The sequence below is a fragment of the Bifidobacterium sp. LH_450 genome, from assembly GCF_056356715.1.
Map to the genome: position 1 here is coordinate 1 of NZ_JBKEUU010000005.1, position 57,671 is coordinate 57,671.

Below are 57,671 nucleotides of genomic sequence, written 5' to 3' on the forward strand. Positions count from 1 at the left end.
CGGCATCCAGCAGCCCGGCCCCAACCCCGACAACATCAACGCCTACGAAAGCGGATTCGGCATCAGGAAAGGATGGCTCCGATAGGAGCTATAAGACCCACGATTTGTTACTTAACCCTTGCGTACCGGGAGGCGGTTTATGCCGCCAGGCATTGAACGGCACCCAGCTTCACGCTGGGCGCCCGAAACGAAAAACGGGAAGGCCCGCGCTAGGCGGGCCTTCCTTTCCAAGTCCAACTGCGGCAGAATCTCTGCACAACTCCATCGTTGTAACGGTAAGTCCTTCCAATACCCGCTCAACGTAATAATCTTGCTGACCATATACTTTTTGTGGGGTCTGCTCTTCAGTTGTCCTTGTAGTTGTTAATTATGCTCAACTCCGCGCCGGTTGCAAATCGTTTTCGCCGATTTCACCGGATTTTCGCACCGATGTTGCGAAATTATCTCATTTGTTCCATCGAGCGCTCCAGGGAGCCCCCTCTTTGCAACTTTCTGAGCCGAAAAACGGCCGGAATGTTCAAACGAACATCGCTCCATTTCGTTATTGGCGTGTCGCTGGCGAACCGCCCCGAAACGCAGGGAAAGGCACCCGGGCCTGCGCGAAAAGTGAAGTCCTGTTAAATTTTCGAATGTTTCCGGCACGCAGCGGCCCGAAGCCCTTAAAGTAGTAGCATGACACAGATTTTTGACGCACCCTCCAAGGCGTTCCTGCGCAGCCAGATCGCCGAGCATATTGCGGAGACGGACAAGCCCGACAAAGCCGACGTGCAGTCCGACGCCCAGCCGCTGCCCCCCGACCGCTTCTTCGACCGCGAGCTCAGCTGGCTCAAGTTCAACAAGCGCGTCCTCGAACTGGCGCAGGACGAAGACCTGCCGATCATCGAACGCGCCAGCTTCGCCGCGATCTTCGCCAGCAATCTCGATGAGTTCTTCATGGTCCGCGTGGCCGGCCTCAAACGCCGCATCGACACCGGCATCGCCGTGACGGCCGCTTCCGGCCTGAGCCCGCGCCAGCAGCTGCGCGCCATCAGCGAGCAGGCGCACAAGCTGCAGGACGAGCACGCCCACTACGTCATCGACCACATCCTGCCCGACCTGGCCAAGGAGCAGATCGTGCTGCTCGACTGGGACAAGCTGTCGGTGTCAGAGCAGGAACGCCTCTCGAGGTACTACCGCCAGCAGGTCTTCCCCGTGCTGACGCCCCTGGCCGTCGACCCGGCGCACCCGTTCCCCTACATTTCCGGCAACTCGATCAACCTGGCCGTGCTCGTCGAGAACCCCACGAGCGGCAAGTCGCACTTCGCCCGCGTGAAGATCCCGGACAACCTCAACCGCCTGGTGCCGGTCGACGACATGACCGAGGACGAGGCGCATGACGTGCGCTATGGCTTCATCACGATGGAGAACCTGATCATCGCCCATCTGGAAAGCCTGTTCCCCGGCATGATCATCAAGGAGGCGCGCTCGTTCCGCGTGACGCGCAACGAGGACATCGACGTCGAGGAAGACGACGCCGAGAACCTGCTCAACGCCATCGAGAAGGAACTGCTGCGCCGCCGCTTCGGACCGCCGATCCGCCTGGAGATCTCCGACGCCACCTCGCCGTTCCTCTCCCAGCTGCTCGCCGACCAGCTCGGCGTGACGGCCGACGAGGTCTACCGGCTGCCCACCCCGCTGGACGCCACCGTGCTGTTCGAGCTCGGCGCCATCGACCGGCCCGACCTGAAGTTCCCGCCGTTCGTGCCGACGACGAACCGCCAGATCGCCGAAGTGGAGACGAGCCGCGCGCAGGACATCTTCGCCGCCATCCGCGAGCACGACATCCTGCTGCACCACCCGTACGATTCGTTCTCGACGTCGGTGCAGGCGTTCCTCGCGCAGGCCGCCGCCGACCCGAAGGTGCTGGCCATCAAGCAGACGCTGTACCGCACCTCGGCCGATTCGCCGATCATCGACGCGCTCATCGACGCCGCGCACGCCGGCAAGCAGGTGCTGGCGCTCGTCGAACTCAAGGCACGCTTCGACGAGGACGCGAACATCGCATGGGCCCGCAAGCTCGAACGTGCCGGCGTGCACGTCGTCTACGGCATCGTCGGCCTGAAGACCCACTGCAAGCTGAGCCTCGTCGTGCGCCAGGAAGCCGACGGCCTCAAGCGCTACTGCCACGTGGGCACCGGCAACTACAACCCGAAGACGGCGCGCGTCTACACCGACCTTGGCCTGCTGACCTGCGACCCGGTCGTCGGCCAGGACATGACGCGCCTGTTCAACCAGCTGTCGGGCTACGCGCCGAAGTCGAGCTTCCACCGCCTGCTCGTCGCGCCGCGCACCGTGCGCACCGGGCTCATCCAGCGCATCCAGCGCGAGGAAGCGGCCGCCCGCGAAGGCAAGGAAGCGTGGATCAAGATCAAGGTCAACTCGATCGTCGACGAAAAGACGATCGACGCGCTCTACCGCGCCAGCCAGGCCGGCGTGAAGATCGACATCGTCGAGCGCGGCATCTGCGCCCTCAAGCCCGGGGTGCCCGGCCTGAGCGAGAACATCCGCGTGCGCTCGATCCTCGGCCGGTTCCTCGAGCACAGCCGCATCTACGCGTTCGCCAACTCGAACGGCCCGCAGATCGGCGAAGGCCCGATTGCGGGCCCGGAAGTGTGGATCGGCTCCGCCGACCTGATGCACCGCAACCTCGACCGGCGCGTCGAGGCGCTCGTGCGCATCACGGCTCCCGAGCAGATCGACGAGCTCATCGACTACATCGACCTGCAGATGGCCGATTCCACCGCATCGTGGCACATGCAGCCCGACGGCACCTACGAGCGCCATTCGAAGGACGCCGAGGGCCATCCGCTGGTGGACAGCCAGGAGTTCCTCATCCGCAAGCACACGCGCCGTCCGCACGGAGCGAACTGACTGGAGCGGCGAACGCCCTACGATGGAGAGCATGAGCAAGCATGGAAGGACCGTCGAGGCTGCCGGCGGCATACTGTACCGCCAGCAGCCCGGCGGGGCCATTGAAGTCTGCCTCGTGCACCGGCCGAAGTACGACGACTGGAGCTGGCCAAAAGGCAAGCTGGAAGCCAACGAATCCCCGCGGCATGCGGCCGTGCGCGAAATCGGCGAGGAAACCGGCATGCACGTCGCACTCGGCCCCTACCTTGGCGACGTCGAATACCCCTTAAGCGACGAAGGGAAGAAATCTCGTTCGCATGCCGGCTCGAAACCCCGCGTCCGGTCGCTGCAGACGAAGCATGTGCGCTACTGGATGGCGACGGCGATCAACCGCGCGGACGCGCAGCACCTTTCGGAAGCCTTCGGGCCGGTCCACCGGGCCGATCTGGGCGAAATCAACGACGTCGAATGGCTGCCGATCGCGCAGGCGCGCAAGAAGCTCACCCACTCCACCGACCGCGACATCCTGGCGCTGTTCGTCGACCGGCTTGAGGAAGGCGCGGCCGAAGCGCGCCCGCTGCTGCTGGTGCGCCACGCGAAGGCCGAAAGCCGCAAATCGTGGGACGGCACCGAGGAGAACCGGCCGATCACGCCGAACGGCTGCGCCGCTTCCTACGCGCTCGACCGCGAACTAGCCTGCTACAACCCCGTCCGGCTCGTCACTTCCCCGTGGCTGCGCTGCCAGCAGACGGTGCAGATGCTCTCGTGGCAGACGAAACGGCCGATGGAATACGCCGAAGCGCTCACCGAGGACGCGTTCGCGGCTAACCCCGATGGCGCATGGGCGGCGTTCCTCGCCGAAATCAACGCAACGCTGGGCACCCCTTCGGCATCGCTCGTCTGCATGCACCGGCCGGTTATCGGCGGCATGTTCGAACGGCTGCGGCCGATGTGCGCAAGCTCCGCGCTCGCCAAGCAGCTCATCGCCAAATCGCCGTACATGCCCACCGGCAGCGCGCTTGCGCTATTCTTTGTTGAGTCGGCGGAAGGTCCGCGCATCATCGATATCCAGAAAGTGCTCCCGCTTGTCTACTAACTCCATGCATTTCGGTTCCGGCTCCATCGTCGCCAGCCGCGGCGCGTTCTCGCACGCCGGCTCCCCGCGCCCGGCACGCCCCGGCCAGCTCGACCAGGCCATCGCCGACAACATCGTCGGCGGCCTCGACCCCGAATACGTCACCGAAATGAGCCACGCCACCGCATGGGCGCTCCTGAGCCATGTCCATGCCACGAAGGATCCGCAGGTCGTCGAGCGCGTGCTGACCATCGTGGACCGCGAAGGCGTCGACGTCATCGCCGAACTGTGGAGCCACGCCGAGCCGGATTCGCTGCCGGGCGTGCTGTGGCGGCTATACTGCCTGCGCGAATGGATGCGGCGCCATAGCGAATCCATTGCGCGGCTGTGGCGGCTCGGGGAGCCGATCGCAACGGCGGCATCCGCCATCGCCGGCGTCGATTCAGCGCCGACCGAAGACGACATCGCGCGCACCGCCGACTCGATCCTCACCGGCGCGTTCCGCGGCGACTTCGCCGTTGCGCTCACCCGCGCCGCCACGTTCATCGAAGTCGTCGTCGCCGGACTGCGCGTGCAGTCGCGGCGCCTCCTTTCCCGCGCCGAAGCGCTCGGCGACAACCATGACGCCGACGTACGCAAGCTGCGCTCGCAGGCGGCCAAGCTGATGCACACCGCCGGGAATCTTACGTCGACGGCAACCGACCTCAAGGCCGGAGCCCACCTCTGGCGCACCGGCAAGCTCGAATAATCCGTACCGACGTCCGCGTTGAAGCAGCGCGAAGCTAGTCCATGGTCAGGGAGTTTTCCACCATGTTCCAGTGAGCGATGGCTTCGCGCAGCGTGGCGCAGTCCCACTTTACGCAGATGTTCTGGCGGTGCTTGCGTACCGTCGCCTGCGAAATGCGCAGCTGTTCGGCGATGCTTTCGTCGTCCCAGCCGTGGGCGCACCACGAAATGACCAGCTCTTCCGTCGCCGTCAGCAGCGTTCCGCGCCGCTCGGAGCATCCAATGCGCGCGTTCGCCATCATCGGCGACTCGAAGCCGGGCATATGGCCCTCCTCCAGCACCTGCCGCAGCGCTTCGGCCCACTGGTCCAGCGAACTGTCCTTCGATAGCAGCCCCTGCGCCCCGGCCCGCATGACCTGGTTTTCCACCTTGCGCACGGCGAGCGACGTAATGGCGAGAATCGGGAATGTCACGCTCTCATGGCGTGCATAGCGGCATACGACGTGCCCGTTGAGGTCTTCCAGCCGGATATCGGTCACCATCAGCCCGACGTCGGCATGCGGCCCGTCGACGATGAACCGTATCGCTTCGCGGCCGGAGGCGAAGCGGCGGATGGAACTGAATTCCGGCCGCACGCCTTCGAGAATCCGCTTGACCATGACGGCTGCGAGCGCGTCGTCCTCCACGATCACCGCCGTCTTGCGTTGCGTTGCGTCAAAAGTTCCTGGCATTTACCGTCCTCCTTCGTCGGTTTCCCTGTCATAGGGAATCGAGATTACGGTCATCCATTGCGTTCCGGCAGCTGCCGCCACCAGCTCGCCACCCAAAGATTCGACTTGCTGGCGCAGCAGTTCCAGCCCATGGCCGCCTTCCAGCCCTTCGCGTTGGTCTCCGATGGCATTGACGGCCGCAATGGAAACGCCGTCGGGTTCAATGACCGCCGACACGTCGTATTCACTGTTGCGGTCCGCATGGCGCTGAAGATTCGTGAAGCACTCACGCAGCGCCAGCAGCGCGGTATCGCGTACGGCAGGGGAAACGTCAAGATGCCTGCCGACCGTCCGGACCATGCAGGTGCCTCGGATGCCGTCCTGCTCGAGCCGCTGCTGCGATTCGTCCATGCACGCCTGCAGCTGCCGCTCGAACGCGTCGTCGTCGCCTTGCGCTGGCGCGGGGGATTTTTCCGGTTCCTTCAGGTCGTTGAGCACCGAGCGCAAATCCACGTTGATTTGCCGCAGGCTCTCCTCCACTTCGCTTTCGTTCGCCCCGCTGCGCAGCGCGTACACGGCATGCGTCAGTTCGCTGGAAATCGAATCGTGGATGCGTCCGGCGAGCTGCAGCTCCATGGCTTCGCGCCGGCGCAGCGACTCGGCCTGGGCATGCAGCGACTCGTTGAGCTGGCGGATGCCGCAGCCAAGAATGGCGCAGAACGCGAAAAGCCCAACGAACCCCATATTGACGGAGAGCACTTCTTCCCATCCATAATAGAAGCCGCTCCAGAGAATCTGGTAGGCGGAAATCAGCGCCCACATCGCCGCGCCGCCCCATACGCCTTGGTAATACGCCCACATGCCCACGACAAACGCATGCGCATAGATGCAGAAACTCACCGACCGGTGGAATATGAACGCGCAGCCGGAATCAACAAGAATCGATACGATGGCGAGCGCAATCAGCGACGGAATGGGCCAGCGGTAGCTGGCGACCATCAGCGCCACAATGGCCAGCGCGCCCACCCACAGCACCGGAGTGGCCCCTAGCGTGCCAGACGTTTCCCACAGCGTAAACGCAGAGCACAGGGCAATGATGGCCGCAACGACAGGGTGGCGCAATCTGACTTGATGGTGTTTGCTGTTGTCCGCGATGTGCCGCAATGCGCTGCCCCTTTCCCACGGAGCGCTGACCGCCGTCAGCATAGGCCCAATACATGCATCCACGTCGGGCATCCACCCAACAGCGGTGCTTGTGCCACTGTAACGGTATTTTCCGTTGCTGTATACCCCGCATCCACCATCGCGGACGGCGCAACCGCCAACGCGGCGGCCGTCACCGCGGCAACCATCGGACCCATCTTCACTCTCCTCGCTCCCAGCCGGCACAAACCTTTGAGCCGCGTCGTTCAGCGTTCCCCACCAGCCTTGCTTTCCCGCAAATCTACCGGCTGTACGCCCCCGTTTGTCCAGATTCTACACAAAACGGGTAGGGGGCACCTCGACAGGAAGAGGCAAAGCGGAAGCCAGGAAGCAGAAGGCGACCTCCCGCATAAGGGGATTTGGCTGCGCTGTGCAGGGAGATTAAGGATACGGAAAGAGAAATGCGCCGGACCGCGAAAGCGCCATGTCGGCGCACAGGCCGCTCGCAGCGGCAAAAAATGGAGCCCGGGGCTATGCACGGCCCGACGCGGCCTCTTACTATACACGAGCCATCGCATCTGTTCAATGCTCACGGCGCAGTTTTCCCGGCGCTGGCGCGCTCCCGCCGTTCTTCCAGCCGCATGCTTACTCTAGAAACCATGGATCTTCACGTTTTGGACCACCCGCTGGTCGAGCACAAGCTCACCATTCTGCGCGATAAGAACACGTCTTCCGCCACGTTCCGCGAACTCGTCTCCGAACTCGTCACGCTGGAAGCCTACGAAGCCACCCGCAATCTCGCCGTCGTCGACAAGGAGATCGAAACGCCGGTCGCCAAAACGGTCGGCAAGGCCATCGCCAAGCCACGCCCGATCGTCGTGCCGGTGCTGCGCGCCGGCCTGGGCATGCTCGACGGCATGATGAAGATGATTCCGGCCGCCGAAGTCGGCTTCCTCGGCATGAAGCGCGACGAAGAGCACCCGACGCAGCAGATTACCTATGCGAACCGCCTGCCCGAAGACCTCACCGGACGCCAGTGCTTCCTCATCGACCCGATGCTCGCCACCGGCGGCACGCTGGTCGCGGCGACCCACTACCTTGCCGACCGCGGCGCCAAGGACGTCACCGCCGTGTGCATCATCGCCGCCCCCGAAGGCATCAAGTACGTGGAAGAGAACATCGATCCGTCCATCGACTTCAAGGTCGTCGTCTGCGCCGTCGACGAGGGCCTCAACGACAAGAGCTACATCGTGCCGGGCCTGGGCGACGCCGGCGACCGCCTCTACGGCGTCATCGACTGAAAGTGCCGGCCTGGCAGCAGCCGGAACGCCGCAACCGCAGCGTTCCGGCGCCGGTCAGCCCTCGATCTTCACGGAGTCGGGGATTGCCGGCGGCACGAACGATTCGAAGATGAAGCGGTCGAAGTACGGCATCGCTTCCTCGAGCTCGGCGTCCGAGCGGATAGTCCAGGCGGCAGCCAGCGCGCCCATCGAACGGTCGAGCTTGAGCGCCGGGTTCTCGCCCTCGCTCCACAGGTAGGCCACGAAATCCGGCCGCGACAGCCAGTTGAGCCCCAGGCACCCGGCGATCCAGTCCACCGGACCGGCCTTCGCCAGTTCCTTGCCGACGGCGAGCTGGCCGCGGCACACCTGCGGGTAGTGGCTCTTGTACCAGTTCATCGCCACCGGGTTGAACGACTCGACGGCATAGGGGCCTTCATAGGCATGCAGCAGGTCGGAAGCGCGCTCCATCAGTTCGTCGTCCTCCGGGTCCCAGTGGCGCAGGTCGTCGAACTTGAACTCCACGATGATCGGCACGCGTCCGTCGACGACGTGCAGCACGTCCTCGAGCAGCGGCACATGCTGGTAGTAGCCTTCCGGCGCTTCATCGGGCGTGACGACCAGCGGCGGGTTCTCCTCCGCACCTTCGCGCAGCGGGGACTTGTCGGCGCCCGGCGCGCACGTCGGGAACAGCGGGATCCGCACCAGCTCGTCATACGTCAGGTCGCGCACCTTGCGCGGGTCCCCTGCCACGCGCAGCAGGTCGGCGTCGTGGACGCAGACGACCTTGCCGTCGGCCGTCAGCTGCACGTCCAGCTCGATGCCGTAGCCGGCTTCGGCGGCTGCGGCGAACGCGGCCAGCGAGTTCTCGGGGGCAATCGGGCCCGGTTCGGACGGGCTGCCGAATCCGGCCTTCATCGCCATGCGCCGCGCCAGCGCGACATACTGGCCACTGTCGGGCGCGTATTGCTGGCTCAGGCCCGAGCCGGCGTCATGCAGCCCGCGGTGGGCATACAGCACGTTCGGCAGCGTCGGCACGTAGTTGGCGCGCTTGTTGGCGAACGTGCGCGGCGCGGTGGCGAACAGCGCGGCGCCAGCCGCGGCCGCCCCGCCAATCAGTACGTTCCTGAAAAACTTGGACATCGTTCCTCCTGCGATTTCCTTCTGCGATTCCTCCGCAGTGCAAGGCCGGCCCAGCGGCCCTTGGCCTGTAATTCTATGGTAGGAAGCTGGGCGGCGCCGCGCAGCGGCATGGCTGTCAGCAAAACCTACTTGCCTCGCCCGCGCTTCTTGCTTGCCCTGTTCTTGGAGATGATGTCGAACACGATCCAGGCGCTCAGCACGAACGCTATGACGTACCCGAGGAACCCGACGACCGGAATGCCGAAGATGATCGGCTTCATGCCGGCATAATAGACAATCGACGAGCCGATGAACAAGCCGACGACGATCAGCGCCATCGTCAGGCGGTTGACCATGTCGCCGAGCTGGTGCAGCGGCTTTTCGGAACCGACCAGCTCCGCATTGAGCCGCAGCTCGCCGCGGGTGAGCATGTGCAGCGCCACTTCGGTTTCGTTGATGGCCTTCAGCGCGCCGTGCAGCGCCTCGTGGCTTTCGAGCGCGAGCGACTTGAGCTCGTCGACCACCACCGTTTTCTTCGATTTCGCCGCGGCGATGTGCTTCGAGATGATCTCGATCATGTTGACGTCGGGGATGAACTCGTCGAGCGTGCCTTCGAGCGTCACCAGCGCGCGGCCGACCGTCGTGACCGAGCTGGGCACCTCGATGCCGTGCCGCCGCGCCATCTGCGTCAGCGAGCCGAGGAAGTCGGCGAGGTTGAGGTCGGCGAGGTCGACCGTGCCGAATTCCTTGACGATGCCGTCGAGGTCGGCAAGCAGCTCCGGGTAGTCGGTGGCGTCGGTATCCGCCCCGGCGAACCGCAGCAGCGCGTTCGCCAGCTGCGGCGAATCCTGCTTGGCCACGGCGAACAGCATCTGCTGCAGCGCCGCACGCGTGGACGCATCCAGCCGCCCGGTCATGCCCAGGTCGAGCAGGATGATCTGCCCATTGCGGATCATGATGTTGCCTGGATGCGGGTCGGCGTGGAAGAAACCGACGTCGAGGATCTGCGCCGCATAGTTGTCGACGAGCTTCGTGCCGATTTCCTTGAGACTGTATCCGTCGGCTTCCAGCTCGGCGGTATGCGCCACCGGAATGCCGTCGACGTACTCCATGACGAGCACATGTTCGGTGCACAGGTCGACATAGGCCGTCGGGCAGTCCATATACGCGTAGGACTTGCAGAACCGCTTGAATTCGCACAGGTTGCGCGCCTCGTTGAGGAAGTTCGTCTCCTCGTCGAACGTTTCCCACAGCTCCTCGACGACGCCCTGGAAGTCCACGACCTGCGCGCTGTGCATGACCTTCGTGGCGCCCTTGGCGATCGAGCGCATGATCGAGATGTCCTCGGCCATCGTTTCACGCACGCCGGGCCGCTGCACCTTGACGGCGACGTCTTCGCCGGTCTTCAGCGTCGCGCGGTGCACCTGCGCCAGCGACGCCGAGCCCAGGGGCTTGGTGTCGATATGGTCGAAGATCTCCTCGATCGGCCGCCCGTATTCCTTCTCCAGCGTCTGCAGCACGACGTCGTAGGGCATCGGGTCGGCGTTGGCGCGCAGCTTGGCCAGCTCGTCGCAGAACGGCGCCGGCAGGATCTCCGAGCGCATGGACAGGATCTGCCCGACCTTGACGAACGTCGGCCCCAGTGCTTCGAGCATCAGGCGCATCTTGACCGGCGTCAGCCCCTTGACGACGTCGTAGTGCATCGCGATGCGCATGATCTGCTTGAGGCGCTTGAGCTTGCTGCGCCGCGTCAGATGGTATTCCTCGGAAAAGCTCTGCTTATGGGAGCCGAACAACCCTATCGTTTCGCTCGGCTGCCTGGCGGGGATGCCGGCACCGGACGTATCGTGCGTTTCACGGGGAACATCGCCCGTCCCAGCGGCGCCGGCAGCGGCGCCCGAAGCCGCGGCGCCCTCCTGCCCGTGCCGGGAATCGCGCTGCGCTTCCTGCTTGCCCTGAGCTTCCTGCTTGCGCTGCGCATCGCGCTGTTCCCAGTAGGCGACGTCATCCCAGTTGCGGTAGTCGCTTTTCGGGTCCTTCGCCGCGTCGTCCAGTTCCGGATCGGCGCTTTCGCGCGCCGCATCGTAGGACAGCGGCGTATCTTCCAGCGTTTCACGTGAAAGCAAGTCGTCGGCGCCGTCGCCTCCATTGGCCACGACGGCGATGTCGCGCCCGGCATCCTGCGCGAGCGCGACATCGTCAACCTGTTCGCCTTGCGGCGGCTTTGTATCGCGGATGGGGCCGCCCTGGCCCCCTGCGTCGTTGCGGTTCAGCGGTCCTCGTCCTTCTTGGCGTCTTCCTTGAGTTCCTTTTCGTCTTCATGGACGGCCTTGCGGTCCTCCTCGACGTCCCTGCGCACCGTTTCGCGCAGGCCGGAGGCGGCGTTCTTCACCGTTTCGGCGGCTTCGCGCGTCTGGTCCTTGAGGGTGCCCTTCGCGTCGTCGGCCTTGTGCGCCAGCTCGGAGTTGAGGGTCTTGCCCTGCTCCACGGTCAGCTCGCCCTTCTTGACGAGGTCGTTGATGATTTCATGCCCCTTTTCCGCCGTCGTCGCCATCGCGCCGACGCCCGCAAGGAACACCTTGCGCAGGCCCTCGCCGAATCCGTCGAGAAGATTGTTGTTGTCAGCCATCTCTTGCCCCCTTCTGAGCGTTTGGAGTTGCACTGTTGACCCCTAACTCTACTCGCTTGGCGCTTTCGACGCTCCCCGCGTACCGATGTTCAGCGAAGGCGTACAAAGGCGACGTCGCGGGCGCGGGCCGCCGTGTCGTCGAGCCGGCGCAAATCTTGTTGCTGCCGCTCGCTTTGGCGTGGCTCGAACGTGCCGTAGCGGCGTTCGGCCGCCGTGCGGATCAGGAAATCGGCGATGGCGGGGTTCTTCGGCAGCAGCGAACCGTGCATGTACGTTCCGATGACGTTATGGACGCGGGCGCCTTCGGTATGGTCTTCGCCGTTGTTGCCTTCCCCTTCGGCAGCGACCCGTCCCAGCGGCCGCGCGCCTTCCCTCAGGAACGTCTGCCCCGAGTGGTTTTCGTAGCCGACGATCTTGCCGAAATCGTCGCTTTCCTCCACGAGATTGCCGATCATGCGCGTTTCACGGCCCACCGTATACGCGGGAATGATCGAGATTCCCTCCAGCCGCGCGCCGTCGACGGTTTCGAAATACTCGCCGAACAGCTGGTACAGCCCGCAGATCATCAGCATCGGCGTGCCGTCGGCGGCCAGCGAACGCAGCAGGTCGGCGCGGCGGAAGAAATCCTCGATGATCTTCTTCTGGCCGGTGTCCTGGCCGCCGCCGCCGAGAATGATGTCGGCATGCTCGGGCCACGGATCGTTCTGGTTGACGAAGCGGATGCGCGGCTCATAGCCGTAGAGCGCAAGCCGGCGCTCCACCGTCAGCACGTTGCCGGAGTCGCCGTAGATGTTCATGTCGCGCGGGTAGAGCGAAACGATATCGATATCGCGGGATTGGGTTGCCATCGCGTCCTTCCTTCAGCCTTGCGTTGCGCCGTTGCTTGCGTTATTTGCCGACGCCGGCATCGGCGACGTTGGCGACCTTGGCGAGCGCGGCGCGGATTCTCAGCATCGCCGTATACGTGCAGTAGATGTGCTTCGGGGTGCCCGGGTTGCGTTGGGCGAACCGCAGCGCCGCCGCCTCGAGGTCCGTGTCGGTTTCGCCGACGGGAACCTGGTCGTATTCCAGCCGCAGCGCCATGTCCCAGCCGCGCACGCCGGACACCGTCGCCACGCCGGTGGCCGCCAGGCTCGTGAAGTCGACGTCCCATAGCCAGCTCATGTCGCGTCCGTCGGCGTATTCGTCGTTGATGGCGATCATCGTGTCGTGCCCTTCGGGCGCGAACGACGAGAGGGCGAGGCGGAAGCCCATCGGGTTCTTCACGAGCAGCAGCTCGACGTCGGAACCGTTCACCGAGATCTTCTCGCCGCGGCCGAACGCCGGCGTCACGTTGGCGAGCGCCGAGATTTGCTGCGCGGTGCTCGCCGCGGCGAAGCGCGAGAGCCGCTGTCGGAAGCCGGGCTGCCCGCGCCGCTGCAGTTCGCTTAAGATTTGCGGCTCGCGCAGCGCACGCACGGCATCGTCGCGCACGGCGCGCACGACGGCGAGCGCGGCGGCTGCGTTGTAGAGATTGTAGACGCCTTCGAGCTTGACGGCGGTGCCGATCCGCTCGCCGTCGACGTCGAGTTCGGCATGGTGGTCGCCGACGCTGACGAGCGTGACGTCGGCGGGAAGCGTTTCGCGGGCCGCGTCGCCGGCGATGGCGTCCGGGTCGGCTTCGCGGGGCGTTTCGCCGGCGCCCTGCGCCTGGATCGTCGTCGTCATCTGGTCGTCGGAGGGGAACGCCGGGCGCAGTTGTTCCGACAGGCCGAACCAGCGCACGGCGGTGCCTGCCGGCACGAGTTCGGCCAGCGCCGCGATGCGCGGGTCCTCGCGGTTGAGCACGACGGTGCCGGTCGTGGCGGACGCCACATGGCCCAGCAGCCGGGCGGTGTTGTCGATTTCGCCGAAACGGTCGAGCTGGTCGCGCAGCACGTTGAGCAGCAGCGCGTAGCGGGGGCGCGCCTGCTCGACGAAATGCACGGCGTACGCTTCGTCGAGCTCGAGGACGGCGATGTCGGCGTCGAGCCTGCCGGACAGGCTCCCCTGCTCGAGGATGGAGGAGACGACGCCGCGGGTGAAGTTCGAGCCGGTCGGGTTGGTGAACACCTTGAGGCCCAGGTCTTCGAGCATCGAGGCGACCATGCGGGTCGTCGTCGTCTTGCCGTTCGTGCCGGAGACGAGCACGACGCCCAGCGGCAGCCGCCCGAGCGTGCGGCGCAGGAAGCCCGGGTCGATGCGTTCGATGACCTGGCCGGGCAGCGCGCTGCCGCCATGGCGGGTCACGCGGGCGGCGAGGCGCACGGCCTTGCCGATTAGCGGGCTGGCGAACGCATGCCAGGGGTTTGCAGAGAACCGGTCGGCGGCCGCAGCATGCCCCTGAGGCTGCCCCTGGGCTGCGCTTCGGGTCGCTTTCGGGGCGCCGCCGCCGCGCTCACCGGCTGCAGCGTTTGCGGCCTTGTTTGCTTCCTGTCGTTGTGCCATCGTCGCTCACACTCCCTGCTGGTAGTCCTGCGGCATGTCCTTGAACTTCGAGTTGGCGCCAAGGAAGGCCAGGTGGAACGTTTCGGTCGGGCCGTTGCGGTGCTTGGCCATGATGATGTCGGCTTCGCCCGGACGGTCCTCCTTGTCGTAGAAGTCGGGCCGGTGCACGAGGAACACCACGTCGGCGTCCTGCTCGATCGAGCCGGATTCGCGCAGGTCGGACAGCTGCGGCTTCTTGTCGTTGCGCATTTCGGGGCCTCGGTTGAGCTGCGAGAGCGCCACGACCGGCACCTCGAGCTCCTTGGCGAGCAGCTTCAGGGCGCGGGAGAATTCCGAGACTTCCTGCTGGCGGCTTTCGATCTGCTTGCCGGAGCTCATCAGCTGCAGGTAGTCGATGACGACGAGCTTCAGGTCGTTCGTCTGCTTGAGGCGGCGGCATTTCGCGCGGATCTCCATCAGGCTCATGTTCGGCGAATCGTCGATGAACAGCGGGGCGTTCTCCAGCTTGACGAAGAACTTGTTGAGCGTGTCCCAGCGCTCGATCGTGATGTCCTCCGCGTGGCGCATCGCCGCCAGCGGGATGTTCGTTTCGGCGGAGATGATGCGCTGCGCGAGCTCCACCTTGCTCATTTCGAGGCTGAACACCACCGACGTCATGTTGTGGTGCAGCGCCGCCGCGCGCGCGAAGTCGATGCCGAGCGTCGACTTGCCCATGGCCGGGCGGCCGGCTACGACGATCATCTGGCCCGGCTGCAGGCCCTGCGTTACCTCGTCGATGTCGCGGAAGCCGGTGGGCACGCCTTTCTGCAGCTCGCCCTTCTGGATTTTGTCGATCTGCTCGAGGGCGTCGTTGACGACGTCCTTGATCGGCGAATAGTCCTGGCGGACGCGCCCGGCGCCCATTTCATACACTTCGGACTGCGCGAGGTTGACGATGTCCTCGGCCTGCGCGCCTTCGGCGCTGTAGCCCAGCTGGGCGATCTTGGTGCCCGCGGCGATGACCTGGCGCAGAATGGCGCGCTGGTGGACGATTTCGGCATAGTACGTTGCGTTCGCCGCCGTCGGGACGGAGGAGATCAGGCTCTGCAGGTAGTCGACGCCGCCGACCTTCTCGAGGTTGCCCTGGTCGGTCAGCCGGTTGGCCACCAGCACGGCGTCCACCGGTTCGGAAGCCGCGAACATGTCGATGATCGCTTCGTAGATCGTCTGGTGCTTCGGCTGGTAGAAATCGGAGACCTCGATCATCTGCGACACTTCGCCGATGGCGTCCTTGCTCATCAGCATGCCGCCGAGCACCGCCATCTCGGCGTTGTCGTCGTGCGGCGGAATGCGGTCGAAGAGCGCCGTATCGTTCGCGTCGTCCTGTGGACGCGCGAAGCCATCGGAAAACGAACGGGAATCAGCCATACCCCTCAGCATAATCCGAACGGCCTAACCTCCGTTTCGGACGCGAAAACGCCCGGCCGGGGAAGGGATCGGGCTTTTGTGGTTTCCCCGGCCGGGCGCTGCGTTGGGACGTACGGCAGCGAAACGTACGGCAGTTACCTGTACTGCATGCCGCCGTCCACGATGATGGTCTGGCCGGTGACGTAGTCGGCGTTGTCGCTGGCCAGGAAGGAGACGGCGCCGGCGACGTCGCGCGGCACCTCGCAGCGGCCCAGCGCGATCGTATCGACCATGTCGGCGAAGTTCTGCCCCACCGGCTTGCCGTTGATCTTGCCCATTTCCGCGTCGATGTACGTCCACATCGGCGTATCGACGATGCCGGGCGCATACCCGTTGACGGTGATGTTGCGCGGCGCGAGCTCCTTGGCGGCGACCTGCGTCAGCGCGCGCACGCCGAACTTCGTGGACGAGTAGGCGCCGAGGATCGGGAAGCCCTCGAAGCCGGCGATGGACGACGCGGAGATGATCTTGCCCTTCTCCTTGCCCAGCTCGCCGAACTTGTTCGCCGCCGCCTGGATGCCGAAGACCACGCTGAACAGGTTGATGTGCACGATCTGCTCCAGCTGTTCGGGAGTGATCTCCATGAACGGCACGACCTGACAGATGCCGGCGTTGTTGACCATGACGTCGAGCGTGCCCAGTTCATCGACGGTGTCGTCGACTAGGCCGAATACCTGCTCGCGCTCGGACACGTCGGTCGGCCGGAAGAAGGCGCGGCGTCCCGCGGCCTCGATTTGCTTGAGCGTTTCCTGCGCTTCGTCGCGCTGCGATTCGAGATCGGCGACGGCGACATCGAAGCCGTCTTCGGCGAGCTTGACGGCAATGCCGCGGCCGATGCCGCGCGCTGCGCCGGTGACGATGGCTACACGCTGGTCAGTCATAGTGGTACCTGCCTTCCCGCGGCGCTGAACGGCATCATTGCCTGTCCTTGAGCCACGCCGCGCAATTACCCGCCATCGTAACAAAGCGACGCGGGGCGCGGCCAACCCGACACGCTCCAATCCTGTCCGCCTACAGAGGAGCGCCACACCCCTTCCCACACCTCCTCGCAAACCGGTCGAACAGGTTTTCGAAACACGCTGATGTGGATGAATGGGGATAACTTTTCTGCAAAAAACTCGAGTTATCCACATCGTGGGGATAACTTTGTGGATAACCGTATCCGTTATCCACAAAGGGGGGATAACTCTGTGGACAACATGGGGATAACCAGCCTGCTATCCCCAATTCCCACCAATCCGGTTTGACTTTTGCGCGAACTGTGATAATGCTCACTCATGTTCCATGCATTGCCGTGCGGCCCGGTAGACGCCGGCGACCAGCTGCGCATGCCACTTGCTCCACCCCAGCTGCCCGGAAATCGACTCCCCCGCCGTCGCGCCCAGCGAGCACATATCCGCCCGCGTCAGGTCGAACAGCATGTCCAGCAGCACCACGTCGCCTTCCAGCCGTTCAGCGAGCAGCGCCCCCGCTTCGGCCGCCGGCTTCGACTGCGCCAGCTGCGACATCGACAGATGCTCCCGGACCAACGCCAGCACGCGCGCCGTCACGCCCGGCTCGAACCCCATGCGCTCCAGGATCACCTTCGCATGCCGCACGCCTTCCGAGGCGTGGTCGGCCACGCCCGGCCGCTTGCCGATGTCGTGCAGGATTCCGGCCAGCAGCAGCGCCGTGAACTCATCATCGGAATACTGCACGCCCGCACCCTGCGAGCCCCCGCCAGGAACGCCGGACCTCCCCGCCCCCGCGGAGCCTGCCAGCTCCCAGCCAGCCGCCTGCACCGGCAATGGCACGTCGGTCAGCGTCTGCAGCGTCGGACGCACCCGACCCAGCCGGCTCGTCACCTCCACCATGTGCCGGTCGATCGTGAAGCGGTGCGCCGCCGAAGCGCTCGGCCGGTTGCGGATCGCCGACCATTCCGGCATCCACCGCCCCGGCATGTCGATGAAGTCGAGTTCCTCCCACACGTCCAGCAGATTCGCCCCGCTCGCCAGCAGCTGCACGAACAGCGTGCGGCTTTCGCCGTCCCAGCCGTTGCTGCGCACCGGGGCGCGCCGCAGGTTCGACAGCGTTGCCGCGTTGATCGGCATGCCGCGCCGCGCGGCCGCGACGGCGACCCGCAGCGGCAGCTGCGCGTCCTCCTGCGGCTGCGCCCCGGGCGCCAGCACCACCTCCTGTTCATGGACGGCGACCCCCGGCGCGACGACGTCGAACTTCGGCGCCTCGCGCTTGCCGCCGGCTTGCGGCTTGCGCATCTGAAAGAACGAGAAGCGCGGCTTGTCGTGCACGAGCGTGCGCTGCGCGCGCGACGCCGTCGAGTCCAGCCCGAACGCCACCGCCCTCCCCAGCCGCGCGAGCAGCGTCTGCAGGTCGTCGATCGACGTTGCCTGGCGCTCCCCGTCGGGCAGCGTCGGGTCGGCGAGCCCCAGCATCGCGGCGACCGGCGCCTGGTACGGCGACAGCAGCAGGTTCGTATCCTTGCCGGCCGCCAGATGGATGGCGTCGCGCACGTCCAGCAGCCGCTCGACGGCGTCGTCGTAGCGTCCGTGCGGCCGGTCCGCGAGCCACGAGGCAGCGATGGCCGACGCGAGCACCGTGTCGCGCAGCCCTCCGCGCGATTCCTTGATGTCCGGCTGGTTCACGTACGCGAGCCGCCCGAACCGTTCCTGCCGTTTCGTCGCGGTCTCGAGCAGTTCCGGCAGCCGTTTGCGCGCCATCTTGCGCCAGCGCTGCAGAATCGAAGCTCCGGTGGATTCGACGAGCGCGGCGTCGCCGGCAATCGGCATGACGTCCAGCCATCCCATCGCCGCCGGCACGTCGTGGTCGGTGACGGCTTCGCACTGCGCCTTCGAGCGCACCGAATGGTCGAGGTCGATGCCGGCATCCCACAGCGGATACCACAGCCGGTTTGCGAGTTCGTTGAGTTCGGACGTGGACAGCACCCGCGAATCCTGGACGATGATCGTCAAATCGAGGTCGGAACGCGGCCCGATCTGCCCGCGCGCCAGCGAGCCGACGGCCGCGAAGCCGATCCCTTCCCGCGGCACGTCGAACGGTACCGCTTCCACCGCTTCCTGCCAAAGATTGCCCAGCGCCGCCCTCGCCGCCTGCGTGCGCGCCTTGCGTTTCGCCGCGCCGCCGCGGTAGACGCCGTCGGCGTCCGGCGCGCTCAGCTCCAGCAGCGTTTGCTTGAGCCCGTCCACTGCCCCCATCGTTCCCTCTCTCTCGTTGCCGCAGCCAGCGCACGTCGCCTGAGCGGAACCGTGCGCTGGCTGCAGGTATGGAAAGGCCCCCTCGCGTTCGCAAAGGGGGCCGTTTGAATCTTAGATTGCGGCGGAGCCGGTTTCGCCGGTACGCACCCTGGCGACCAGGTCAAGCGGCGTTACCCACACCTTGCCGTCGCCAATCGTGCCGGTGCCGGCGGCCTTGACGATGACGTCGACGAGCGTTTCCATGTCGGCGTCGTCGACGATGACCTCGACGCGGATCTTCGGAATCAGGTCGACGGTGTATTCGGCGCCGCGGTAGATTTCCGTGTGCCCGCGCTGGCGGCCGTAGCCGTTCGCTTCGGAAACGGTCAGGCCATGGACGCCGGCGGCCGCGAGCGCTTCCTTGACTTCGTCGAGCTTATGAGGCTGGATGATTGCGGTGATCAGCTTCATATCACTTCATCTCCTTCAGAACAGAGCTGGCGGTACCAGCAAAATCGTACGCGCGTTCGCCCTGGTCGGCCATGTCGATGCCGGCGACTTCCTGCGCGGGGGTGACGCGCCAGCCGACCGTCTTCTCAAGCGCGAAGGCGATGATCGTCGTGATGACGCCGGAGTAGACGATGGCGACGATCGCGATGATGACCTGCACGCCGAGCTGGCGGAAGCTGCCCGAGTAGAACAGGCCGGTGCCTTCCATGATCAGGCCGAGGGCGACGGTGCCGATGAGGCCGCCGACGCCGTGCACGCCGACGACGTCAAGCGAGTCGTCGTAGCCGAGCTTGTACTTCAGGCCGCAGGCGAGGCAGGTGACGATGCCGGCGACGAGGCCGAGCACGATGGACCACAGCGGCGAGACGACGTCGGCGCCCGGCGTGATGGCGACCAGGCCGGCCACGATGCCCGAGGCGGCGCCCATGGCCGTGTAGTGTCCGGTACGGATCTTTTCGGTGAAGCCCCAGCCGAGCATGGCGCCGGCGGCGGCGAGCGACGTGGACACCCAGGCGTAGCCGGCGGTGCCGTTGGCGGCGAACGCCGAACCGGCGTTGAAGCCGAACCAGCCGAACCACAGCAGGAAGGCGCCGAGCATGACGAACGGCACGTTGTGCGGGCGCATCGGCTCGGTGCCGAAGCCCTTGCGCTTGCCGATGATCAGCACGATGACGAGCGCGGCCATTGCGGCGTTGATGTGCACGACGGTGCCGCCTGCGAAGTCGTGGGCAGCGGCGCCGAGCGCCTGGGAAATCGGGCCGTCGGCGGACAGCAAGCCGCCGTTCCACACCATGTGCGCCATCGGGGCGTAGTCGAAGGTGACCCACAGGGCCACGAAGATCATCCAGGTGCTGTACTTGACGCGTTCGGCGATGGCGCCGCAGATGAGCGCGACGGTGATCATGGCGAAGGCGGCCTGGAAGGCAACGTCGACGCTGACCGGATAGTTGTTGCCGTTGATGGCCGATGACGTGTAGACGCCATCCTCCACGACCATCGTGTCACGCAGCAGGAAGCCGGTGGCCGGGTCGCCGAAGATGCCGCCGACCGAGTTGCCGGCATAGGCGATGGACCAGCCCCACAGGGCCCAGATCACCATCGTCACCGAAAGCGCTGCCGCTTCCATGATCAGCATGTTGAGCACGGCCTTGGCACGGACCATGCCGCCGTAGAAGAGCGCCACGCCGGGCGTCATGAGGAATACCAGGGACGCACACGTCAATATCCACGCGGCATTACCGGAATCAAGCTGTCCCATTGCCTACCCTCCCTCTCTTTCATCCTTTGTCGTTGAACCACGAAGGTTGCTTGTCTATCGCCGAACCGTCGCAGCGGTTCTGGTCTCTTTCCTTGCAGAAGCGTCGCCCCAGGCGCCGTTTCATAGTTGCCCATCGAACGCCGCCCGCGTTTTCGTTGTGTTACGGGAGGTTACGAAAAAGTAAAACGCCCCCGAATTCCGCAGTCTTGCGCCGCTTGGCCGTCCGCACTGCGGACGGGAAGGGCAGCTGCGGAGCCTGCAAGCCTTATGGCTGGCATGTCCTTTCCTCGGCGGACAGACGGCGCCGGCAGGGGGCTGCGAAGCGCCGGAGAACGAAGAGCGCCGGCGCCCCTGGTGGGAACGCCGGCGCTACAACAGCCACGGGGCGCAATCAGCCGAGGATGCCGTCGACGAAGCTTTCTGGGTCGAACGGCGCCAGATCGTCGGGGCCTTCGCCGACGCCGACGACCTTGACCGGCACACCGAGCTCCTTCTGCACCGAAATGACGATGCCGCCCTTCGCCGAGCCGTCGAGCTTCGAGAGCACGACGCCGGTCAGGCCGATCGCTTCGGCGAACACCTTCGCCTGCGCCATGCCGTTCTGGCCGGTCGTCGCGTCGAGCACGAGCAGCACCTCGTCCACCGGAAGGTTCTTCTCGGTGACGCGGCGGATCTTGCCCAGCTCGTCCATCAGGTTCGCCTTGTTCTGCAGGCGCCCGGCGGTGTCGATGATCAGCACGTCCACGCCGGCTTCCTTCGCCTGCTTCGAGGCTTCGAACGCCACCGACGCGGGGTCGGCGCCGTCATGGTCGGCGCGCACGACCGGCACGCCCACCTTCGCGCCCCAGGTTTCCAGCTGGTCCGCGGCGGCCGCGCGGAACGTATCGGCGGCGCCGAGCATGACCGACTTGCCTTCCGACACGAACATGCGCGCCAGCTTGCCGGTCGTCGTCGTCTTGCCGGTGCCGTTGACGCCGACCATGATGATGACGCTCGGCTTCTTCGCGCCGTCCTTCTCGGCTTCCAGCCGCCGGTCGGTGTCCTTGCCGACCAGCTCGACCAGCTCGCCGCGCAGCGCCTCGCGCACCTGCGCGGCGTCGGTGTCGCCGTTGACGCGCGCGTCGGTGCGCATCTTCTCGACGAGTTCCTCCGACGCCTCGGCGCCGACGTCCGCCAGCAGCAGCGTGTCCTCGACGTCCTCCCAATCCTCTTCGGACAGGTTGTCCTTCGTCAGGATCGTGAACAGCGCCTTGCCGAACGGGTTCGCGGACTTCGACAGCTTTTCGCGCAGCTTCTTCAGCCGCGACGGCTTGCCCTCGGGGACCTCACCGCGTGGCGCGGCTTCCGCCTCTGCTTCAGATTCAGCCGCGGCCGGCTTGGCAACCTCGCCGCCCTTGGCTGCTTCAGCTGCCTTGGTTCCTTCCGGCGGGGCACCCGGCGCTTTGCCGGTCTCTTCCTGTTCCTTGGGTTCCGGTTCGGATTGCGCCGCCGCGCTCTCGGCTGCCTTGCGTTCGGCTTCGCGTTCCGCGGCAAGCCGTTCATCGGCCTTCGCCTTGGCCTTGGCCTGCGAGTCCGAAATGGCCTTCTTGCGGGAACGGTCCATCCAGATGCCGCCGAAAACGAGGAGCGCCGCAATCACGACAATGACTACTATGGCGATGATCGTATTCGTATCCATAACCCCTACCCTAAACTAGGCTCATCCCCCGTTGGTGCGAAACTGGGGACCATGGCGAATACTTCACGGATGTCGGCGTACCAGCGCCGCGAACAGCTCATCGAAATAGGCCGCTCCCTCTTCGCAGCCAAGGGATTCGAAGCGGTGAGCGTCGAGGAAATCGCCGCCCACGCCAAGGTCAGCAAGCCCATCGTCTACGAGCACTTCGGGGGCAAGGAGGGCCTGTACGCCGTCGTCGTCGACCGCGAAATGCGGGCCTTGAGCGAAACGCTGCTCAACGCCATGAGCGAGCAGGACCTGCACCCGCGCCAGATCGTGGAGCGCACGTCCCTGGCGCTGCTCACCTACATCGAGGAGAACTCGGAAGGCTTCCAGGTGCTCGTGCGCGATTCGCCGATCACCGACCCGTCCAGCTCGTTCTCGTCGCTGTGGGGCGACATCAGCCTGCGCGTACAGGACATCCTGACCGTGTGGTTCAAGAAGCAGAAGCTGCCCCTCAAGGGCGTTTCCTACTATTCGCAGATGCTCGTCGGCATGACGGTGTTCACCGGCCAGTACTGGGCAAGCCAGCGCAAGATGACGAAGGAGCAGCTGGCGGCGCTGATCGTGAATCTCGCATGGCACGGCCTGAGCCGCCTGGAAGCCAAGCCGGAGCTCATCTTCGAAGGCGCGAAGGCGAAGAAGGAAGCGAAGGACGAGGCGAAAGAGGAAGCCAAGGCGAAGGAATCTGAAGCCAAGGAAGCCGACGGCAAGAAGCGCAAGGGCAAGAAGGAAGCCGAACCGGAGGCCGAAGAACCGCAGGAAGGCGGCGACGAAGCGGACGGCGACACCCCCGATTCAGCTGATGACGAGCAAAAGTGAGTGTGAAGCGCACAGTGCCGGATGTTCCGTTTAATATGGAAGCGACACTGTCCGCATATCCCACGCCGACCGAGACCAGAGACCATACCTAGCGTACGGCGGCGGGACATATCCACGTTGGGGGAGCCCCATGGATCACAAGATCCTTACGTTCGTCGTACCGGCATACAACATGCAGCATTACCTGCCCCGCTGCGTTGAATCGCTGCTTGCCGCCATTGAATGCGACGACGTCGAAGTCATCATCGTCGACGACGGCTCCAGCGACGGCACGCTTGAGGTTGCGCAGCGCTTCGAACGCGAGAATCCTGGCGTCGTGCGCGCCATCCACCAGGAGAACAAGGGGCATGGCGGGGCCGTCAACACCGGCCTCGCGCAGGCGCGCGGCATGTACGTGAAGGTAGTGGACGCCGACGACTGGATCGGCGCCGACTCGCTCGAGGACGTGCTGGCGGTGCTGCGCGCGCAGCCCGGCTCCGACGATCCGCTCGACATGCTCGTGACTGATTACGTGTACGACAAGGTCGGCAAGAAGCACAAGCACGTCGTCAGTTTCGAGAAGGTCATGCCGATGAACCGGCGCATCGACTGGAACGACCTAGGCAAGTTCGGCATCGCGCAGTACATCATCATGCATGCGCTGACGTTCCGCACCGACGTCGTGCGCGCATCGGGCATGCAGCTGCCCGAGCACACGTTCTACGTGGACTTCATCTATTCCTATCAGCCGTTCCCGTGGGTGCATTCCATCATGTACATCCCCACGCCGTTCTACCACTACTTCATCGGCCGCGAGGGCCAGTCGGTGCAGACGGACGTCATGATCAGGCGCGTGGGCCAGCTGTGCCGCGTCAACAAGCAGATGCTCAACGCCACCCCCGAGTCGCCGGAGGTGTCCGAGGGGCTCTACCGCTACATGATCCACTTCCTGGCCATCGAGAGCTCGATCACGACGGTGTTCCTGATCCTGTCGAAGAACCATGAGAACTACCATGTGCAGAAGCAGCTGTGGAACGCCATCGACGACTATTCGCCGAAAATCGGCCACGACGTGCGCCACAAGCTTGTCTCGCGCGCCATGAACCTCCCCGGACCGGCCGGCCGCTTCTGCGTGCGCGTCGGCTACCGCGTAGCCAACAAAATTCTCGGGTTCAACTAAGGAATGGTGTCCAGATCTGGATGGCAAACCCCACCAGAGTGGGGCGCCAGCATGAAAACAGCGTCCAGAAACCCCTAAGAGTGGGCGTCCGTGCGGAAAAGGCGTCCAGACTTTTTGGGCACTCCGATCACTGGACACCATGCATTGTTTAGCACTTTGGCAAAACGGCAGAATTCCGCCAAAACCGGCCGCCTCGCGCAGCATGGTCACCCTGAAAGCTGTCCAGTACCTTGGCACCCCCTCAAACTCTGGACGCCTTTCCTCCTAGAGCCACTTGTCAGACATGGCGAAGCTGTTGTTCATCAGGTTGCTGGACGTGTAGAGCACGTCGAACAGCAGCCGCGACGTCTTTCCCTCGAGGAAACGCGCCATCGCTTCGTTGGCCTCCTGCAGCAGCTCCGTCACCGGCGCATCCGTCACCGGCGTCTCCGTCACTGCCGCCTCCGGCGCGGCAACCCCACTGCCTTCAGGTTCCAGAACGCCCTCACCTGCACCCGCTGCGGCAGTATCGGCCGCCGCATCCGCATCGGTTTCCCGGCCAGCTCCAGCCGCCTGCGCCACGCGCAGCAGCCGCGCGTCGGTTTCGGCGACATGGCGGTGGCCATACGCCTGCACCTCTTCGCGATACGCCTCCACAAGCCCGTCGTTCTCGAAGAAATGCGTATCGGCGAGCGCGGCAATCAGCCGGTTCGACCAGTAGAGCGAATCGGTCGACACCTTCTCGCCCGGGGTATCGCGCAGATACGCGGGCGTCTCATGCACGTTGGCATAGAACGGCGCCGCCGCGGTGAATGGCTGCGAGCCGTAGGCGATCCACATCAGCGAACGCGAATCGGCCGGCGCATACGGTCGGATCTGCATCGCCACCATGTGCCCGGTGCGATTGACGCCGACGGGCCGGAACCGGTGCCGGCTTTCCGGCGTGCCGGTCGTGCCGTACGGGTCGTAGGGCGTGCCTTCGAAATGGGACGCCATCAGGAACGCGACGTCCTCAAGCGTCACCTTGTCGTCGGGCTTGCGGCACCACGGCAGGTCGTCCGAGTCGGGGCGGTACTGCGCGGCCGGCGAATCCCAGTCGGCGGACGGGTTCAGCGTCCGCTGCATGTACCACGCGCGCGGGGTGTTGTAGATATGGTCTTTCGGCGTCGCCGTGCCGAACGCCTTGCGCGGATTGAATACGTTGAGCTGGTCGAGCACGTTCGAAATGGTGCGGTCGAGCCGGTTCGCGGCCATCCAGTCCAGCAGGTCGGCCGAGCACATGAAGCTGCGCCGCTCCCCCAGCGCATCGTCGGCGTCGAAGAAGTCGATGCCGAGCTGGTTGGGAATGGCGGCATAGGAGTCGTCGGGAACGCGCCGGGCAATCCAGTGATGGCCGCCAATCGTTTCGACATACCAGATTTCATCCACGTCGGAAAACACGACACCGTTCGCCTCGTATGTCCCGTAGGTCTCCAGCAGCGACCCGAACCGCTCGACCCCTTCGCGGGCCGTCGCCACATACGGCAGCACCAGCGTAATGATGTCCTCTTCGCCCAGCCCTCCGGGCACTTCGGGACGGTACCCTTCCTCCCCCGGCTTCCCCACGGCCGGCTGGTAGGCGACGAACGGATCCGCCCCGAGCACGCGCGGATTGACCGCGATCGTTTCGGTGGCGCTCATCGCCACGTTATGCTCGTTGACGCCGGCCTCGGCGAGCACGCCGCGATTGGGCAGCACGTTCGGCACGATGGAGTACCAGCATGGATCGTCGGGCAGCGGCACCGTCATATGGCTGAGCACGCTATGGTATTCGCGCGGCTGCTCGGCCGGGCTGACGGCGACGAATTTCTTCGGGTCGTAGCGTCCGGAACCGGAATCGTCGTCGCGTGCGATGATCGTCGAGCCGTCGATGCTCGCGTCTTTGCCGATGAGAATGGTAGTGCAAGGCATAGCTGCATCATACGCCCGCTGTCCACCGCCCCTCGCGTTATATAATCACGATTAGTATAATCACGATTATACTAAGTACGATTATATTAAACGGAACGTTATCAAGCGGCACAGGAAGGACGGCGCCATGTTCGTAGGCAGAACACAAGAGCTTTCAGTGCTTGAAGAGCACTACGGGAACGACACGGACCAGCGCATGGTCGTCGTCTACGGCCGGCGCCGCATCGGCAAGACGGCGCTGCTTTCCCAGTTCAGCCAGGACAAGCCGACGCTGTGGTTCACCGCCCGCGAGCAGAATGACCGGGCTAACCTGCAGTCGCTGGCGCAGACGGCATTCGACTTCTTCGGGGAGACGGAACTGTCCGCCACGTTCACCGACTGGCTGGAGCTGTTCCGCTACATCGCCCGAAAAGCCGCCGGCCGCGGCAACATGCTGTTCGTATTCGACGAATTCCCCTACGCCGCGCAGGCAGCCCCGTCGCTCGCGTCGTCGCTGCAGATTGCGCTCGACCATGAATTCGCCGGCACCGGAATCTTCACGGTGCTGTGCGGCAGCAACGAAGGGTTCATGGAAAACGAAGTGCTCGGCGGCAAAAGCCCGCTGTACGGCCGCCGCAGCGCGCAGCTCAAGCTCAAGCCGTTCGACCTGTTCGAAGCGACCGAATTGATGCCGGCAGACGCCGGCTGGGAAGAGCGCATCGGCTACTATGCCGCGCTCGGCGGCACGCCGTACTACCTCAGCCAGCTGCAGGAAGGAATCGGCTTCACGGAAAATCTGGAGCGCCTGTGCTTCAACCGGACGGGAACGCTGTACGCCGAGCCGGAGATGCTGCTGCGCGAGGAACTGCGCGAGCCGGCGATGTACCAAAGCGTGCTGGAGGCCATTGCGCACGGCGAGACGAAAGCCGCCGGCATCGCCGACCGGACGGGGGTGACCGCTTCCCATCTGTCGCCGTATCTGAAAACGCTGGAAGCGCTCGGCATTGCCGAACGCAAGCTGCCGGTCGGCGACACATCGGCGAAATCCCGCAAGGGACTGTACGAGATTACCGACCCGTTTTTCGCGTATTGGTACCGTTTCGTCGCGCCAACGGTCTCGCTGATCGAAATGGGCAACGGAACGGCCGCGGCGAGGCTTGGCACGCAAAGCGAGGCGTTCACCACCTACGTTGGCCAGCAATTCGAAGCCATGTGCATGCAGTGGCTCTGGCGCCAGGTCAACGCCGGCAAGCTCGATCTGCTTCCGACGCAATTCGGCAAATGGTGGGGCACCGATCCGGATCGGCGCGAGCAGACCGACATCGACATCGTCATGAACGACGAATTCAACAACCGCATGCTGTTCGGGGAATGCAAGTGGCGCAACTCCTTCGACGTGGCACAGGCGGCGGCCAATCTGCGGCATCGTTCGGCGCTGCTCAGGCCCGAAGGCAACACGCTGATGTACCTGTTCAGCAAATATCCCGTCCAGGCGCCCGAAGGATTCGTCGCCGTCGACGCGGAGACGATGCTGCAGGAGGCATAGCGCATGGCACAGCGGACGGCATTTCGATGTGCGCTCGGACGGTACCGCGCTGGTGGCCGGTAGACGCGGCCCCGTCGCGGCGTTTCGATTTGCGCTGAAACGGTACGCCGGTATATAGTTACACTTTGTTGCCCCTCTAGCTCAACGGTTAGAGCAGCGTCCTTTTAAGTCGTGGGTTCAGGGTTCGAATCCCTGGGGGGGCACGCTCCTTCTTCTTTTCCCGCTTTTCTGAACAAGATTTCTCAGTGGCAGCCCGCTTGGAACGTCGCCGGCAAGAACCGTGGGACCCCTCTCCACCGCCCGTCCGGCAATCTCACCACACTTCGTCGATATCGTGGATCAGACGCAGAATCAGCGCCTTGAGTTCCGCCGTCCCCACCTGCGCTCCGTCGACCAGCCACATGCGCACGCCGGAAATGAAGGCGCTCGCAATCATTTCCAGCACCAGCGCGCGGTTCACGGTGCTGGGCCGCTCGTGGCGCCGCACCTGTCCGGCAGACTCGCCGCGCGCAAACAGCCGCTGCCAGAAATGGTAGCCAAGCAGCCGCTTCCAGCGCTCGACGAACCGTGCATCCGGAACCTGCACCAGCAGCAGGCGGAACAGCGCATCATGCGCTTTCAGCACGCTGACGAAAGCGTCATAGGCTTCCAGCACCCCGTCGCCGCCGCGCGCGAAGTCTTCCATCGGGCGCCCGGCAGCGGCAAGCTCGCGCAACAGCCGCTCCTCGATCTGCCCGAGCACGTCGTCGACGCTTCGGTAGTTGGCATAGAACGTGCTGCGCGCCACGAACGCCCGCCGGCACAGCCCGCTGACCGTCAGGCTGGAAGCGCCCTTGCCGCTGGCCGCCATCCATTGCACGAGGGCGTCCTCCATCGCGGCGCGCGCCGGCGTGCGTTCCGGCACCGGCCCGGGCAGCCCGTCCGCGTAGGGATTGGGTCCCTGCATGCCGCCCTCCTTCCGCTCGACTCGGGCCTGTCGCGTCGATTCCCGCTCGCCGGCTTATCGCTCCAAGGGCGATGCCGAATCCCTCGCCCCGCTCCCGTTGCCACTCCATCGTAGTGAACACTTTCGCCAATATCGTAGGGCGCCCGCGCCGTGTCATCGCCTTTCGAACCGCTGGAATTGGCACTAGACCGTTGCGTCGCCAGCGAGCGCAAAGCAAGCGCAGAGCGACCGCAAAGAGCCAAGCGCAAAGCGGCCGCAGCGAGAGGAAGGAGCCCGGCATGGAGCGGAAAATCGGCATCATCGACGTAGGCGGCGGCCTGCGCAGCGCCTACGGATCCGGGGTGTTCGACTACTGCCTCGATCACGGCATCCGCTTCGACTACGGGCTTGGCGTCAGCGCCGGCTCGGCGAACGTCACGTCGTTCTTCGCCGGCCAGCGCGGCCGCAGCCGCCGCTTTTACACGCAGTACCTCACGCGGCCGGAGTATATGAGCGTCGGCAATTTCCTGCGCACCGGCTCCTACCTCGGCTTTGACTATATTTACGGCACGCTGATGAACCGCGGCGGCGAGGACCCGCTCGACTACGACGCCATGGTCGCCAGCGGCGCCGAGATTCGCGTCGTGGCAACCGAGGCGCGTACCGGCCGCACGCGCTTCTTTACGCAGGATGACATGCGGCAAGACGACTACGACATCATCAAAGCGTCGAGCTGCCTGCCTGTCATGGACCGTCCGTACGTCATCGACGGAACGCCGTATTTCGACGGCACGATCAGCGACCCGGTGCCGATCCGGAAGGCCTTCGCCGATGGCTGCACGCACGTCGTGCTCATTCTCACGCGGCCGCGCGCGTTCCGCCGCTCGCCTTCCCACGACCTCGCGTCCAGCGGCCTGCTCGCGCTTTCCTATCCGAAGGCCGCCCGTTCGCTGCTGGGCCGCGCTTCCACCTACAACCACGAAGTCGACGAAGCCGAACGGCTGGCGGCCGCGGGCCGGGTGACGATCCTCGCGCCGGCCAGCATCGACGGCATGAGCACGCTCAAGCAGGACATCCCGGCCATCGAACGCCTCTACGACCAGGGCTTCCGCGACGCCGCCGCCCTGGATTTCCTGCAGCAAGCCTAAAGATTCAGCCCTCGCCCGGCGCCCCAGCCATTGTTACCGACCGTCGTCGAGCATCGCACGCATCTGCTCGTAAGCGGCATGCTCGCGCAAGTATTCGCGCATATACGGAATCTTGAAATCGACGCGGCCATATTCGGTCGACTCGATAAGGTCCTCTTTGATGAGCTTCGTGCGGTAGACATTCGCGAACTGCATGGAACGCCCCAGCCGCTGGGCGATATCCGCCGTCGCCGACGGTCCGTCATCCTGGCTCATCGCCAGCAGATAGCTGCGCGCCATCTGCGGCAACCCGTCGAATGCCGGACCATGCACCATGCTGCCGAGCATGACCGTTGCCTTGCGCACGCCTGCCTGCGCCTCCTGCAGCGAAATGACGCTCGGATCGTCGCCTTTTTCCGCCGCCTGCCACGCGTAGTAGCCGACTAGCTGAATCATGTAGGGGTAGCCGTTGGTCGCTTCCGTCAACACATCCAGCACTTCCGACGACGCGCTTTTGCCGCCTTCCGCAATCGTTTTCGCGAACGCCTCGCGGATATCGTCCAGCTTCACGCTGCCAAGATGGTCACGTTCCGCACGACGCAGGAACGTAAGGATGTCGTCGTTGATGACTTCCTCCACCATCGACGGCAGCCCGGCGAATACGAACGCGATATTGCGGTTTTCGCGGATAAGGTGCTGCACCGCCGTCGCCAGTGAACGCATTTCCGGCATCGACTCCGGCTGCACTTCATCGAGCGTCACGAGCACGCCGTGCTTCTTTTCGTTGATATGGTCCAGCTTGTCGCCAACCGCCTTGCGCAGCGTCAGGGAACGCGTATTGTCCTGTAATTCCACTTCGCCAAGATTCACCGAAGCCTGCGAAACGCCAAACGCTCCAGAGAGGGACGCCGACGGAAGCTTCACCGACGCCAGACGCCGCTGCTTGGTTTCAAGCGCTCCAATGATTCGGTCCGTAAAGCCGGGTTCCGCCGTTTCATCAACGACTGTCCAGCCGCGTTCACGTGCAACGTCGCCCAGCGCGTTCAGCATCACCGTTTTGCCTACGCCGCGGGCTCCGGTGACGTACATCAGCCGGGCTGGCGCGCCTACGCCGTCATCAAGCGCAATCGAGAATTCCTCGATATCGGCATCGCGGCCGACCAGTACCGGCGGCGTCTTGCCTGCCGTGGGTTTAAACGGATTCGCCATGCCTGCCTCCCGCGAAGATATAACAGATATAAAAGATATAACAGATATAAAAAAGTATAATGCATTGGCGCAGGAGGCAGCCAGTCAGAGATGACGAGAGATTAACGGGTTTAGAGGTCCATTTCGAGGAAGATGGCGGACTTGGCGGGGTTGTTGTTGTATTTTTCGATAGGCTTGAAGCCGTACTTTTCGTACAGCGCCACGGCGTTCTTCATGAACGGGAACGTGTCGAGGCGCATGTGCTTGTAGCCCTTCGACTTCGCGTCGGCGATGACCTGGTCGAGCAGCGCACGGCTGACGCCCTGCCCGCGGTATTCGGGCCGCACGTACACGCGCTTGATTTCGCAGTGGGTATCGTCGTTCTTCGTCAGCGCCGCGCAGCCGGCCGGGTGGCCATCGTCCATCGCCACGTACATCGCGCCGGTCGGCGCCCCGTACTTGCCGTGGACATTCTCGAGTTCGGCTTCCAGATTCTGCGAAGCGAGCATCTGCTCCACTTCAACCCCGTGCTCGCGGATCGTCGTCGTGTACTCCCGGACGAGGTCGACGAAATCCTTCGGGTCGTCCTGCGCGGGAACGATTTCAATATCATGCTTGGTCACGTGCTCCATGCTTCCCGAGCGTAGCGTTGCGCCGCCGCCACCGTCCGCCGGTTTTGCGCAACGCTCACCACGCCTTTACATACGGCTACATGCGGCCGGCGGACTTCGGGTTCAGGCTCATCGTCTGGAAGCGGTTGCTCATGAACGAGTTGTCGAAGTAGCGCGCGAAGAACTCGGCGATCGGCGTATCCTGCGAAATGCCGGCGAGGCGGTTGTACCAGGCGTCGAGCGACATCAGCGTCATGATGCCGTCGAACAGGATCAGCACGAAGCAGATGGCGGTCAGCCAGTAGCGCACCTTCCACGGGATCATCTGGATGAGCTTCAGGAACGGCGGCAGGCACAGCTTGATCCACGCCAGGCCGAGCAGGCCCCACATGCACATGAACAGCACCGACGTACGCCCGTCGATATTGCCCCATTCGTTCGAATAGTTCCATGCGGTGATACCAAACGCCGTCTGCATGAACCAGCTCGTGAAGTACTCGAACGCGCCGCCGATGACCGCCGACGCGCAGAAAATGAGGAACGGCGACGACTTGTACAGCCGGTTGAGGCACACCGTCATCAGCACGGCGCCGAAGCCGTAGATCGGCGAGAACGGCCCCCACAGCATGCCGGCACGGTCCTGGTAGACGCCGAAGACGATGTAGTGGAAGATCGTTTCGAGGATCAGCCCGATGATCGACGCCGCCACGAACATCCAGAAGATGTTGAAGAAGTTCAGCGTGATGTACCCGCGGCCTGACGGGTCTCGCCCCGCCATGCCCTGCGCCCGCTGCTCGTCGTAGAGCGCCTCTTCGTCCATGCGCTTGAGCTGCCACTGCACGCGCCGTTCGCGCCGCAGCGCAGGGTCGATCGTCACCGAGAACACGACGAGCACGACGAACTGCACGAACGGCAGGATCAGGTGCCAGTCCAGCCCGTGCAGGCACATCGCGAGCAGCATCTTGGCGATGACCAGCGGAATGAGCACGTACGTCCAGTACATTGCGTAGCGCCGCTTGCCGACGAGCACGAGGAACCCGAACACCACCAGCCCCAGCGCCGTCAGCGTCTGCGCGCCCAGCTGCACCATTTCCAGCAGGAACGTCAGGCTCTTGACTTCCCTGCCGACTTCATCGGTGCTGACCTGCGTGATGACGTCCAGGATTTCGCGGATCAGGAACGGCAGCGTCGCCAGGCCCGCGACGACGATCAGCGCGCCCAGAATGCGCACGAATACATTGAGCTTCTTTTCCCCGGCGTCGAGCGAGCGTTCCTCGGCATGCCACGAGTCGCGCTTCGCCTTGCGTTCAGCGGCATCCTGCTTCAGTTCCTGCCGGTCGGCCTTCACGTCGCGTTCGACGCGCTGCGACGCCTTCAGCGCGGTCTGTTCGAGCTTCCTGCCGCCCTGTTCAAGATTCTCCTTCACGCGCCCCGCGTTCGAACGGCCGGCGTTGCGGTGCTTGCGATTCCTGTTGCCCGTCATCGTCCCCATCTCGTTTCGTCAGGCACCGGCACTGCCGGCTGGTTGGTCCCTTCACCCTCCAGTGTGGGACAAAAACGCTCCGAACGCCCCCTTCCGGCGCGCCTTTTTCGTGCCGGGCGAACAGCGGACGCCTGCGCCACGCCCGCAGCCCGGCGCGACACGAAACGCTACACTTTACGTAGCGCTACGTAGAGCGTATCGTTTACACTTGCTTTCCGATACGGCCCGCATGCCGCGCGGGCACGCCGAAACAGCACGGCGCCGCGCGGGCGGACAGGCAAGCACGGAGCGGCAAAGCGCACACAGCGCAAGGCGGATACGGGCAAAGAGAGGCAGCATGGGCAATGTATGGACGATACTGCGCCGCGACCTGAAACGGTTGCTGCGCGTGCCGGCAGCGTGGGTCATCGTCGGCGGCCTCATCATCATTCCGGCGCTGTACGCATGGCTCAACATCTACGGTTTCTGGAATCCGTACGGCAACACGGCCGACGTGAAGATCGCCGTCGCGAACGACGACGAAGGCACCGACAGCGACCTGCTGGGGAAGATGGACCTCGGCGACCAGATCGTCGATACGCTCAAAAGCAACCACCAGCTCGGCTGGCAGTTCTTCGACAACGCCGGCGCCATGGAGTGCGTCGAGTCCGGCGAGTGCTACGCGGCCATCGTCATTCCCAAAGATTTTTCGAGCAAGGTCGCGAACATCCTTACCAGCGACGGCGACCAGCCCGCGCTCGAATACTACGTCAACGAAAAGGCGAACGCCGTCGCCCCGAAGATCACCGACGTCGGCGCGACGACGGTGGACCGGCAGGTCAACAACACGTTCGTCTCCACCGTTTCGAACGTCATTTCCGAAATGGTGAACAAGGCGAGCGGCGAGGCAACGCAGCAAACAAACGCGACGATCGACAACGTCACGAAGAAGCTCGGCGAAGTGAGCACGCAGCTGGAATCGGCACGCACGACGCTGCAGAATCTTGAAAAGAAACTCGACGGCATACCCGAAAAGACGGCGGCCGCGCGCAACGCGATGGACCATGTCAGCTCGGCGGCGTCCAGCGCCAGCGGAGGACTCGACAAAGCCGAAGACCTGCTGGAAAAGTCGCAGGGCAATCTCAATTCATTCACGTCGACGACCGGTACGGCGCTCGACAACGCGTCGAGCCTGCTCTCGCAGGCGACGAACAGCGCGAACGCGAACGTCTCCACGATTACCGGCGGCGTTTCGGCGGCAACCGGCTACGTTTCCGGCGCGCTGACGACGATGAAGGACGTCAACGAAACGAACGCCGAACTCATCACCGAACTCAAGTCGATCGACTTGTCCGGCATCAGCGCGTCCGTCAACACGCAGTTCCAGGATCTCGTCAGCCAGCTCGAGCAGAAGAACGGCGAGACGGCGAGCGCGATCGCGAACCTGACGACGCTCAATACCGACGTCAGGAACACCGCCGACAGCACGCAGAGCTTCGCCGATTCGTTCACGTCGGCAACGAACACGACGCTGGATTCGGCGGCGAAGGCGCGCTCGTCGCTGACGAGCGGCGCGCTGCCGCAGCTCAACAGCGGGCTGTCGTCGCTGGCGGCGACCAGCGGGCTGCTGTCGGCGTCGGTGAGCGGCTCGACGTCGCTGGTGGCGCAGACGAACGCCGTGCTCACGCAGCTCGACTCGATCAGCTCCTCGGCCGGCGACGCGCTGGAAAGCACCGACAAACTGCTCGGGACGCTGCTGGAGAAAATAGATTCGGTGTCCACCGATCTCGGCGCGCTCAATACGGCGTCGATCCTCTCCTCGCTGTTCGGTTCGGACGGCGAGCTCGACACGTCGCATATCGCCGAATTCATGATGTCGCCGACGGTGCTGAAAACGACGACGCTGTACCCGATCGCCACGTACGGTTCCGGCATGGCGCCGCTGTTCACGAGCGTCGCCAGCTGGGTCGGCGTGTTCATGCTGATGGTGATCGTCAAGCTGGAAGTGGACGACGAAGGGCTCGAAGGGCTGTACGTCACGGCGTCGCAGAAATACACGGCGCGGTTCCTGTTGCTCGCCATCATCGCGTCGCTGCAGGCGCTGACGGTGACGATCGGCGACCTGATCATCGGCGTGCAGACCGTCAATCCGTTCATGTTCGTGCTGACCGGCTGGATCAGCGCGATGACGTACCTGTCGATCGAGTACGCGCTGTCGACGACGTTCATGCACGTCGGCAAGGGGCTGTGCGTGGCGCTGATCATCGTGCAGATACCGGGCGCTTCGGGCCTCTACCCCATCGAGATGATGCCGAGGTTCTTCCGGGCGCTCTACCCGTTCTTCCCGTTCACGTACACGATCAGCGCCTACCGCGAAACGATCGGCGGCTTCTACGACGGGCAATGGGTGAAGATGGCGCTCGTGCTGGCGCTGTTCTTCACGCTGTCGTTCATCGTCGGCATCGTCGTGCGGCCGTGGCTGACGAATCTCAACGCGCTGTTCGCGCGCGAAATCGCCGAAAGCGACATGATCGTCGGCGAAACCCCGTGCCTGCCGGAGCGCCCGTACAGCGCGGCGGTGGCGCTGCAGGCGCTGGCCGACCAGGGCGGCTTCCAGAAGCAGATCGAGCGGCGCGCGCAGCATTTCGCGAAGCTGTACCCGAAGCTGCTCAAGGGCGCGCTGATCGCCGGCATCGTCGTGCCGGTAGCGCTGGCGATCGTGTTCTCGGTGGTGCCCGACGGACAGAAGGTGGCAGCGCTGGCGGCGTGGTGCATCTGGCTGCTGCTGATCATCGCGTTCCTGATGATCGTCGAGTACATCCGCGACAGCCTCAACCGGCAGGTGGCGATGAGCGGGCTGTCGAGCGACGTCATCGTCGCGAGCCTGTACCGGCGCTCGCTGGCCGCGAAGAAAGCCAAGGAGCGCCGGCACGAGGCGCGGCATGCCGCCAAGGAGCGGCACAAGGCGCTCAAGCTCGCCAAGAAGCAGGCGAAGCACGCTGGAAGCGGCACCGACGGGGTCTCCGGCGCCGCCCAGCTGCCGCCTTCCAGTGACCTGGAGGATACCGGCCAGCTCGACGGCTTCGACGAACTCGCTGGCTTCAAGGGAACCGACGGCTCCGAAGGTTCTGAAGGCTCCGACAGCCCCGACGGAAAGGACGCGGCATGAAAACGATCTGGAAGCTGTTCGTCGGCGACGTCAGGCGCCTGACCAGCAACGTCGTGTCGATCATCATCGTCATCGGCCTCGTCGTCATTCCGGCGCTGTTCACGTGGTTCAACGTGGCGGCCTGCTGGGACCCGTTCGCCAACACGAAGAACCTCAAGTTCGCCATCGCGAACGAGGACGAGGGCTATTCGAGCGACCTGCTGCCGATCAAGGTGTCGATCGGCGACGACATCGTCAACTCGCTACGCGCCAATTCGGACCTCGACTGGACGTTCACGTCGAAGGACGCTGCCATCGAGGGTACGAAGTCCGGCACCTACTACGCGGCCGTCGTCATTCCGGCGGACTTCTCGAAGACGATGATGACGTTCCTGTCCTCGGACGCGGAGCACGCCACGCTCGACTACTACGACAACGAGAAGCTCAACGCGCTCGCGCCGAAGGTCACGGGCCAGGGCGCCGACACGATCGCCGCGGAAATCAACGAGATGTTCGCGAAAACGATCACCGATTCGGCGCTGTCGATCGCCAACGCGCTCATCGAGAACCTCGAGAAACCGCAAGCGCAGACGACGCTGGCGAAGTTCAACAGCAACGTCTCCGACCTCGCCTCGGCGCTCACCGACAGCGGCACCGCGCTGAGCGCCTACGCCGGGCTCACCGATTCGGCGAAGACGCTGCTGGATTCGTCGACGGCGCTCGTCAAGAACGCCGACTCGTCGGCGAAGGGCGCCGTTGAGGAACTCAAGACGGCGAAATCGTCGGTCAGCGACCTGACCGGCGCGCTCGACACGTCCGTCGACGCGCTCAGCTCGGCGCTGACGGCCAGCGCCACGGCGTTCGGCTCCGTCTCCACGCAGCTCGACACGCTGTTCGACAACGTCGACAAGTCCGCGAACGACGCGGCCTCGTCGATCACCGACATGGCGACGACGATCTCGACGCAGGCTTCCGACTACCAGAAGCTGCGCGACTCGCTGGCCGCGCTGGAACCGGACCTGTCCGACACGGCGAAAGCGGCGCTCGAAGCCGTGCTTGCACGGCTCGACTCGCTCATTGCGCTGCAGCGGACGCTCGCCAGCGATCTGAACGACGCCGCGAAGAAAATCTCGTCTAAAGTCAGCGATGCCGACGAGGACCGCGAGTCGATAAAAAACCTTGCGTCGCAGGCGAAAAACGCGGTGGACGGAATCTCGAATGATTTCAATACTTCCGTAAAACCCGACCTGACGGCGATGAACGAGCAGTTCACCGACGCTGCTTCCCAGCTCGGCAGCGCGGTGGCCGACCTGAAGGATTCGTTCGGCGACCTGTCCGACACCGCCAGCGATGTCGACAGCGGCCTGACGAAGGCGCAGCAGGTCATCGCCGACGCTTCCGACAGCCTGACGCAAGCGGGCACGAAGCTCTCCGATTTCCAGAAGAAGCTCGCCGCCGCGCTCGATTCCGGCGACATGGCGCAGGTGAAGAAAATCCTGTCCTCCGACTCGACGTCGCTCGCCGAAACGCTTGCGGCGCCGGTCAAGCTGGAAACGAAGGCCGTCTTCCCGGTGGAGAACTTCGGCACCGCGCTGACGCCGTTCTATTCGTTCCTCGCGCTGTGGGTCGGCTCGCTGCTGCTCGCGGTGACGCTGAAAACGACCGTTTCGAGGAAGACGCGCGCCGAACTGGGCGACCCGAAGCCGCACCAGCTGTACCTCGGCCACTACGGCGTCTTCCTGCTGATAGCGCTGCTGCAGAGCACGTTCATGCAGCTGGGGCTGCTGCTGTTCCTGCGCGTCAAGATGGTGCATCCGCTGCTGTTCCTCGTCGACGGCTGGGGTTCGGCGTTCGTATATTCGCTGTTTATCTATACGCTCGTCGTCAGTTTTTCGAACGTCGGCAAGGCGATTGGCGTGCTGTTTTTGGTCATGCAGATCACCGGTTCCGACGGTGCGTATCCGCTTGCCGTGTTGCCTAAGATTACGCAGGAAATTTCGCCGCTGCTGCCGATGACGTATTCGGTGAAGGCGGCCCGGGCGGCCATTGCCGGCATCTACCAGAACGATTTCTGGGGGTCGATCGGAGGCCTGCTGCTGTTCGTGCCGCCGGTGCTGCTGATCGGGCTGCTGCTGCGCAAGCCGCTGGTCGGGTTCAACCGGTGGTACAGCGCCAAGGTGGAGTCGACGAAGCTGCTCGGCTGAGCGGCACGAAGAAGGGAAGGAAGGCGGCCCGGCATGGCGGACCTACCGATTGCGTCGGCGCTCGAGCATCACCGCACGCGGCATGACCAGCGGCGCGAGGCGACCGACCGCAAGATCATGGACGCGACGCTGCACATCATCATCGCCCGCGGCATCGGCGCCGTGACGATCGAGGAGGTCGCGCGGCAGTCCGGCGTGGCGAAAACGACAATCTACCGGCGCTACCGCAACGCCGACGACCTGCTGGCGAAGCTGTCGGTGACGGTCGGGCATGTCGTGCGGATCGACGACCTGGCGCCGAGCCGCAGCGGCCTGCGCGAACTGCTCGAACGCATCGTCGGCAGCTTCGACGGCGAAATGGGCCTCAAGTCGGTCGGGGTCGTGCTCTCCAGCGAGAACGACTACGTGCATGCCATCGCCGAAAACGTCATCGACCCGGTGCGCCGCCAATTCGCCGCATTCCTCGAGCGCGGCGTGGCCGACGGCACGTTCCGTGCCGGCGTCGACGGCGATTTCCTGTTCAACACCATCATCGGCTCGATGCTCGCCACCCAGGCCCTGAGCTCCACCGACGGCCCCGCCTGGGCCGCACGCATGGCCGCCCTCCTGTGGCCGTCGCTCTGCGCCGGCAATTAAAGGGTTTAAAGGGTTCCGTTGCAGTTCGCGTGAATCGCTACGCTCCGATCAGCCACTTCTTATTCGGGTTGAGCAGCGCTTTGCCGCGGATCTGGTTGCGCGCGGCAATGTCCCGGTTGACTACGCTTTCGTAGATATCGGTCAGCAAACATGATTTTCAGTATGCTGAAAATAATCACACGAGAAGTCATGGATTTTCAACGTACTGAAAATTCACATCTCCCCAATCCTTCTCAGGGGCAGTCAAGGCCGTCGTCAGTCGGCGAATTCTCGTGCCCATGCGTCCAGAGTTTTCCGGCCTTGGCGTCACTGGACAGCGCAACATACGTCGTCCGATTCAAAACCCTTGGAATCAAGCCATTCTGGCGCACTAAACATTTCCGGCAAGCCATTGATTCTGTCCGGTAGGCGCCCACCCGGCAAAAGTCTGGACAGGCTTCAGGAAATGGATTGCGGCCGCCTGCTTAAGACAGCATGCAGCCGCAACTCATTTCCAATGTCGGCTATCGGTCTCAGGACGTGTAGTCGCCGTTGATTTCCACGTATTTCGGTGTCAGGTCGCAGCCATATACGGTATGCGCGGATTCTCCTTCACCGACGGAAACTTCAATCTCAACGGTGTCGGACTTCTTGATCCGCGCGCTGATGTCATCCAGGACGTCTTCATGCGCCTGCCCGTCGGAGAAGACGCACTCGCCGCACCATTGGATCTGCAGATTCTTCAGGCTGACATCCACATCGGGGGTCTTTCCTACCGCCATCACAATCCGGCCCCAGTTGGGATCGGCGCCATACACCGCCGTCTTCACCAGCGGGGAATTGATAATCGACTTGCCGATCCGTTTCGCCTCGTCCTCGGTCCGGCAGTGAGTCACCGTCACCTTCAGCAAATGCTCCGCGCCTTCAGCGCCCGCGGCAATCTGGCAGGCCAGATTCACGCACACATTCTTCAGAGCCGCGGCGAAGGCATCCAGGTCGACCTTCTTGCGGCCGCTCGCCATCACGACGACGGTATCGCTGGTGGACGTATCGGTATCCACGCTCAGGCTATTGAACGACACCGCAACGCTAGACGCCAGCATGTTGCGGAGCTCTTCCGCCGGAACGTCGGCATCGGTAAACAGGTACACAAGCATCGTGGCCATATTCGGCTCGATCATCCCCGCGCCTTTTGCAATACCCAGAATCGATGCTTCGCCTACGCGCTCGCAGGCCACCTTGGGCCCCTTGTCCGTCGTCATAATCGCTTCAGCGAAGGAGAGGTAGTCATCGGCGGACAGATCCGAGAGATCTTCCATTCCCCGCAGGATCTTTTCCTTCGGCAATTGCGGACCGATAACACCCGTCGAGGAAGGAAGGACGTCGGATGGCGCAATCTGCAGTTTCCGGGCGAGCTTTTCCATCATCTCCAGCTCGGTATTGCGCCCCTCTTCGCCGGTGGCGACGTTCGCGATTCCGCTCGTCACCATGACCGCCTGAAGTCGACCGTCGCTGACCGCGTCGCGGCCCAGCGGAATGCATTCTCCGCAGCACGAATTCGTCGTGAACATCGCGGCGGCGGCGCACGGTTCGTCGGCAACAGCCACCGCGAAATCCTTCACACCGTCCTTAATGCCGACGTTTTTCCCTAGAAACCGGAATCCTTCCGGAACGCTTACAGAACCTGCCATATCCAATCCTCTTTCTCGGCGTTTGGAAATATAAAGTCTTAGATTAAAATAACAAAGCCCTTTTCTCTAAATTAGTGTCGTATTTTGATATCACCTTTAAATTCAAAACAGAATCATAATTTCGCTATAAAAGAAAATAAGGAAACAGGCCGACGGCGTTGATGCCGAAAACTGAGGGCAACGCCTAAGCTGTTTGGTTGCTTGACTGGGAAATGCATTGCGGCCGCTTGCTGTCTTAAGCATGTGGTCGCAATGCATTTCCCATAAGGCCGTCATCGGTCGTCGCGGCGATGGGCGCCTCCTTGCTTCCATGGCCCGTCCTTGGCGCAGCCCGTTGGCTTTCCGTGCTTCTTGCAACTCAACGAGGGCCTGCTTGAGGCGCCCCTTGGCGACGACGGGCTGTCCAGACTTTTGCCGGGTAGGTCCCTACTGGACAGAATCGATGATGTGCTGGAAATGTTTAGTGCGTCGGAATGGCTTGATTTCAAGGGTTTTGAATCGGGCGCTGTGTGCTTCGCTGTCCAGTGGCGCCAGGGCCGGAAAACTCTGGACGCATGAATGATGAGAGCGCGCCATCCGAGGCCTCCTGAAGGGTGAAGTAGCCGAAGGAAGGCGATTGGGGCGGTGGTGAAGAGGGCAGTGGCGAGATGTCGAAGCAGCCTCGGGCGCCCTGCTTCGCGTGACGCGGCCTCGGGCGTCCCACTCCATGCGGATCGCCCCGCTTCATTGCTTAATCTAGGTTAAAAAGAAACAGGCTGGCGGCGTTGGTGCGAACCGGTGAGACCAGAGAGAAAACGGTTCGCCGCCGCCAGCCTGTTGGTGAGAGAGTTCAGGGGTAAGTCTGCGTTATTTGGTTATTTGCCTCCATGTTTCCCGCTTCTGCGCTGCGGCAATAGCGCAAAGGCCAGGCAGCCGCATCCGCATCTGCGAAGCGGTGCGCCTCAAGGGACCTGCAAGGCAGCCACGGAGAAACGTGAAGGGAAAAGCGGCCGCCGCCAGGTAAGGGGCTGGCAGAGAGGCGGCGGCCACGTGTTGGTTATTCAGCGAGGGTGAACTGGCTGTTGTAGATGTCGGCGTAGGCGCCGCCACGTTCCAGCAGTTCCTCGTGCGTGCCGCGCTCGACGATGTCGCCGTCCTTCATGACGAGGATCATGTCGGCGTCGCGGATGGTCGACAGGCGGTGGGCGATGACGAAGGATGTGCGTCCGACCGTCAGGTTGTCCATTGCCGTCTGGATCAGCTCCTCGGTGCGGGTATCGACCGAGCTCGTCGCCTCGTCGAGGATGAGGATCGGCGCGTCCTGCACCATCGCGCGGGCGATGGTGAGTAGCTGGCGCTGGCCCTGCGAGAGCGAGGTCTGGTCGTCGAGCACGGTGTCATAGCCGTCCGGCAGCGAGCGGATGTACTTATCCAAGCCGACGGCCTTGCAGGCTTCGACGATCTGCTCGTCGGTGACGCCCTTCTTCGAGTAGCGGATGTTTTCCTTGACGGTTCCGCGGAACACCCAGGTGTCCTGCAGCACCATCGAGAACTGGTTGTGCACGTCCCAGCGCGGCACCGACTTCGTGTTGACGCCGTCGATGGAGATTGTGCCGCCGTCGATTTCGTAGAAGCGCATCAGCAGGTTGACCATCGTCGTCTTGCCGGCGCCGGTCGGGCCGACGATGGCGACCTTCTGGCCGGCCTTCACCGACGCCGAGAAGTCGTGGATGATCGTCTTGCCCGGTTCGTAGCCGAAGCGCACATGGCTGAAGTCGACGTCGCCGCGGATTTCGTGGCGTTCGCCCAGCACCGGCTTCTTGTCGGATTCGTCGGCGAGTTCCGGTTCGGCAAGGAACTTGAACACGCGCTCGGAGCCGGCGGCGCAACGCTGCAGGTTCTGGAACGACTGGGCGATCTGGCTCAGCGGCTGCGTGAAGTAGCGGATGTACATCATGAACGCGATGATGACGCCGAACTCGATGCGGCCGTCCATCGCGAGCGCCGCGCCGACGACGCAGACGATGACGTAGCCGAGGTTGCCGATGAAGTTCATCATAGGCATCATCAGGCCGGAGAGGAACTGGCTCTTCCAGCCGGATTCGTAGAGCGAGTCGTTGTACTTCTCGAACTGGCGGATGGAGTTGTATTCGCCGTTGAACGCCTTGACGACGGTGTGGCCGGAATACATTTCCTCGACATGGCCGTTGACGTCGCCCAGCGCGATCTGCTGCTGCGCGAAGTAGCGCTGGCTGCGTTTCATGATGACCATCATCAGGATGAGGCCGATGATTGTCACGCCAACCGCGCACAGTGTCATGATGACGTTGTTCGCAAACATCATCACGAGGGCGCCGACGAACAGCGTGATCGACGTAATCAGCGAGCCGAGCGACTGGCCGAGCGTCTGACCGATGGCGTCGACGTCGTTGGTGATGCGGCTCATCACGTCGCCGGTGCTGTGCTTGTCGAAGTACTTGAGCGGCAGGCGGTTGATCTTGTCGGAAATGGCGGTGCGCAGCATCTGGGCGACCCGCTGCGTGACGTTGGCCATCATCCAGCTCTGGATCCAGTTGAACAGCGCGTACGCGACGTACAGGGCGACGAGCGTCCACGCGATGCGCGTGATCTCGTCCATGTCGATCGAGCGCAGCACTGGCTTGCCTTTCACGATGGCCGGCAAGCCTTCGGCGATGGCGTTCGTCATGTCCTTGAGCAGGTTCGGCCCAATAATCTGGCATACGGTGGCCGCAATGCCCAGAATGAGCGCGATGACGATGACAGGCACGAACTTCTTGGCGAAGCGCATCAGCTTCATCATCGTCGCGCCGAAGTTTTCGGGCTTTTCGACAGGCCCGCGGCCCCGTGGCCCGTGTCCCATTGGTCCTGGCATGATTTCTTGTTCCTCTCTTGTTCCTACGCCGTCAGCTCTTCCTCGCTCAGCTGCGAGGTTGCGATGGCGCGGTACGTCGGGCACGTTTCCAGCAGTTCGCGGTGCGTTCCCTGGCCGACGGCCTTGCCGTTGTCGAGCACGATGATCTGGTCGGCGTCCATGATGGTGCCGACGCGCTGGGCGACGATGAGCTTCGTCGCGTCCTTGCATTCCTTGTTGAGTTCGTCGCGCACGAGACGGTCGGTCTTGAAATCGAGCGCGGAGAAGGAATCATCGAAAATCAGGATTTCCGGGTTGCGGTAGATGGCGCGCGCAATCGACAGGCGCTGCTTCTGGCCGCCGGAAACGTTGGTGCCGCCCTGCGCAATCGGCGCTTCGTACGTGCCGTCCATCTTCTTGACGAATTCGGTGGCCTGCGCGACGTCGCACGAGCTTTCGATGCGCGCGAAGTCCTGCGGGGTGATTTCGTCCTCGATGTTCTTCTCGATCATGTCGTGCTCGGCCTGACGCCCTTCGGAGGTGGAGGTGTCGAAGACCGGCACCGTCTGCGGCTCGCCCGGCTTGTTGCCGTAGCTTACGTTCGAGGCGACCGTTCCCTGGAACAGGAACGACTGCTGCGGCACGTAGCCGATCTTGTCGCGCAGGCTCTGCACGTTGTATTCGCGCACGTCCACGCCGTCGACGAGCACCTCGCCTTGGGTCGTGTCATAGAAACGCGGGACGAGATTGATCAGCGACGACTTTCCGGAACCGGTTGCGCCGATGAACGCGATCGTGTCGCCGCGGTTTGCCTTGAACGAGATGTTCTCGAGAATCGGCTCGCGCGCATCCGGATAGGCGAACGACACGTTGCGGAATTCGATTTCGCCGCACAGCAGCTCGTCTTCGCCGTTGCGTTCGGCGTCGGCGGCGGTGATGATGCCCTTGCGCTCGGCATCCTTGACGCTCAGGCCCTGCGTACGCGGGCCGTCGGTGACGTGCGGTTCGGTGTCGAGCACTTCCATGATGCGCTGCGCGGACACGTCGGCGCGCGGCCAGAGCACGAACACCATGCTCAGCAGCAGGAACGCCATGACGACCTGCATCGCGTAGCTGGAGAACACCACCATGTTGGAGAACAGCGTGAGCTTGTCCATCAGGCCGGCCGCCTCGATCAGGTAGGCGCCGATCCAGTAGACGGCGAGCGCCAGGCCGTTCATGACGGTGTTGAGGATCGGCATCATGAACGACATGCCGCGCTGCGTGTACAGCTGCGTATCGGTGAGCTCGTCGTTGGCCTTGGCGAACTTCTTCTCCTGGTACTGCTCGGCGTTGTAGGCGCGCACGACGCGGATGCCGGTCAGGTTCTCGCGGGCCACCAGGTTGATGTTGTCGGTGAGCTGCTGCATCGCCTTGAACTTCGGCAGCACGAAAATCATCAGAATGCCGATCGTGGCGAGCACGATGACGACGGCGATTGCCGTGGCGAGCGTCCATTCGAAGCCGTCGCCGGCGATCTTGCAAATGGCCCACACCGCCATGATCGGCGACTTGACGAGCATCTGCAGGCCCATCGTGATGAACATCTGCACCTGCGTGACGTCGTTGGTGGAGCGGGTGATGAGGGAAGCGGTGGAGAAGTGGTTCATTTCGGCGGGGCCGAAGCTCTCCACCTTGCGGAATTCCATCGAGCGCAGCCGCTGCCCAAAGCTCGCCGAAATGCGGGCCGCCAGGTAGCCGGTAACGATGGAGCAGGCCATCGAGCCGAGGGATACGAGCAGCATCTTGCCGCCGTCGATCCAGATATCCTTCATGGCGCTGCCCGGCGTCTCCACCAAGGTGGTGATATTCGCCATATACGTCGGCAACTGCAGGTCGAAGTAGACCTGGCCGACGATCATGACCAGCGCGATGAGCATCTGCACGATCTCCATTTTGGAGAGGTACTTCATGATGCGTAGCATGGTTCGTCTCTTCCTTGTCGCGGATTTCACTGGCATACGGCAGCCCTCTCTGGTGGCTGCCGGAAGCGGCCGGCAGTTGCCTTCGTCGGCCGCGTAATGCGTTGCTGTTGGGAAAGTAATTTACACTATAAAAGATTTTTAGGAAACCGACGCGTCGTTTGGGCGTGTCGCAAACGCCGGCTCATCACACCGACGCACGGCGGCCGCTACTCGCCAGTCGCAGCCGCATCGAGCACCACGGCATCATCGGCAGATGCGCTTGCGGCAGTCGCACCACCGTCACCATCGCAAGCGGCGGCTTTCTCGCCGGCATCCGGCACGATGCCGAACACCCTGCGCATCGCCTCCCATTCGCCGCGCTCCAGTTCCGCTAGCTTTTCCTCGCGCTCCTCGAACGCGCGGTCAATCTCCTCCCTGCTGGGGAAGCTCTCGGTTCCGGGCTGCACCAGCGACAGGTAGGTGACGAATTCGGTGAGCAAATCGACGAACTGGCGGCTGCGGCGCTCCCCCATCTGCGAGAAAATCCAGCAGATCGTGCGCCGCATTTCGCGGCTATGGCGGCAGAAGCCGGCGAACCCTTCCGGCGTGATCGCAATCCTGACGCTGCGCCGGTCGGAGGGATCGGACAGGCGGCTGACCCAGCCCTTGCGTTCGAGCACGGCGATCAGCGACGACACGCGCCCCGGCGTCACCTTCATCGCCGCGGCAAGGCTTGACGGCGTCTGCGGGCCATCGCATACCAGCGTGCGCATGACGAAGGCCTCGCCCTGCATTCCCCGATGCATATGGGCCTCGGCCTTGGAATGGCTGGCTCCCATGACGGCCACCAGCTGCATGAACGCTTCATCCTCGTAATCCATACTCACAATCCCCCACTGTACCATCTCCTTTACCCCCCAAACCTTTTACCCCCTAAATCATCTCCCTACTTCCCAGCCAAACCACACCCACGCAAAGCAAGAGCGCGCAACGGAGGCAACCGACAACGGGGGGATGGAGTGTCGGGCATTATATACCTTCGGTGATGTTGAACTGATTACCATTGCGCCCCTCGCCGAAGCCCGCGTGGCTCCCAGCCGTGTCCAAGGGGGCAAATATTACAGTCTCTATTACTATGACTGTTCTCAAGGAAGCAACCCCGGGCAGCAGTACCGACGCTCGTTCAGGCCGGTCGGCGCTTGCGTCCGAAGGAAATCCCAACGGCACCAACTCGATGGAACGCGGCCTGACCAATCGCCATGTGCAGTTCATCGCCATCGGCGGCACAATCGGCACGGGCCTGTTCCTCGGATCCGGCGAATCGATCAGCTACGCCGGCCCTTCCATCGTGCTCGTATACATCCTCGTCGGCCTGATGGTGTTCATCCTCATGCGCGCCATCGGCGAGCTGATGTACCGCGACCCCGACCAGCATACGTTCATCAACTTCATCGGCCGCTATCTCGGCCGCGGCTGGGGCAAGTTCGCCATCTGGACCTACTCGATTGCGCTGATCTTCGTCGGCATGACCGAGCTGACCGCCGTCGGCGACTATTTCGTCACGTTCTTCGGCACGTTCGGCATGGATTGCAGCCAGTGGAAATGGCTGATCGAGCTGGGCTTCCTCGCCGCGCTCGTCGTACTCAACCTGTGCGCGGTCAAGGCGTTCGGCGAGGCGGAATTCTGGTTCTCGATGATCAAGATCACGCTGATCGTCGCGATGATCGTCACCGCCGTCGTCATGCTCGTCATCGGCTTCCATTACGACGCGACGCAGATCCCCGGCCAGAGCGGCATCTCGCCCGGCGCCACCGTATCGCTATCCAATCTCTTTGACGGCTTCTCGCTCGCCCCGCACGGCTGGGCGAAGATCCTGATGAGCTTCCAGATGGTCTTCTTCGCCTACACGATGATCGAATTCGTCGGCGTCACCGTCTCCGAAACGAAGAACCCACGCAAGGTGCTCCCGAAGGCGATCAACAACCTGATCGTGCGCGTGCTCGTCTTCTACGTCGGCGCGCTGCTGGCGATCATGTGCATCGTGCCGTGGAAGAACTTCCAGCAGAACGAGGACGGTTCGTACACGTCGCCGTTCATCATGGTCTTCCGCTACGCCGGCCTCAACTGGGCGGCCGCGCTCGTGTTCTTCGTCGTCCTGACCGCTTCGTCGTCCGCGCTCAATTCGCTGCTGTATTCCGCCGGCCGGCACATCTACCAGCTGGGCTGCGAATCGGAAAACCCGACGTTCTCGAAGCTCGGCGAAGTCTCGAAAAAGAACCATATCCCCGCCCGTGGCATCATCACCGCCGCCTGCCTGATCCTGATCTGCCCGCTCGTCTCGCTGATTCCGAACACCGGCTCGACGTTCTCGCTGTTCTCGACGTGCGCTTCGGCGGTCTTCATCTTCATCTATATCCTGACGATCCTCGCCCACTACCGCTACCGCAAGTCGCCGGACTTCATGCCGGACGGCTTCCTGATGCGGGGGTATAAAGTCTGGGATATCGTCGGCATTGCGTTCTTCGCGTTCATTTTCTGCACGCTGTTCGTCGGCGCCGACACCCGCTGGCCGGCGATCATCGCGCTCGTGTGGCTCGCCGTTTTCGGCACCTACTGCCTGCTGCATGAAAAGAGCGGCCGCAGTGCGCTGGAAATCCAGGAAGAGAACGCCGCCACCGCCGCGTTCAACCGGCAGATGAAGGCGCAGGCGTCCCCGAACGCCCCGGCGCCCAAGCTTGGCGCGTCCCTCGAGCCGATCGAGCTGGCCAGTATTGCTTTGGGCGATAGCGCAACTTCCCCGCGTAAGATTTCCCCTAGCGAAGCGGCGAAAATCAACGGCGGCAAGCTGGCGATTTTCGAACCCGAAGACATCCCCGACCTGCCGGTAGAAGGCAAGGCCGGCGCGTCCGAGGCCCCGCAGACCGCAGCGAAATCGGAAACCGGCGCCAACGTGCCGGACGAAAGGGGACATCATGTGCAGCAACGATGAAGGGATGACGCTCGACGAAGCGCGCGAGGAGATTCTCGCGAAGGACGAAGGCATCGTCGACAAGGCCGCCGAGAAGCGTGAAGAGATCCACGAGCATTTCGAGGAGGCCGAACGCAAGCAGGACAAGCGCGACGCCGACGAGGTCCACGCCAAGACGACGAAGGCGGAACGCACCGAAGAAGCCGAAGTCAAGGCGAAGAGCGTCAACGAGTTCTTCGAGGAACAGTAAGATTCAAGATTTTTCCTGCGAGCGGTCACGAATGCTCGCGGGGACTGCGAATGCTCGAGAGCACGCTCGCGGGAATGCGAACTGTTACGAACGCGCTCGCAAGGCAAAGCGAATACTCACGGAGGGCCTACGGGCCCTCCATTCGTATTCGCGCAAACTCGGCTCACTCGACGCTCTTGAGGGAGGTGACGGGGTCGATGCGGTCTAGGACGGGGTTGACGAAGAGCTGCACGAGCAGGGCGAAGGCGAGGGTGGCTGCGGCAGCGATGGCGTAGGAGTACCAGCGCACCGTCACTTCGAAGTACATGGCCGGCATGTTCAGCGCCGACGTGAGCAGCCCGGCGATCCAGCGCCCCAGCGGCAGCCCGATGACGATGCCGAGCACGGTCAGCTCCATCATCTCCCGGTTGACGTAGTGGTGCACTTCGCGGTCATAGAACCCGAGTACCTTCAGCGTCGCCATTTCGCGCGTGCGTTCCGAAACGTTCGTGTTGGCGAGCGTGAACAGGACCACGAGCGCCAGGCCGCCGGCGAGCCCGACGATCAGCGCGACGACGGCCGCCATCAGGTCGAACTTGAAATGCTCGGCGTTGTCGGCGCAGCTGACCGCCGACACGACGCCGGCATCTTCCCTGAGCTGATCGACGTAGGCGATCTGTTCGTCGGAGGAACCGGAAAGCTTCGCGAGCATCGCGTTCCAGACCGGTTCGGAACCGGTCGTCGCGCCGGAAGCGGACGCTACAGCGGAGGAATCTTTGGCAAAGAGCCGCTCGTACTCGCTTTGGGAAATGAAGACGTCCGAGCCAATGAGATTGCGCGTCACCGCCGTGACGTCGACGCTGTGCGGGGTGCCGGTTGCGTTGCGCAGCCGCACCGAGTCGCCGGCGTGGATGCCGAGCGAACGCGCCGCGGACTGCGCGACGATGATGCCGCTGGTGCCGAGCGTCACTTCCTCCCCCGCGTACGCGCCGGCTCCGGCGAGCGGATCGTCGCCGCCGGTCAGCTTCGCCCACGCCGCCTTCACTTTGTCGGCGAACGAGCGGGTATCGACGCCCTGCAGATCGACCATGTCGTTGAGCGAGCCGAGTTCGCTGTCGGGAACGACGATGAGCTGCACCGTTTCGGTATGGGAGGAAGATTCATTCGTCAGCTCTCCGCTTTCGACCCGCGCGCCCAGCACTGCCGTCGTCTTGCCGTCCGACAGCACTGTTTCACGTGTAGCATCCGCATCGGCATCGTTCGAGACCACCATCATCGAATACTGGTAGACGCCCTCGTACTGCCCGACGCCGAGCGCGTTGACCGAATCGTTGATCGCCAGCCCGCACACGATCAGCGCCGTGCACCCCGCGACGCCGCCGACCGTCATGATCAGCCGCGACTTGAACCGGAAAATATTCCGCGCCGTCACCTTGTTCAGGAAGCTCATGCGCCGCCACAGCGGCCGGATCCGCTCCAGCAGGATCCGCGCGCCGGCTTTCGGCGCCTTCGGGCGCATCAGCGACGCCGGCATCTGCCGCACTTCGCCGGCGGCGGCGACGGCTGCCGCCACCCCAACGCCGACGACGAACAGCAGCACGCCGAGCGTTCCGTACGCCCAGTCGTATTCCAGCCGCGCATCCGGCAGCACATACAGTCCCTTGACAACCAGCAACAGGAACGCCGGGATGCCGAGGAACCCGGCGAGCAGCCCCAGGCCGCCCCCGACCAGGCAGGCGACGAGCGCGAACAGCAGGTACCGCAGCGCGATGACCGGCCCCGCGTAGCCGAGCGCGAGCAGCGTGCCGACGTTGCCGCGGTCCTCCTCCACGAGCCGCGCCATCGTCGTCAGGCTCATCATGACGGCGACGATGAGGAACAGCACCGGGAACGCGTTGCCGATCGACTCAATCGACGACACGTCCGATTTGAGCGAATTGTAGCCGCTGAGCGCATTGCGGTTCTGCACGTACCACTGCGCCTGCATGCCCGGAACGCCACTCACCGCGCTGGCCGCCTCCTGGCGCTCGGACTGCACGTCGTCCTGGATGCGGGTCGTCACCTGCCGCACGAGCGCGTCGTAATCGTCGCTGAACGTGTCCTCGGCCGCGGCGCCCGCCACCGCAATCTCAATCGTCGTATAGACGTCGCCGGAGACCCCTTCCGGCGCCGCGTACAGCGTGAAGTCGTCGGTCACCGACGCGCGGAAGGAGCTTTTCGACAGGTAGCCGTCGGCGTTCGTCAGGTCGTCCGGCGGCGTGACGATGGCGGTAATCGTAAGTTTCACGGGGAACGTGGCGACGCTGGACGCCGCCGGCTCGACGGTGAACGAGTCGCCGACCCCCAGGCCGGTATCGTTGACAAACGCTTTCGTCACGCCGATCTCGCCGGCCTTCGCCGGCATCGTCCCCTCGTCGATGTACGGCTGGTCGAGGCCCGCGGAGCCAATCTCCTCCAAGGTCGCGCTTTTGCCGGAACCGTCGACGCTGAACGTCACCTGCTCGCTGCGCGTCGCCTGCACCGTTTCGACGCCGGGAACCTTTTCCAGCGCCGCAATATCGTCGTCGGTCAATCCCAGCGTCGAGACGATCTCGACGTCGTGCAGCCCCTGCTGGTCGTAGTAGCGGTCGGCGGCGAGGAACGCGTCGCGGCAGCCGGCATAGATTCCGGTCAGCACGGCGACGCCGAGCAGCGTAATGACGGCGATCGACACGAACGGCTTGAGCCATTGGCGCCAGGAACGCACCGCGTCGAGCGCGAACGCGGCGCCGAACGCGGCCGGACGGCGCCTCTTATGCCGTGCCATGTCCGTTCTCCTTTCCTCCTGCGTCTCCTCCTGCGCCGCCGGAACCGTTCCGGGGCGCCGGCGGCCGCCTCCCGGCTGCGTTGCCGGCTACGGTGCGGCTACCATTCGATGTCGCCGATCGGCGTCGGATGGTCGTTCACCGTCTGCTGCGTCACCTTGCCGGAACGGAAGCGCACGACTTTGTGCGCCATCGGCGCGAGCGCGGAATTATGGGTGATGATGACGACCGTCATCCCTTCGTCCAGACACAGATTCTGCAGCAGCGCGAGCACTTCGCGGCCGGTTTCGTAATCGAGCGCGCCGGTCGGTTCGTCGCACAGCAGCAGCTTCGGGTTCTTCGCGACGGCGCGGGCTATCGACACGCGCTGCTGCTCGCCGCCGGACAGCTGCGCCGGAAAGTTGTTGAGCCGCCCTTCCAGCCCGACGCGGCCGAGCGTCTGCGCCGGGTCGAACGGCTTGGCGCAGATCTGCACGGCAAGCTCGACGTTTTCCAGCGCCGTCAGGTTGGGCACAAGATTATAGAACTGGAACACGAAGCCGATATCGTTGCGCCGGTACGCAATCTGTTCCCGATGACGGAAACGGGTGATGTCGGTGCCGCCGACGATGACGCTGCCGCTGGTCGCGGTATCCATGCCGCCGAGAATGTTCAGCGCCGTCGTCTTGCCGGCGCCGGACTGCCCGAGGATGACGGTGAGCTTGCCTTGGTCGGCGGTGAACGTCGCGCCGTCCAGCGCCCGGATCGTCGTCGAGCCGGAAGGGTATTCCTTCACGACGTCGTTGAACTCGATGAAAGCCACGGCGACCACCTCGCTTAGTCCGGATGCCGGGCATTTGCGCCCCTTCGCGGCAAATGTACGCCAATCTTAAACCAGCCAACTGGGAACACTCCAGCGCAATGTGGCGTCGTTCACATTTCCTCTTCGCGGGGCGCTGATTTTCCGCTTGTTTCCAGACTCCCTTCAGTTGCCCAAGGGGTAATGGGGACTGACAGGAGAGGGCTCGACCTCTGGGGAAGACTCGCCCGGCAAGCGATGAGAGGCGTGAGGATGCACATGATGAACTTATCGAGGCTGGCCATAGCCGCCATCGGCGTGGCGCTCGGACTGGGCGTAACGGTACCGCTCGTCGACGCCGCAATCAGCGGCGTTGCGGACGGCAGCGGCGTTACGACCAGCACGGTTGTTACCAGCATTACCGGCGCGGCTGCCGGTTCCCCCAACGCGGCTGCCGGCGTTGCGGACGTCGCCAGCATCACCGGCACCGCAAGCCGGTTCGCCAACGCGCACCCCGGCGCCATCGTCATATCGTATGCCAGCAGCAATCCGGGCGTGCACCGTCCCTCGTTCAGCGCCGCGGACCGCCCCGGCAACAAGCTCTACCAGTTCATCCTGGCCGTGAACGCGCCGCTCGACACGGCGGCCCGCGGCAAGGTGTTCGCACACCGCGGCTTCACCAAGGGCGCGCTGGAAAATTCGTTCGCGTCGTTCGACGAAGCGATGGCCGACGGCTGCCCGCAGGTCGAGCTGGACGTGCATGCCAGCAAGGACGGCGTGCTGTTCGTCAGCCATGACGCGAACATCAAGCGCATCACCGGCGTCAATGCCAAGATCTCGTCGCTGACGGCCAAGCAGCTCGACGCCATCCACATGAAGAACGGCGAGAAGATGCACCGGCTAAGCGAAGTGTTCGACCGTTACGGCACGAAGATGATCTACCTCGTGGAGTTCAAGGACAAGAACGCAAACGCCGAGGCGTTCTACAAGCTCATCGCCGACCGGCCCGAAATCGCCTCGCACGTCGAGGTCCACTCGTTCTACGCGCGCGACCTGAAGAAGGTGCACGCCGTGCTGCCGAACATGTTCACGCAGCTGCTCGTCGGGCGCCTTTCGACGCTCAACAAGTACATCAACGCCGACTACATCGACTCGATCGGGCTGCCGCAGCACCTCGTGTCGAAGAAGATGGTCAAGCGCATCCATGACGCCGGCAAGGAAGTGTGGCCGTGGACCGTCGATTCGGACGCCAAGGTGAAGAAGGACCTCGCCGACGGCGTCGACGGCATCATCACCGACCTGCCCTCCGCCGTCGCCATCGCCCGCACCTACCGCTAAGCCGCCCATAGCGCGAACGCCATCGCCATCCGCACGATGCAGGAACGGCCGCAGTACAGCAGTGCCGTAGACTGCCGGAATACGCCCCTGTTTTCAGCGCCCGAGAGGCAACAGGACCCCCGTGACGGCTAGCGTTTCTCCACACTTTGTTTTATCATTTAATTTATTGTTGTCGATAATCTTATCAACAGCGTTTTCCGCCGGCGACGGAAGGGAACGGGCCCTACGCAACGCCGCACCGCGCCGCGGGAAACGCCGCGACGAAAGGACCTCCCGTGGTGCAATACGGACACTTTGACGACGCCGCCAAGGAATACGTCATCGAAACGCCGGCGACCCCGCTGCCGTGGATCAACTACCTTGGCAACCAGGATTTCTTCTCGCTGATCTCGAACACCGGCGGCGGCTACTCCTTCTATAAGGACGCCAAGCTGCGCCGCATCACCCGCTACCGCTACAACGCGGTTCCCGGCGACAACGGCGCGCGCAGCTACTACATCTCGATTATGGACGGCTCCGGCGCCGACGCGAAGCCGATCGAAACGTTCTCCCCCACCTTCCTGCCATGCAAGGTGCCGCTGGACTCCTACGAATGCCGGATGGGACTCGGGTACACGACGTTCCGTGCCAGCAAAAGCGGCATCGCGACCGAACTGACGGCGTTCGTGCCGCTCAACGCGACGGCGGAACTCAACGTGCTGTCGGTTACGAACACGACGGACGCGCCGGCCGTCGTCGACGTCACCGGCGCCGTCGAATGGTGCCTGTGGAACGCCGTCGACGACTCGAGCAATTTCCAGCGCAATCTGTCGACCGGCGAAGTCGAAGTCGAGCAGGGCGACGAATCGACGCTGCTCTACCACAAGACGGAATTCAAGGAACGGCGCAACCACTACGCGTTCTATGGCGTCAATGAACCGACGATTGGCTTCGACACCTCCCGCGACTCGTTCCTCGGCCGCTTCAACGGCTGGGATACGCCGCAGGTCATTGCGCAGGGCCATGCGAACGATTCGATCGCGTACGGCTGGTACCCGATGGCGGCCAACCGCGTGCGCCTGGAACTTGAGCCCGGCGAGCGCCGCGAGCTCGTGTTCATGCTCGGCTATATCGAAATCGACAATCCGGCAGCCAAGTGGGAGGACGCAAGCGACCCGGCCAAGGTCGGCATCATCAACAAGAAGCCGGCGCACGAACTGTTCGCCCGGTTCAATACGCCGGCGAAGGCGCGGGCCGCGCTCGGCGAACTCGTCGACTATTGGAACGGCCTGCTCGGCAAGTTCAGCGTGAGCACCGGCGATGAACGGCTTGACCGCATGGTCAACATCTGGAACCAGTACCAGTGCATGGTGACGTTCAATATGTCCCGTTCTGCCTCGTATTACGAATCCGGCATGGGCCGCGGCATGGGCTTCCGCGATTCCAACCAGGACCTGCTCGGCTTCGTGCACATGATTCCGGCGCGCGCCCGCGAACGGATTCTCGACATCGCCGCCACGCAGCTGCCGGACGGTTCCGCATGGCACCAGTACCAGCCGCTCACCAAGCAGGGCAACGCCGACATCGGCGGCGGCTTCAACGACGATCCGCTCTGGCTCGTCGCGTCCGTCTTCGCCTACCTCGCCGAAACCGGCGACGATTCGATTCTCGCCGAGCCGACGCCGTTCGACAACAAGGAAGGTTCGGCGGCGCCGCTGCTCGAGCACCTGCGCCGCTCGGTCCACTTCACGATGGAACACCGCGGCCCGCACGGCCTGCCGCTGATCGGCCGCGCCGACTGGAACGACTGCCTGAATCTCAACTGCTTCTCGTCGACGCCGGGCGAAAGCTTCCAGACGGTGGAGAACAACGATACCGGCATCGCCGAATCCGTCTTCATCGCCGGCATGTTCGTGCTGTACGGCGAGCAGTACTGCCAGATTCTCGAACGCTACGGCGCGGCGAATGGGCTGAGCGAGGCCGATATTGCCAGCGAAACCGCCGCGGTGCGTAAGGCGATTGCCGACGTAACGCAAGCGACGGAAACGGCCGGCTGGGACGGCGACTGGTTCCTGCGCGCCTACGATGCGCTCGGCGACAAGGTCGGCACGCACGAGGACACCGAAGGGCAGATCTACATCGAGCCGCAGGGCATGTGCGTCATGGCCGGCATCGGCGTGGACGACGGCAAGGCGGCCACCGCGCTCGCTTCGGTGCGCGACAAGCTCACCTCCCGCTGGGGCACGGCGATCCTCGCGCCTGCGTACTCGACGTACCGCATCGAGCTGGGCGAAATCTCCTCCTACCCGCGCGGATACAAGGAGAACGGCGGCATCTTCTGCCACAACAATCCGTGGATCTCGATCGCCAACGCTATCGTCGGCAACGACGAGGAGGCGTTCAACGTCTACCGGCGCACCTGCCCGGCCTACGTCGAGCCCTATTCGGACGTGCACATGACGGAACCGTACGTCTATTGCCAGATGGTCGCCGGCCCCGAGTCGCATACGCCCGGCCAGGGCAAGAACTCGTGGCTGACCGGCACGGCGGCATGGACGTTCGTCAACGTCTCGCAGTTCCTGCTCGGCATCCAGCCGACGTTCGACGGCCTGCGCATTGACCCGCACTTGCCCGCCGCCGAATTCCCGGCGTTTACGGTGACGCGCGAATTCCGTGGCGTCACCTACGAGATTTCGTTCACGCGCGCCGCAGCTGGCAGCGCCGTCCAGCTGACCGTCGACGGCCGCCCCATCGCCGGCAACGTCATCCCGCTGCCCACCGACGGCGCCTCCACCGTCCGCGTCACCGTCACCTGCTGACGGCCACGCCGGGACTGAACGCGCAACGAACAGGGCGCCTCCACACGATTGCGGAGGCGCCCTCTCTCGTTGACGTTGGGCCGGCCAAGGCAGCTATATCACTTGCGGATACGTTCGGTGACCTCGTAGGCGATGAGCAGGACGGCTATCCAGATGACGCCGGCGAATACGGCGATGCGGTAGCTGGCGGAGAACAGCATCAGCACGACGACGAGCAGCAGGAACGCCGTGACGACATACGTCATCACCGGAGCGCCGGGCAGCTTGAACTTGATTCGATTCAGCGCCTCGCGCCCCGTTACGCCGGCGAGGTCCTTCGGCCCCTTGCCGGCGGCGACGGCGCGGCGGAACTTGTGCTCGGTGATCATGATCATCACCCAGTTGATGATGCCGGCGATCGTCGCGATCGACATCAGGTAGTTGAACGCGAAGTCGGGCCACAGGAACACGACGACGACGGCGAGCGCCGTGATCGCCGCGGACGTGAGCACGCCGGCGACCGGCACTCCATGGAAGTTGAGGTGCCCGAGGTACGCCGGCGCATTCTTCTGCTTCGCGAGCGAATACAGCATGCGCGAGTTGGAATACAGCCCGGAGTTATACACCGACATGACGGCGGTCAGGCACACGAAGTTGAGGATGCCGGCGGCGACCTTCACGCCGACCGAATCGAAGATCTGCACGAACGGCGACATCGTCCCGTCGATCGTGTTCCACGGCACGACGGCCATGATGACGCCGAGCGCGGCCACGTAGAACACGAGGATGCGCCAGATGATGCCGTTCGTCGCCTTCGGGATCGTATGTTCCGGATCGGCCGTCTCGCCCGCGGTAATGCCGATGAGTTCGGTGCCGCCGAAGCTGAACATCACGACGACGAGCGCCATCAGCAGGCCGGTCCACGTGCCCTCGGACGTGCGCTGCATGACGCCGTGCGGGAAGAAGCCGCCGCCAACGTCGAACCAGTTCGCGAAGCTTGCGCGGATGCCGGAATCGGTCGGCAGGTTCCAAATGATGACGGCGACACCGCCAACGATCATCGCTATGACGGCGACAATCTTGATGAGCGCGAACCAGAACTCGAACTCACCGAATTTCGAGACGCCGAGCAAATTGAAAATCGTAATCAGCACGAGAAAGAACGCGGCGGAAACCCACTGCGGAATGTTCGGGAACCAGTAGTTGACGAACGAGCCTACGACCGACAGCTCGACCATCGACACGAGGATGTAGTTGAACCAGTAGTTCCAGCCGGACACGAAGCCGGCCCGCTTCGACCAGTATCGCGTCGCGTAGTAGCTGAACGCGCCGGCGCGCGGGTCCTCCACCGACATTTCCGACAGCGCGCGGACGACCATGAAAATGGCTAGGCCGCCGACGACGTACGCGAGCAG

General features: G+C 63.7%; 39 protein-coding genes, 1 tRNA gene and 2 pseudogenes (1 of these 42 running past the window's edge). 16 read left to right on the plus strand and 26 right to left on the minus strand.

Features of this window, described 5'->3' with window-relative positions:
* Positions 1-672 precede the first annotated feature (672 nt).
* From AC1AXT_RS07055 to AC1AXT_RS07065, 3 genes are read left to right on the plus strand one after another with little or no spacing between them, the layout of a single operon-like run.
* Positions 673-2,910: an RNA degradosome polyphosphate kinase gene (locus AC1AXT_RS07055; RefSeq protein ID WP_476540889.1), complete on the plus strand. Its 2,238-nt coding sequence runs from the start codon at positions 673-675 to the stop codon at positions 2,908-2,910.
* A gap of 22 nt (positions 2,911-2,932) precedes the next feature.
* The gene (locus tag AC1AXT_RS07060; protein WP_476540890.1) at positions 2,933-3,985 is read left to right on the plus strand and encodes an NUDIX hydrolase; all 1,053 of its coding nucleotides are present in this window, start codon (positions 2,933-2,935) and stop codon (positions 3,983-3,985) included.
* A 4-nt stretch (positions 3,986-3,989) separates the two neighbouring features.
* Positions 3,990-4,712: a hypothetical protein gene (locus tag AC1AXT_RS07065; protein WP_476541182.1), complete on the plus strand. Its 723-nt coding sequence runs from the start codon at positions 3,990-3,992 to the stop codon at positions 4,710-4,712.
* Between the two features lie 34 nt (positions 4,713-4,746).
* On the opposite strand, the gene AC1AXT_RS07070 is transcribed toward AC1AXT_RS07065, so the two are convergent.
* Both AC1AXT_RS07070 and AC1AXT_RS07075 read right to left on the minus strand, forming a co-directional pair.
* Positions 4,747-5,421 carry a response regulator transcription factor gene (locus AC1AXT_RS07070; RefSeq protein WP_476540892.1) on the minus strand — a complete coding sequence of 225 codons (675 nt, stop codon included), beginning with the start codon at positions 5,419-5,421 and terminating at the stop codon, positions 4,747-4,749.
* Positions 5,422-6,606, minus strand: coding sequence for a sensor histidine kinase (locus tag AC1AXT_RS07075; protein WP_476562619.1), 1,185 nt, complete (start codon positions 6,604-6,606; stop codon positions 5,422-5,424).
* 596 nt (positions 6,607-7,202) lie between these two features.
* On the opposite strand from AC1AXT_RS07075, the gene upp reads away from it, so the two are divergent.
* Positions 7,203-7,844 carry a uracil phosphoribosyltransferase gene (upp, locus tag AC1AXT_RS07080; protein ID WP_476540895.1) on the plus strand — a complete coding sequence of 214 codons (642 nt, stop codon included), beginning with the start codon at positions 7,203-7,205 and terminating at the stop codon, positions 7,842-7,844.
* A 54-nt stretch (positions 7,845-7,898) separates the two neighbouring features.
* On the opposite strand, the gene AC1AXT_RS07085 is transcribed toward upp, so the two are convergent.
* From AC1AXT_RS07085 to ftsY, 11 genes are all read right to left on the minus strand, one after another.
* Positions 7,899-8,966 carry a glycerophosphodiester phosphodiesterase family protein gene (locus AC1AXT_RS07085; protein WP_476540897.1) on the minus strand — a complete coding sequence of 356 codons (1,068 nt, stop codon included), beginning with the start codon at positions 8,964-8,966 and terminating at the stop codon, positions 7,899-7,901.
* Positions 8,967-9,091: 125 nt separating this feature from the next.
* Positions 9,092-10,774, minus strand: a complete 1,683-nt coding sequence (locus AC1AXT_RS07090) for an ABC1 kinase family protein (protein WP_476541184.1) — start codon at positions 10,772-10,774, stop codon at positions 9,092-9,094.
* A 440-nt stretch (positions 10,775-11,214) separates the two neighbouring features.
* Positions 11,215-11,574 carry a phasin family protein gene (locus AC1AXT_RS07095; protein ID WP_476540899.1) on the minus strand — a complete coding sequence of 120 codons (360 nt, stop codon included), beginning with the start codon at positions 11,572-11,574 and terminating at the stop codon, positions 11,215-11,217.
* A gap of 89 nt (positions 11,575-11,663) precedes the next feature.
* On the minus strand, positions 11,664-12,422 hold the full coding sequence (locus tag AC1AXT_RS07100; protein WP_476540901.1) for a type 1 glutamine amidotransferase: 759 nt from the start codon (positions 12,420-12,422) through the stop codon (positions 11,664-11,666).
* Between the two features lie 40 nt (positions 12,423-12,462).
* Positions 12,463-13,872: a DUF1727 domain-containing protein gene (locus AC1AXT_RS07105; RefSeq protein ID WP_476541185.1), complete on the minus strand. Its 1,410-nt coding sequence runs from the start codon at positions 13,870-13,872 to the stop codon at positions 12,463-12,465.
* Positions 13,873-14,046: 174 nt separating this feature from the next.
* Complete coding sequence (dnaB, locus tag AC1AXT_RS07110; protein WP_476540903.1) at positions 14,047-15,447, minus strand: replicative DNA helicase; 1,401 nt, start codon at positions 15,445-15,447, stop codon at positions 14,047-14,049.
* 134 nt (positions 15,448-15,581) lie between these two features.
* On the minus strand, positions 15,582-16,367 hold the full coding sequence (locus tag AC1AXT_RS07115) for an acetoin reductase (RefSeq protein WP_476540904.1): 786 nt from the start codon (positions 16,365-16,367) through the stop codon (positions 15,582-15,584).
* 390 nt (positions 16,368-16,757) lie between these two features.
* Positions 16,758-18,698 carry a [protein-PII] uridylyltransferase family protein gene (locus AC1AXT_RS07120; protein WP_476540905.1) on the minus strand — a complete coding sequence of 647 codons (1,941 nt, stop codon included), beginning with the start codon at positions 18,696-18,698 and terminating at the stop codon, positions 16,758-16,760.
* Positions 18,699-18,809: 111 nt separating this feature from the next.
* On the minus strand, positions 18,810-19,148 hold the full coding sequence (locus tag AC1AXT_RS07125) for a P-II family nitrogen regulator (protein ID WP_476540907.1): 339 nt from the start codon (positions 19,146-19,148) through the stop codon (positions 18,810-18,812).
* A gap of 1 nt (position 19,149) precedes the next feature.
* Positions 19,150-20,445 carry an ammonium transporter gene (locus tag AC1AXT_RS07130; protein WP_476540909.1) on the minus strand — a complete coding sequence of 432 codons (1,296 nt, stop codon included), beginning with the start codon at positions 20,443-20,445 and terminating at the stop codon, positions 19,150-19,152.
* Between the two features lie 391 nt (positions 20,446-20,836).
* The gene (ftsY, locus tag AC1AXT_RS07135; protein WP_476540911.1) at positions 20,837-22,123 is read right to left on the minus strand and encodes a signal recognition particle-docking protein FtsY; all 1,287 of its coding nucleotides are present in this window, start codon (positions 22,121-22,123) and stop codon (positions 20,837-20,839) included.
* A 69-nt stretch (positions 22,124-22,192) separates the two neighbouring features.
* On the opposite strand from ftsY, the gene AC1AXT_RS07140 reads away from it, so the two are divergent.
* A complete protein-coding gene (locus tag AC1AXT_RS07140) occupies positions 22,193-22,984 on the plus strand; it encodes a TetR/AcrR family transcriptional regulator (RefSeq protein WP_476541187.1) in 792 nt (263 codons plus the stop codon).
* Positions 22,985-23,114: 130 nt separating this feature from the next.
* Positions 23,115-24,143: a glycosyltransferase family 2 protein gene (locus tag AC1AXT_RS07145; protein WP_476540912.1), complete on the plus strand. Its 1,029-nt coding sequence runs from the start codon at positions 23,115-23,117 to the stop codon at positions 24,141-24,143.
* Positions 24,144-24,407: 264 nt separating this feature from the next.
* Here the strand turns inward: AC1AXT_RS07145 and AC1AXT_RS07150 are convergent, their stop codons facing one another.
* On the minus strand, positions 24,408-26,072 hold the full coding sequence (locus tag AC1AXT_RS07150) for a C69 family dipeptidase (RefSeq protein WP_476540914.1): 1,665 nt from the start codon (positions 26,070-26,072) through the stop codon (positions 24,408-24,410).
* Between the two features lie 127 nt (positions 26,073-26,199).
* Here AC1AXT_RS07150 and AC1AXT_RS07155 point away from each other — a divergent pair, with 127 nt between their 5' ends.
* The gene (locus tag AC1AXT_RS07155) at positions 26,200-27,597 is read left to right on the plus strand and encodes an ATP-binding protein (RefSeq protein WP_476540916.1); all 1,398 of its coding nucleotides are present in this window, start codon (positions 26,200-26,202) and stop codon (positions 27,595-27,597) included.
* Between the two features lie 130 nt (positions 27,598-27,727).
* A tRNA-Lys gene (locus AC1AXT_RS07160) sits at positions 27,728-27,800 on the plus strand.
* Between the two features lie 110 nt (positions 27,801-27,910).
* Here the strand turns inward: AC1AXT_RS07160 and AC1AXT_RS07165 are convergent.
* A complete protein-coding gene (locus AC1AXT_RS07165) occupies positions 27,911-28,543 on the minus strand; it encodes a TetR/AcrR family transcriptional regulator (protein ID WP_476540917.1) in 633 nt (210 codons plus the stop codon).
* Between the two features lie 278 nt (positions 28,544-28,821).
* Between AC1AXT_RS07165 and AC1AXT_RS07170 the strand changes: the two genes are divergently transcribed.
* A complete protein-coding gene (locus tag AC1AXT_RS07170; RefSeq protein ID WP_476540919.1) occupies positions 28,822-29,670 on the plus strand; it encodes a patatin-like phospholipase family protein in 849 nt (282 codons plus the stop codon).
* 33 nt (positions 29,671-29,703) lie between these two features.
* Here AC1AXT_RS07170 and AC1AXT_RS07175 read toward each other — a convergent pair whose 3' ends face one another.
* From AC1AXT_RS07175 to AC1AXT_RS07185, 3 genes are all read right to left on the minus strand, one after another.
* Entirely contained in the window at positions 29,704-30,858 is a 1,155-nt protein-coding gene (locus AC1AXT_RS07175) for an ATP-binding protein (protein ID WP_476540921.1), read from the minus strand.
* A 110-nt stretch (positions 30,859-30,968) separates the two neighbouring features.
* Entirely contained in the window at positions 30,969-31,460 is a 492-nt protein-coding gene (locus tag AC1AXT_RS07180; protein ID WP_476540923.1) for a GNAT family N-acetyltransferase, read from the minus strand.
* 85 nt (positions 31,461-31,545) lie between these two features.
* The gene (locus tag AC1AXT_RS07185) at positions 31,546-32,931 is read right to left on the minus strand and encodes a putative ABC transporter permease (RefSeq protein ID WP_476540925.1); all 1,386 of its coding nucleotides are present in this window, start codon (positions 32,929-32,931) and stop codon (positions 31,546-31,548) included.
* 337 nt (positions 32,932-33,268) lie between these two features.
* Here AC1AXT_RS07185 and AC1AXT_RS07190 point away from each other — a divergent pair, with 337 nt between their 5' ends.
* From AC1AXT_RS07190 to AC1AXT_RS07200, 3 genes are read left to right on the plus strand one after another with little or no spacing between them, the layout of a single operon-like run.
* A complete protein-coding gene (locus tag AC1AXT_RS07190) occupies positions 33,269-36,079 on the plus strand; it encodes a YhgE/Pip domain-containing protein (protein ID WP_476540927.1) in 2,811 nt (936 codons plus the stop codon).
* Complete coding sequence (locus tag AC1AXT_RS07195; RefSeq protein WP_476540929.1) at positions 36,076-38,262, plus strand: YhgE/Pip family protein; 2,187 nt, start codon at positions 36,076-36,078, stop codon at positions 38,260-38,262. The genes AC1AXT_RS07190 and AC1AXT_RS07195 overlap by 4 nt, the downstream gene beginning before the upstream one ends.
* Positions 38,263-38,295: 33 nt before the next feature.
* Positions 38,296-38,898 (plus strand): TetR/AcrR family transcriptional regulator, encoded by a 603-nt coding sequence (locus AC1AXT_RS07200; RefSeq protein ID WP_476540930.1) that lies wholly within the window; start codon positions 38,296-38,298, stop codon positions 38,896-38,898.
* A 512-nt stretch (positions 38,899-39,410) separates the two neighbouring features.
* Here AC1AXT_RS07200 and argJ read toward each other — a convergent pair.
* The 5 genes and pseudogenes from argJ to AC1AXT_RS07225 form a co-directional block, all read right to left on the minus strand.
* Positions 39,411-40,568, minus strand: coding sequence for a bifunctional glutamate N-acetyltransferase/amino-acid acetyltransferase ArgJ (argJ, locus tag AC1AXT_RS07205; RefSeq protein ID WP_476540932.1), 1,158 nt, complete (start codon positions 40,566-40,568; stop codon positions 39,411-39,413).
* 1,036 nt (positions 40,569-41,604) lie between these two features.
* A complete protein-coding gene (locus AC1AXT_RS07210) occupies positions 41,605-43,440 on the minus strand; it encodes an ABC transporter ATP-binding protein (RefSeq protein WP_476540934.1) in 1,836 nt (611 codons plus the stop codon).
* 23 nt (positions 43,441-43,463) lie between these two features.
* Positions 43,464-44,309: pseudogene (locus AC1AXT_RS07215) on the minus strand (ABC transporter ATP-binding protein); the annotation flags it as partial.
* Positions 44,310-44,410: 101 nt separating this feature from the next.
* Positions 44,411-45,383, minus strand: a pseudogene (locus tag AC1AXT_RS07220) (ABC transporter permease); the annotation flags it as partial.
* A 206-nt stretch (positions 45,384-45,589) separates the two neighbouring features.
* Positions 45,590-46,243 carry a MarR family winged helix-turn-helix transcriptional regulator gene (locus tag AC1AXT_RS07225; protein WP_476541189.1) on the minus strand — a complete coding sequence of 218 codons (654 nt, stop codon included), beginning with the start codon at positions 46,241-46,243 and terminating at the stop codon, positions 45,590-45,592.
* Between the two features lie 254 nt (positions 46,244-46,497).
* Between AC1AXT_RS07225 and AC1AXT_RS07230 the strand changes: the two genes are divergently transcribed.
* Together AC1AXT_RS07230 and AC1AXT_RS07235 are read left to right on the plus strand one after the other, a co-directional pair.
* Positions 46,498-48,351: an amino acid permease gene (locus AC1AXT_RS07230; RefSeq protein WP_476540936.1), complete on the plus strand. Its 1,854-nt coding sequence runs from the start codon at positions 46,498-46,500 to the stop codon at positions 48,349-48,351.
* Positions 48,335-48,580, plus strand: coding sequence for a hypothetical protein (locus AC1AXT_RS07235; protein WP_476540938.1), 246 nt, complete (start codon positions 48,335-48,337; stop codon positions 48,578-48,580). Before AC1AXT_RS07230 ends, AC1AXT_RS07235 begins: the two co-directional genes overlap by 17 nt.
* A gap of 163 nt (positions 48,581-48,743) precedes the next feature.
* On the opposite strand, the gene AC1AXT_RS07240 is transcribed toward AC1AXT_RS07235, so the two are convergent.
* Together AC1AXT_RS07240 and AC1AXT_RS07245 are read right to left on the minus strand one after the other, a co-directional pair.
* On the minus strand, positions 48,744-51,365 hold the full coding sequence (locus AC1AXT_RS07240) for an ABC transporter permease (protein ID WP_476540940.1): 2,622 nt from the start codon (positions 51,363-51,365) through the stop codon (positions 48,744-48,746).
* Positions 51,366-51,463: 98 nt separating this feature from the next.
* A complete protein-coding gene (locus AC1AXT_RS07245) occupies positions 51,464-52,165 on the minus strand; it encodes an ABC transporter ATP-binding protein (RefSeq protein ID WP_476540941.1) in 702 nt (233 codons plus the stop codon).
* A 255-nt stretch (positions 52,166-52,420) separates the two neighbouring features.
* On the opposite strand from AC1AXT_RS07245, the gene AC1AXT_RS07250 reads away from it, so the two are divergent.
* Together AC1AXT_RS07250 and AC1AXT_RS07255 are read left to right on the plus strand one after the other, a co-directional pair.
* Entirely contained in the window at positions 52,421-53,479 is a 1,059-nt protein-coding gene (locus tag AC1AXT_RS07250) for a glycerophosphodiester phosphodiesterase (protein WP_476540942.1), read from the plus strand.
* A 275-nt stretch (positions 53,480-53,754) separates the two neighbouring features.
* Complete coding sequence (locus tag AC1AXT_RS07255; protein WP_476562951.1) at positions 53,755-56,277, plus strand: glycoside hydrolase family 94 protein; 2,523 nt, start codon at positions 53,755-53,757, stop codon at positions 56,275-56,277.
* A gap of 98 nt (positions 56,278-56,375) precedes the next feature.
* Here the strand turns inward: AC1AXT_RS07255 and AC1AXT_RS07260 are convergent, their stop codons facing one another.
* Positions 56,376-57,671 carry the 3' portion of an amino acid permease gene (locus AC1AXT_RS07260; RefSeq protein ID WP_476541191.1) on the minus strand. It continues 210 nt past the right edge of the window, so 1,296 of the gene's 1,506 nt are visible here — the last part of the coding sequence; its start codon lies beyond the right edge, outside the window; its stop codon occupies positions 56,376-56,378.

What these genes read in the sequence shown, in the direction of transcription:
- AC1AXT_RS07055 (WP_476540889.1), top strand. Translation starts at nt 673, where the DNA reads ATGACACAGATTTTTGACGCACCCTCCAAGGCGTTCCTGCGCAGCCAG.
- AC1AXT_RS07060 (WP_476540890.1), top strand. Translation starts at nt 2,933, where the DNA reads ATGGAGAGCATGAGCAAGCATGGAAGGACCGTCGAGGCTGCCGGCGGC.
- AC1AXT_RS07065 (WP_476541182.1), top strand. Translation starts at nt 3,990, where the DNA reads ATGCATTTCGGTTCCGGCTCCATCGTCGCCAGCCGCGGCGCGTTCTCG.
- AC1AXT_RS07070 (WP_476540892.1), bottom strand. Translation starts at nt 5,421, where the DNA reads ATGCCAGGAACTTTTGACGCAACGCAACGCAAGACGGCGGTGATCGTG.
- AC1AXT_RS07075 (WP_476562619.1), bottom strand. Translation starts at nt 6,606, where the DNA reads ATGCTGACGGCGGTCAGCGCTCCGTGGGAAAGGGGCAGCGCATTGCGG.
- upp (WP_476540895.1), top strand. Translation starts at nt 7,203, where the DNA reads ATGGATCTTCACGTTTTGGACCACCCGCTGGTCGAGCACAAGCTCACC.
- AC1AXT_RS07085 (WP_476540897.1), bottom strand. Translation starts at nt 8,966, where the DNA reads ATGTCCAAGTTTTTCAGGAACGTACTGATTGGCGGGGCGGCCGCGGCT.
- AC1AXT_RS07095 (WP_476540899.1), bottom strand. Translation starts at nt 11,574, where the DNA reads ATGGCTGACAACAACAATCTTCTCGACGGATTCGGCGAGGGCCTGCGC.
- AC1AXT_RS07100 (WP_476540901.1), bottom strand. Translation starts at nt 12,422, where the DNA reads ATGGCAACCCAATCCCGCGATATCGATATCGTTTCGCTCTACCCGCGC.
- dnaB (WP_476540903.1), bottom strand. Translation starts at nt 15,447, where the DNA reads ATGGCTGATTCCCGTTCGTTTTCCGATGGCTTCGCGCGTCCACAGGAC.
- AC1AXT_RS07115 (WP_476540904.1), bottom strand. Translation starts at nt 16,367, where the DNA reads ATGACTGACCAGCGTGTAGCCATCGTCACCGGCGCAGCGCGCGGCATC.
- AC1AXT_RS07120 (WP_476540905.1), bottom strand. Translation starts at nt 18,698, where the DNA reads ATGGGGGCAGTGGACGGGCTCAAGCAAACGCTGCTGGAGCTGAGCGCG.
- AC1AXT_RS07125 (WP_476540907.1), bottom strand. Translation starts at nt 19,148, where the DNA reads ATGAAGCTGATCACCGCAATCATCCAGCCTCATAAGCTCGACGAAGTC.
- AC1AXT_RS07130 (WP_476540909.1), bottom strand. Translation starts at nt 20,445, where the DNA reads ATGGGACAGCTTGATTCCGGTAATGCCGCGTGGATATTGACGTGTGCG.
- ftsY (WP_476540911.1), bottom strand. Translation starts at nt 22,123, where the DNA reads ATGGATACGAATACGATCATCGCCATAGTAGTCATTGTCGTGATTGCG.
- AC1AXT_RS07140 (WP_476541187.1), top strand. Translation starts at nt 22,193, where the DNA reads ATGTCGGCGTACCAGCGCCGCGAACAGCTCATCGAAATAGGCCGCTCC.
- AC1AXT_RS07145 (WP_476540912.1), top strand. Translation starts at nt 23,115, where the DNA reads ATGGATCACAAGATCCTTACGTTCGTCGTACCGGCATACAACATGCAG.
- AC1AXT_RS07150 (WP_476540914.1), bottom strand. Translation starts at nt 26,072, where the DNA reads ATGCCTTGCACTACCATTCTCATCGGCAAAGACGCGAGCATCGACGGC.
- AC1AXT_RS07155 (WP_476540916.1), top strand. Translation starts at nt 26,200, where the DNA reads ATGTTCGTAGGCAGAACACAAGAGCTTTCAGTGCTTGAAGAGCACTAC.
- AC1AXT_RS07165 (WP_476540917.1), bottom strand. Translation starts at nt 28,543, where the DNA reads ATGCAGGGACCCAATCCCTACGCGGACGGGCTGCCCGGGCCGGTGCCG.
- AC1AXT_RS07170 (WP_476540919.1), top strand. Translation starts at nt 28,822, where the DNA reads ATGGAGCGGAAAATCGGCATCATCGACGTAGGCGGCGGCCTGCGCAGC.
- AC1AXT_RS07175 (WP_476540921.1), bottom strand. Translation starts at nt 30,858, where the DNA reads ATGGCGAATCCGTTTAAACCCACGGCAGGCAAGACGCCGCCGGTACTG.
- AC1AXT_RS07185 (WP_476540925.1), bottom strand. Translation starts at nt 32,931, where the DNA reads ATGACGGGCAACAGGAATCGCAAGCACCGCAACGCCGGCCGTTCGAAC.
- AC1AXT_RS07190 (WP_476540927.1), top strand. Translation starts at nt 33,269, where the DNA reads ATGGGCAATGTATGGACGATACTGCGCCGCGACCTGAAACGGTTGCTG.
- AC1AXT_RS07195 (WP_476540929.1), top strand. Translation starts at nt 36,076, where the DNA reads ATGAAAACGATCTGGAAGCTGTTCGTCGGCGACGTCAGGCGCCTGACC.
- AC1AXT_RS07200 (WP_476540930.1), top strand. Translation starts at nt 38,296, where the DNA reads ATGGCGGACCTACCGATTGCGTCGGCGCTCGAGCATCACCGCACGCGG.
- argJ (WP_476540932.1), bottom strand. Translation starts at nt 40,568, where the DNA reads ATGGCAGGTTCTGTAAGCGTTCCGGAAGGATTCCGGTTTCTAGGGAAA.
- AC1AXT_RS07210 (WP_476540934.1), bottom strand. Translation starts at nt 43,440, where the DNA reads ATGCCAGGACCAATGGGACACGGGCCACGGGGCCGCGGGCCTGTCGAA.
- AC1AXT_RS07225 (WP_476541189.1), bottom strand. Translation starts at nt 46,243, where the DNA reads ATGGATTACGAGGATGAAGCGTTCATGCAGCTGGTGGCCGTCATGGGA.
- AC1AXT_RS07230 (WP_476540936.1), top strand. Translation starts at nt 46,498, where the DNA reads ATGACTGTTCTCAAGGAAGCAACCCCGGGCAGCAGTACCGACGCTCGT.
- AC1AXT_RS07235 (WP_476540938.1), top strand. Translation starts at nt 48,335, where the DNA reads ATGTGCAGCAACGATGAAGGGATGACGCTCGACGAAGCGCGCGAGGAG.
- AC1AXT_RS07240 (WP_476540940.1), bottom strand. Translation starts at nt 51,365, where the DNA reads ATGGCACGGCATAAGAGGCGCCGTCCGGCCGCGTTCGGCGCCGCGTTC.
- AC1AXT_RS07250 (WP_476540942.1), top strand. Translation starts at nt 52,421, where the DNA reads ATGATGAACTTATCGAGGCTGGCCATAGCCGCCATCGGCGTGGCGCTC.